This window comes from Allobosea sp. TWI1241, assembly GCF_039673065.1.
In the GTDB taxonomy this organism is placed as follows: Bacteria; Pseudomonadota; Alphaproteobacteria; order Rhizobiales; family Beijerinckiaceae; genus Allobosea.
This window is the reverse complement of sequence record NZ_JBDJKW010000018.1, coordinates 1-56,748: the sequence shown is the minus strand read 5'-3', so window position 1 is coordinate 56,748 and position 56,748 is coordinate 1. Positions and strand designations below refer to the sequence as shown.

Annotated in this window: 49 protein-coding genes and 1 tRNA gene (1 of these 50 only partly in view); 22 read left to right on the top strand and 28 right to left on the bottom strand. The window is 70.2% G+C overall.

Annotated elements, in window-relative coordinates; translation table 11 throughout:
- The 11 genes from ABE438_RS18390 to ABE438_RS18340 form a co-directional block, all read right to left on the bottom strand.
- Window positions 1-744: the 5' portion of an extracellular solute-binding protein gene (locus tag ABE438_RS18390; RefSeq protein WP_346504121.1), read on the bottom strand. The gene continues 285 nt to the left of window position 1, outside the view; the window shows 744 of its 1,029 coding nt (coding positions 1-744); it begins with the start codon at window positions 742-744; the stop codon falls past the left edge of the window.
- A gap of 38 nt (window positions 745-782) precedes the next feature.
- The gene (gene hydA, locus ABE438_RS18385; RefSeq protein ID WP_346504120.1) at window positions 783-2,264 is read right to left on the bottom strand and encodes a dihydropyrimidinase; all 1,482 of its coding nucleotides are present in this window, start codon (window positions 2,262-2,264) and stop codon (window positions 783-785) included.
- 325 nt (window positions 2,265-2,589) lie between these two features.
- Window positions 2,590-3,501 carry a CobW family GTP-binding protein gene (locus ABE438_RS18380; protein WP_346504119.1) on the bottom strand — a complete coding sequence of 304 codons (912 nt, stop codon included), beginning with the start codon at window positions 3,499-3,501 and terminating at the stop codon, window positions 2,590-2,592.
- 4 nt (window positions 3,502-3,505) lie between these two features.
- Window positions 3,506-4,999, bottom strand: a complete 1,494-nt coding sequence (locus ABE438_RS18375; RefSeq protein WP_346504118.1) for an amidohydrolase family protein — start codon at window positions 4,997-4,999, stop codon at window positions 3,506-3,508.
- A 180-nt stretch (window positions 5,000-5,179) separates the two neighbouring features.
- Complete coding sequence (locus ABE438_RS18370; RefSeq protein WP_346504117.1) at window positions 5,180-6,070, bottom strand: beta-keto acid cleavage family enzyme; 891 nt, start codon at window positions 6,068-6,070, stop codon at window positions 5,180-5,182.
- A 62-nt stretch (window positions 6,071-6,132) separates the two neighbouring features.
- Window positions 6,133-7,224, bottom strand: coding sequence for a TRAP transporter substrate-binding protein (locus ABE438_RS18365; protein ID WP_346504116.1), 1,092 nt, complete (start codon window positions 7,222-7,224; stop codon window positions 6,133-6,135).
- Window positions 7,225-7,367: 143 nt separating this feature from the next.
- The gene (locus ABE438_RS18360; protein WP_346504115.1) at window positions 7,368-8,294 is read right to left on the bottom strand and encodes an arginase family protein; all 927 of its coding nucleotides are present in this window, start codon (window positions 8,292-8,294) and stop codon (window positions 7,368-7,370) included.
- Window positions 8,295-8,363: 69 nt separating this feature from the next.
- Window positions 8,364-9,482 carry an ABC transporter substrate-binding protein gene (locus tag ABE438_RS18355; protein ID WP_346504114.1) on the bottom strand — a complete coding sequence of 373 codons (1,119 nt, stop codon included), beginning with the start codon at window positions 9,480-9,482 and terminating at the stop codon, window positions 8,364-8,366.
- A 21-nt stretch (window positions 9,483-9,503) separates the two neighbouring features.
- Window positions 9,504-10,304, bottom strand: a complete 801-nt coding sequence (locus ABE438_RS18350) for an ABC transporter permease (RefSeq protein ID WP_346504113.1) — start codon at window positions 10,302-10,304, stop codon at window positions 9,504-9,506.
- Between the two features lie 3 nt (window positions 10,305-10,307).
- Window positions 10,308-11,165, bottom strand: coding sequence for an ABC transporter permease (locus ABE438_RS18345; RefSeq protein WP_346504112.1), 858 nt, complete (start codon window positions 11,163-11,165; stop codon window positions 10,308-10,310).
- A complete protein-coding gene (locus tag ABE438_RS18340; RefSeq protein ID WP_346504111.1) occupies window positions 11,162-12,253 on the bottom strand; it encodes an ABC transporter ATP-binding protein in 1,092 nt (363 codons plus the stop codon). Before ABE438_RS18340 ends, ABE438_RS18345 begins: the two co-directional genes overlap by 4 nt.
- A 129-nt stretch (window positions 12,254-12,382) precedes the next feature.
- On the opposite strand from ABE438_RS18340, the gene ABE438_RS18335 reads away from it, so the two are divergent.
- Window positions 12,383-13,297 (top strand): LysR substrate-binding domain-containing protein, encoded by a 915-nt coding sequence (locus tag ABE438_RS18335; protein WP_346504110.1) that lies wholly within the window; start codon window positions 12,383-12,385, stop codon window positions 13,295-13,297.
- A gap of 7 nt (window positions 13,298-13,304) precedes the next feature.
- On the opposite strand, the gene ABE438_RS18330 is transcribed toward ABE438_RS18335, so the two are convergent.
- Together ABE438_RS18330 and ABE438_RS18325 are read right to left on the bottom strand one after the other, a co-directional pair.
- Window positions 13,305-14,078: an SDR family NAD(P)-dependent oxidoreductase gene (locus ABE438_RS18330; protein ID WP_346504109.1), complete on the bottom strand. Its 774-nt coding sequence runs from the start codon at window positions 14,076-14,078 to the stop codon at window positions 13,305-13,307.
- Window positions 14,078-14,776: a hypothetical protein gene (locus tag ABE438_RS18325; RefSeq protein WP_346504108.1), complete on the bottom strand. Its 699-nt coding sequence runs from the start codon at window positions 14,774-14,776 to the stop codon at window positions 14,078-14,080. The genes ABE438_RS18330 and ABE438_RS18325 overlap by 1 nt, the downstream gene beginning before the upstream one ends.
- Before the next feature lie 118 nt (window positions 14,777-14,894).
- Between ABE438_RS18325 and ABE438_RS18320 the strand changes: the two genes are divergently transcribed.
- From ABE438_RS18320 to ABE438_RS18300, 5 genes are all read left to right on the top strand, one after another.
- The gene (locus ABE438_RS18320) at window positions 14,895-15,746 is read left to right on the top strand and encodes an IclR family transcriptional regulator (protein ID WP_346504107.1); all 852 of its coding nucleotides are present in this window, start codon (window positions 14,895-14,897) and stop codon (window positions 15,744-15,746) included.
- The gene (locus ABE438_RS18315; protein ID WP_346504106.1) at window positions 15,743-16,564 is read left to right on the top strand and encodes an ABC transporter permease; all 822 of its coding nucleotides are present in this window, start codon (window positions 15,743-15,745) and stop codon (window positions 16,562-16,564) included. Before ABE438_RS18320 ends, ABE438_RS18315 begins: the two co-directional genes overlap by 4 nt.
- Window positions 16,565-16,626: 62 nt before the next feature.
- On the top strand, window positions 16,627-17,619 hold the full coding sequence (locus ABE438_RS18310) for an ABC transporter substrate-binding protein (protein ID WP_346504105.1): 993 nt from the start codon (window positions 16,627-16,629) through the stop codon (window positions 17,617-17,619).
- An 89-nt stretch (window positions 17,620-17,708) separates the two neighbouring features.
- A complete protein-coding gene (locus tag ABE438_RS18305; protein WP_346504104.1) occupies window positions 17,709-18,491 on the top strand; it encodes an ABC transporter ATP-binding protein in 783 nt (260 codons plus the stop codon).
- A 64-nt stretch (window positions 18,492-18,555) separates the two neighbouring features.
- Complete coding sequence (locus ABE438_RS18300) at window positions 18,556-20,415, top strand: FUSC family protein (RefSeq protein ID WP_346504103.1); 1,860 nt, start codon at window positions 18,556-18,558, stop codon at window positions 20,413-20,415.
- 76 nt (window positions 20,416-20,491) lie between these two features.
- Here the strand turns inward: ABE438_RS18300 and ABE438_RS18295 are convergent, their stop codons facing one another.
- A complete protein-coding gene (locus ABE438_RS18295) occupies window positions 20,492-26,059 on the bottom strand; it encodes a DUF3320 domain-containing protein (protein ID WP_346504102.1) in 5,568 nt (1,855 codons plus the stop codon).
- Window positions 26,060-26,255: 196 nt separating this feature from the next.
- Between ABE438_RS18295 and ABE438_RS18290 the strand changes: the two genes are divergently transcribed.
- From ABE438_RS18290 to ABE438_RS18280, 3 genes are all read left to right on the top strand, one after another.
- A complete protein-coding gene (locus tag ABE438_RS18290; RefSeq protein ID WP_346504101.1) occupies window positions 26,256-26,411 on the top strand; it encodes a hypothetical protein in 156 nt (51 codons plus the stop codon).
- Between the two features lie 300 nt (window positions 26,412-26,711).
- A tRNA-Arg gene (locus tag ABE438_RS18285) sits at window positions 26,712-26,788 on the top strand.
- A gap of 371 nt (window positions 26,789-27,159) precedes the next feature.
- The gene (locus tag ABE438_RS18280; protein WP_346504100.1) at window positions 27,160-28,797 is read left to right on the top strand and encodes a GGDEF domain-containing protein; all 1,638 of its coding nucleotides are present in this window, start codon (window positions 27,160-27,162) and stop codon (window positions 28,795-28,797) included.
- Between the two features lie 44 nt (window positions 28,798-28,841).
- Here the strand turns inward: ABE438_RS18280 and ABE438_RS18275 are convergent, their stop codons facing one another.
- Both ABE438_RS18275 and ABE438_RS18270 read right to left on the bottom strand, forming a co-directional pair.
- Window positions 28,842-29,180 carry a DUF6616 family protein gene (locus tag ABE438_RS18275; protein ID WP_346504099.1) on the bottom strand — a complete coding sequence of 113 codons (339 nt, stop codon included), beginning with the start codon at window positions 29,178-29,180 and terminating at the stop codon, window positions 28,842-28,844.
- An 89-nt stretch (window positions 29,181-29,269) separates the two neighbouring features.
- Complete coding sequence (locus ABE438_RS18270) at window positions 29,270-29,776, bottom strand: MarR family winged helix-turn-helix transcriptional regulator (protein WP_346504098.1); 507 nt, start codon at window positions 29,774-29,776, stop codon at window positions 29,270-29,272.
- Window positions 29,777-30,021: 245 nt separating this feature from the next.
- On the opposite strand from ABE438_RS18270, the gene ABE438_RS18265 reads away from it, so the two are divergent.
- Window positions 30,022-30,873 (top strand): NHL repeat-containing protein, encoded by an 852-nt coding sequence (locus ABE438_RS18265; protein ID WP_346504097.1) that lies wholly within the window; start codon window positions 30,022-30,024, stop codon window positions 30,871-30,873.
- A gap of 189 nt (window positions 30,874-31,062) precedes the next feature.
- Window positions 31,063-32,157, top strand: coding sequence for a TRAP transporter substrate-binding protein (locus ABE438_RS18260; RefSeq protein ID WP_346504096.1), 1,095 nt, complete (start codon window positions 31,063-31,065; stop codon window positions 32,155-32,157).
- An 80-nt stretch (window positions 32,158-32,237) separates the two neighbouring features.
- On the opposite strand, the gene ABE438_RS18255 is transcribed toward ABE438_RS18260, so the two are convergent.
- The 3 genes from ABE438_RS18255 to ABE438_RS18245 all read right to left on the bottom strand — a co-directional run bounded on the left by ABE438_RS18255 (window position 32,238) and on the right by ABE438_RS18245 (window position 35,420).
- Window positions 32,238-33,431, bottom strand: a complete 1,194-nt coding sequence (locus tag ABE438_RS18255; RefSeq protein ID WP_346504095.1) for an alpha-hydroxy acid oxidase — start codon at window positions 33,429-33,431, stop codon at window positions 32,238-32,240.
- A gap of 122 nt (window positions 33,432-33,553) precedes the next feature.
- Window positions 33,554-34,417 carry an NAD(P)-dependent oxidoreductase gene (locus ABE438_RS18250; RefSeq protein WP_346504094.1) on the bottom strand — a complete coding sequence of 288 codons (864 nt, stop codon included), beginning with the start codon at window positions 34,415-34,417 and terminating at the stop codon, window positions 33,554-33,556.
- A gap of 100 nt (window positions 34,418-34,517) precedes the next feature.
- Window positions 34,518-35,420 (bottom strand): ketopantoate reductase family protein, encoded by a 903-nt coding sequence (locus ABE438_RS18245; RefSeq protein ID WP_346504093.1) that lies wholly within the window; start codon window positions 35,418-35,420, stop codon window positions 34,518-34,520.
- Window positions 35,421-35,657: 237 nt separating this feature from the next.
- Between ABE438_RS18245 and ABE438_RS18240 the strand changes: the two genes are divergently transcribed.
- From ABE438_RS18240 to ABE438_RS18230, 3 genes are all read left to right on the top strand, one after another.
- Entirely contained in the window at window positions 35,658-36,599 is a 942-nt protein-coding gene (locus tag ABE438_RS18240; protein ID WP_346504092.1) for an AraC family transcriptional regulator, read from the top strand.
- A 117-nt stretch (window positions 36,600-36,716) separates the two neighbouring features.
- Window positions 36,717-38,003, top strand: a complete 1,287-nt coding sequence (locus ABE438_RS18235) for an MFS transporter (RefSeq protein ID WP_346504091.1) — start codon at window positions 36,717-36,719, stop codon at window positions 38,001-38,003.
- Entirely contained in the window at window positions 37,996-38,889 is an 894-nt protein-coding gene (locus ABE438_RS18230; protein WP_346504090.1) for an amidohydrolase family protein, read from the top strand. Before ABE438_RS18235 ends, ABE438_RS18230 begins: the two co-directional genes overlap by 8 nt.
- An 85-nt stretch (window positions 38,890-38,974) precedes the next feature.
- Here the strand turns inward: ABE438_RS18230 and ABE438_RS18225 are convergent, their stop codons facing one another.
- From ABE438_RS18225 to ABE438_RS18205, 5 genes are all read right to left on the bottom strand, one after another.
- Window positions 38,975-39,214: a YdcH family protein gene (locus tag ABE438_RS18225; RefSeq protein ID WP_346504089.1), complete on the bottom strand. Its 240-nt coding sequence runs from the start codon at window positions 39,212-39,214 to the stop codon at window positions 38,975-38,977.
- 135 nt (window positions 39,215-39,349) lie between these two features.
- A complete protein-coding gene (locus ABE438_RS18220) occupies window positions 39,350-40,117 on the bottom strand; it encodes a LamB/YcsF family protein (protein WP_346504088.1) in 768 nt (255 codons plus the stop codon).
- Complete coding sequence (locus ABE438_RS18215; RefSeq protein ID WP_346504087.1) at window positions 40,114-41,616, bottom strand: tripartite tricarboxylate transporter permease; 1,503 nt, start codon at window positions 41,614-41,616, stop codon at window positions 40,114-40,116. The genes ABE438_RS18220 and ABE438_RS18215 overlap by 4 nt, the downstream gene beginning before the upstream one ends.
- Window positions 41,617-41,623: 7 nt before the next feature.
- On the bottom strand, window positions 41,624-42,037 hold the full coding sequence (locus ABE438_RS18210; protein WP_346504086.1) for a tripartite tricarboxylate transporter TctB family protein: 414 nt from the start codon (window positions 42,035-42,037) through the stop codon (window positions 41,624-41,626).
- Window positions 42,038-42,065: 28 nt separating this feature from the next.
- A complete protein-coding gene (locus ABE438_RS18205; protein WP_346504085.1) occupies window positions 42,066-42,998 on the bottom strand; it encodes a Bug family tripartite tricarboxylate transporter substrate binding protein in 933 nt (310 codons plus the stop codon).
- A gap of 134 nt (window positions 42,999-43,132) precedes the next feature.
- Here ABE438_RS18205 and ABE438_RS18200 point away from each other — a divergent pair, with 134 nt between their 5' ends.
- Window positions 43,133-44,065 carry a LysR family transcriptional regulator gene (locus tag ABE438_RS18200; RefSeq protein WP_346504084.1) on the top strand — a complete coding sequence of 311 codons (933 nt, stop codon included), beginning with the start codon at window positions 43,133-43,135 and terminating at the stop codon, window positions 44,063-44,065.
- A 5-nt stretch (window positions 44,066-44,070) separates the two neighbouring features.
- Here the strand turns inward: ABE438_RS18200 and scpA are convergent, their stop codons facing one another.
- From scpA to ABE438_RS18180, 4 genes are all read right to left on the bottom strand, one after another.
- On the bottom strand, window positions 44,071-46,236 hold the full coding sequence (scpA, locus tag ABE438_RS18195) for a methylmalonyl-CoA mutase (RefSeq protein WP_346504083.1): 2,166 nt from the start codon (window positions 46,234-46,236) through the stop codon (window positions 44,071-44,073).
- Window positions 46,233-47,054, bottom strand: a complete 822-nt coding sequence (thiD, locus tag ABE438_RS18190; RefSeq protein ID WP_346504082.1) for a bifunctional hydroxymethylpyrimidine kinase/phosphomethylpyrimidine kinase — start codon at window positions 47,052-47,054, stop codon at window positions 46,233-46,235. Before thiD ends, scpA begins: the two co-directional genes overlap by 4 nt.
- Window position 47,055: 1 nt before the next feature.
- Window positions 47,056-48,969 (bottom strand): methylmalonyl-CoA mutase subunit beta, encoded by a 1,914-nt coding sequence (locus ABE438_RS18185; protein WP_346504081.1) that lies wholly within the window; start codon window positions 48,967-48,969, stop codon window positions 47,056-47,058.
- 287 nt (window positions 48,970-49,256) lie between these two features.
- The gene (locus tag ABE438_RS18180; protein WP_346504080.1) at window positions 49,257-49,643 is read right to left on the bottom strand and encodes a DUF2267 domain-containing protein; all 387 of its coding nucleotides are present in this window, start codon (window positions 49,641-49,643) and stop codon (window positions 49,257-49,259) included.
- Window positions 49,644-49,791: 148 nt separating this feature from the next.
- Here ABE438_RS18180 and ABE438_RS18175 point away from each other — a divergent pair, with 148 nt between their 5' ends.
- The 7 genes from ABE438_RS18175 to ABE438_RS18145 all read left to right on the top strand — a co-directional run bounded on the left by ABE438_RS18175 (window position 49,792) and on the right by ABE438_RS18145 (window position 56,665).
- Complete coding sequence (locus tag ABE438_RS18175; RefSeq protein ID WP_346504079.1) at window positions 49,792-51,330, top strand: helicase HerA-like domain-containing protein; 1,539 nt, start codon at window positions 49,792-49,794, stop codon at window positions 51,328-51,330.
- Between the two features lie 103 nt (window positions 51,331-51,433).
- Window positions 51,434-52,816, top strand: a complete 1,383-nt coding sequence (locus ABE438_RS18170) for a dipeptidase (RefSeq protein ID WP_346504078.1) — start codon at window positions 51,434-51,436, stop codon at window positions 52,814-52,816.
- Window positions 52,813-53,394, top strand: coding sequence for an LOG family protein (locus tag ABE438_RS18165; RefSeq protein ID WP_346504077.1), 582 nt, complete (start codon window positions 52,813-52,815; stop codon window positions 53,392-53,394). The genes ABE438_RS18170 and ABE438_RS18165 overlap by 4 nt, the downstream gene beginning before the upstream one ends.
- A 187-nt stretch (window positions 53,395-53,581) precedes the next feature.
- Window positions 53,582-53,977, top strand: a complete 396-nt coding sequence (locus ABE438_RS18160) for a hypothetical protein (RefSeq protein WP_346504076.1) — start codon at window positions 53,582-53,584, stop codon at window positions 53,975-53,977.
- Window positions 53,919-55,220, top strand: a complete 1,302-nt coding sequence (locus tag ABE438_RS18155; RefSeq protein ID WP_465248635.1) for a DNA-packaging protein — start codon at window positions 53,919-53,921, stop codon at window positions 55,218-55,220. The genes ABE438_RS18160 and ABE438_RS18155 overlap by 59 nt, the downstream gene beginning before the upstream one ends.
- Window positions 55,221-55,295: 75 nt before the next feature.
- Window positions 55,296-56,468, top strand: a complete 1,173-nt coding sequence (locus ABE438_RS18150; protein ID WP_346504075.1) for a phage portal protein — start codon at window positions 55,296-55,298, stop codon at window positions 56,466-56,468.
- Window positions 56,465-56,665 (top strand): hypothetical protein, encoded by a 201-nt coding sequence (locus tag ABE438_RS18145; protein WP_346504074.1) that lies wholly within the window; start codon window positions 56,465-56,467, stop codon window positions 56,663-56,665. Before ABE438_RS18150 ends, ABE438_RS18145 begins: the two co-directional genes overlap by 4 nt.
- Window positions 56,666-56,748: the final 83 nt, after the last annotated feature.

The window sequence follows — 56,748 nt, the reverse complement described above, 5'->3', positions numbered from 1 at the left end:
GACCGGCGCGCCCGCCGCCTTGCGGAACAGGGTCGAGCGGGAATCGGGCGCGAGATAGGCCATGCACTCGCCGGTCTCGAGCAGCTGCTGCGCCTGCGGCGCATTGGTCGAGACCTGCAGGATGTTCGGCTTGAGCTCCTTGAGCTTGCCGAAGCCCTCGTCGGCCAGCTTCAGGCACTCGGCCAGCGGCTTGCCGGTGGCGAGCTGCGTCGCGGCCAGAAGCGGCGCCACCGCCTGGGTGATGCGCATCGAGATCAGGATCAGCCCGTCGCGGTATTTCTTGTCCCAGAAATCGGCATAGCTGGCGACGCCGCCCGGCACGCTCTTGGTGTTGTGCGAGGCCGAGCACATCGGCTGGCACCAGTTGGCCCACATCGCCTCGTTCGGCTTGGCGGCGGCGGAGAGCTGGGCGAGGTTGGTGACCTCCGCCGGCAGCTTCTCGATCAGCTTTTCGCGCTGGGCGAGCACCAGCACCGGATCGTCCATCATCGTCACCGTCATGGTGGGACGATCCTTGTTGTTGCGGATCTTCTCGAGGTTGATCAGCGAGTTGGTGCCCTCGAACAGGATCTTCATGTTGTGCTTCTTCTCGATGAGCGGGAAGAGCACGTCGGTCAGCCCCGGCGAGGCCGGGCCGCCGATGAAGATCTCGCGCGTCTGGGCGCGCAGCACGTTGGGGAAGCCGGTGACGGCGGCGGCGGCCGAGCCGGCGAGGAGGCTGCGGCGGGACAGGCTGAAGGTCATGGTCGGCTCCGATGGCGGGGGCTTGGGAAAGGGCTGGATCACTCGGCGGCGTGCGGCAGGGCCTCGCCGACGATCGTGCCGGTGACCGGGTCGAAGGGGATGGGGAAGACGCCGCGCGGGGCGATCTCGGCATAGGGCGCGCGCGCCACGAAGGCGCCGCCGCCGACCGGGCCGGTGACCCTGTCGTTCTCGAAGACGCAGCGGCCGCGCAGATAGGTGGCGACGACCTTGCCGGTGACCTCGCGCCCCTCATAGGGCGTGTAGTCGCTGCCGTGATGCTGGCCGGTATTGGTCAGCACCTGCCGCGCGGCGGGGTCGAACAGCACGAGGTCGGCGTCGGATCCGACCGCGATCGTGCCCTTCTTCGGATAGAGCCCGTAGAGCTTGGCCGGGCGCGTCGCGACGAGGTCGACGAATTTCGACAGGTCGATATGGCCCTTGCCCACGCCCTCGTGGAAGATCAGCGGCAGCCGGGTGGCAAGGCCGGGGATGCCGTTCGGCACCTTGTTGAACGGCCCGTTCTCTCCGGCGACCTTCTTGCCGCGCGGGTCGTCGAAGCGCGTCGGGGCGTGGTCGGAGGAGATGACGCCGATCGTGCCGGCCCGGATCGCCGCCCACAGGCCTTCCGCCTCGGCCGGGCCGCGCGGGGCGGGGCCGAACATGAACTTCGCGCCCTCGAAGCCCGGCCGGTCGAGATCGGCCGCGGTGATGGTGAGGTATTGCGGGCAGGTCTCGCCCCAGACCTTCATGCCGCGCGCCTGGGCGCGGGCGATCTCCGCCGCCGGCTCCGGCCCCGAGACGTGGAAGACCTGGATCGGCACGTCGAGCACCTCGGCGATCGCCACGATCCGCGAGATCGCCTCGCGCTCGACCACGGTCGGCTTGGCCCAGGCATGGTATTTCGGCGCGGTCAGCCCGGCCGCGACCAGGCGCTCGCTGAGATAGGCGATCAGCGCATGGTGCTCGGCATGGACGCAGACCAGCGCGCCGCCCTTGCGCGCGGCGGCCAGCGTGCGGATCAGCTGCGCATCGTCGAGCCCAATCCCGTCATAGGTCATGAAGACCTTGACCGAGCGGCAGCCGCTCGCGATCAGCCCCGGCAGCTCGTCCTGCAGCACGGTGTCCGTCGGGTCGCTGATCGTCAGGTGGAAGCTGTAGTCGACGCGCGACTTGCCGGCGGCGACGCGATAATCCGCGACAGCGGTCTTGAGCGACTGACCACGCAATTGCGAGGCGAAGCAGATCACGGTGGTGGTGCCGCCGGCGGCGGCCGAGGCGGTGCCGGTCTCGAAGGTGTCGCACATCTGCGCCGGGCCGGCGGAGGGCTGCTCGAGATGCACATGGGTGTCGACGCCGCCGGGCAGCACCAGCAGCCCGCCGGCATCGATCGTGGTCGGCCCTTCTAGCTCGGCCGCGACGGCGGTGATCACGCCGTCGCGGATGCCGATATCGGCTTTGACGACATCGCTGGCCGTGACGACCGTGCCTCCCTTGACGATCAGATCGAAGGTGCTGGGCATCGGCGGTCTCCAGGCGAAAGCTGTCATGGCGGTCGGGCCGTGCGATCGGCGCCCCGCTGCGGGGCCCGCATGCGGGCCCGGCAAACTTTGCAATCGCTGTGCCAGAGGCGCGCCCGGCGGCGAGCAGGTCGACGGGCCGCCGATTCAGCCTTTGTGGCCGCGCGAGGAGCCTGCTGGTGGGATGGGCGCGGCCGCTCGCCATGCCTGTCGCAACGGCATGCCCAAATCGCGATCACCTTGCGCAAATCGTCGTCGGTTGCTGCGTGGAGGGCAGCTGGGCAGGGCGGTCCGCGCTGAGTGCCGGCCTGTCGGACGCGCAGAGCGCTCAGCAGCCTGCCAGCGCCGCGTCGATCTCGGCCTGACTGAGCGCGCCCGTCTCGGCGATGAAGACGAGGCGCGTGCCCTCGCTGCCGCTCTCCTCGGCCGCGACCGGCGCCAGTGTGGCGCGGCCGCCGGCGAGCTGGAAGATCTGGCGCCGTCCGGGCTGCTCGATCGTCGCCAGGAAGCCCTTGGCGCGGGCGAGCCGGCCGGCGATCCGGCCGATCGCCTGCTGGAAGGCGGCCAGCGAGATCGGCGCCGGCGAGCTCCAGCCGAAGCTTTCGAAGCGTTCGAGCCGCGGCCGCTTCGGCGCGACGTCGCGGACTTCAGCGCGCGGAACCTCCGGCAGCAGGAGCGGCAGCGGCACGGCGCCGCCCGGCGCGTCCACGACGAGCGCGCGGCGGTTGAGCGCGGCGACCGCGGCGCGCGCCGCCGCGCAGCCGGCTTCATCCGTCAGGTCGGTCTTGCTGAGGACGACGAGATCGGCGGCCCGCAACTGGGCTTGCACCAGCGGATCGGCGGCGTTGGCGGCGATCGTCGTCGCATCGACCACGCAGAGCACGGTTTCCAGCGGCGCCTCGCGCCAGACCACCGGGTCCATCAGATTGCGCACGATATCGGCCGGGTCGGCGACGCCGCTGGTCTCGATGACGATCGCCTCCGGCCGCGGCGCGCGGCGCAGCAGCGTCGCCAGCGTGCGCAGCAGGTCGCCCTCCAGCGAGCAGCAGATGCAGCCATTGGCGAGGTCGACCACGCCGTCCTTCGCCCCGGCGATCAGCTCGGCGTCGATGTTGATCGCGCCGAAATCGTTGACGATCGCGGCGATCCGCCGCCCGCCGGCCTCGGCGAGCAGGCGGTTGACCAGCGTGGTCTTGCCGGCGCCGAGAAAGCCCGCGATCAGCAGGACCGGGACCGGCATCGCCTCACGCCGTCGCGCGGACGGGGCGGCGCACCGGCAGGCCGGGCCGCGCCGCGACGTCGAGCGCGCCATCTGCGATCACCGGCGTCCCGCTGACGATCAGGTGGCGCACGCCTTCGGACGGCCGGTTCATCGCGGTGAATTCGGCGCGGTCGGTCAGCGTGTCCAGGTCGAAGACCACGACATCGGCATCGGCGCCGGCCCGCAGCCGGCCCTTCTCGCGCATCGCCGGCGTGCTGGCGGCGAGGATGTCGGCCGGGATCAGCGCGCATTTGGCGATGCCGTCCATCAGGCTGACCGCCTGCCGCTCGCGCACCCAATGGCGCATGAAGCGGGTGAAGGTGCCGGCCGAGCGTGGATGCGAGGTTGCTTCCTCCGGCAGCGGCCAGGCGTCGCCGGTATAGGTCGAGCCGTCGGGCAGCGACCAGGGCATCGCGTCGGAGGCGATGGCGCCGCCGGGATAGAGCACCGAGAGGTCGAGCATGTCGCGGTGGCGCGTGTTGTTCTCGGTGTCCAGCACGTGCCAGAGCACCAGCTGCGACGGATCCTCGGCCTGCGTCGCCAGCAGGTCCTCGCGGTCCTGCATGCGCCGCCCGCTGGTGACCAGCTGGATCTGGGCATAGCTGGTGTCGTTGCGCCGCTCGAACTCCGGATCGGTGAAGAAGGAGGCGGCGATCACGGTGGAGCCCGTGCCGTAGGGATAGGCCTCGACGGTGATCGGCAGCCCCTGCGCCTGCGCCTTGCGGATCAGCTTCTCGCAGCGCTCGACATCCGTCTTGCTCGAGCTGTTGAAGTGGCAGATGTGCATGTGCGCGCCGGTCGCGCCGGCATAGCCGATCAGCCGGATATAGGCCTCGGCGGCGCTGCGCGGGTCGCTATTGGCCATGTAGGCGATGTGCGTGAAGGTCGGCACGCCCTGCGCGGCGGCGAGCTGGCAGACGGCGGTCAGCTCCTGCACGCCGGCGCCCGGCGCATAGGCGTTGAGGATGCCGATGCCGATGCCGCCCTCGTCGAGCCCGGCGGCGATGCTGTCGACGATCGCCTGCTGTTCGTCGGGTGTGGAGACATTGTCCATCCAGCGCGTGTCGCGCATGGCGCGCCCGAAGGCCTCCAGCGAGGATTCCTCGTTGATGCCGACCATGGCGCCGATGCGCGCGAACGCCCAGTTGGTCGAGGCGCCGTAGTTCAGCACGCGCCCCTGCTCGGCCTGGCGGCGATACCAGGAGGCGACCGGCATCACGCCGGCCTCGAGGTCGAGCGTGGTGGTGACGCCGTCGAAAGCCTGCATCCGGTCGGCCGGGATCGACTGGCCATGGGCGTGCAGGTCGATGAAGCCCGGCGCGACGATCAGCCCGCTGGCGTCGATCACCCGCTCGGCGCTGCCGAGATCGCTGCCGACGGCCGCGATCCTGCCGTCGACGATCGCCACGTCTGCGACCGCGTCCAGCCTGCTCTCTGGATCGACGACCCGTCCGCCGGTGATCAGGATTGCGCTCATGATGCCTTCGATCCCCTAGTCGCCGCGGTCGCCGCCGCCCCGATGAGACTCGCTGCGCCGCCCTTGCGCGGCAGTGTGGGATCGCGCTGGCGCCGGTGTCCACCGCCGGCGCACGCATGCCTGCCCCGGCATGGCCGCCGCCTGCTCAAAATGCGGGCGCTCTGCCTCGGCCGGTCCGGCTCAGGCGGATGTCGCCTTGCCGGCGAGCTCCGCGCGCACCTCCGCGACGCTCGCCGGGCGGCCGCCCTGCCGCTCCAACTCGCCGACCATGGCGGCGACCAGCGCGGCATTGCTCGATGTGCAGCCGAAGGGCACGTCCTCGAGGCCGGTGCGCAGATGGACCCCGCGAGCCACCGCCGCGCCGATCAGGCCCGACACGTCGACGCCGAGACCCGCGATCATCGCCGGCGCTCCCGGCGCCGCCTCTTCCAGCAGCTTCAGATGCGCCTCCAGCGCCCAGATGCGCGGCGGGAAGCCCCAGGCGAAGTCGTCGGAGAACATCAGGCGGTAGATCGGCGTTGGCAGGCCGGGATAGGCGGCTGCCAGCGCCGCACCCAGCCGGGTGAAGCCGGGCTCGTAGATGGCGTAGCTCGGATGGATGCGGTACGCCTGCGCCACCGCCATGCCCTCGCGGATATGCTCGCCGGGGTTCTGGTAGATGAAGCCGGTCTCGCCCGCGGGAATGCCGGCGAAGGTCAGCCAGTTGCAGGAGCCTGGATCGAGCACGCCCCATTCGACGAGGCCGCGCTTGGCCAGTTCCGCGAGATGGGTGTAGCGGCCGGAGCCGAGCATGTCGCCGGCATAGCCCGAGCCGAGGATCGGGATCGTCGGGTAAACGATGGCGTCGACCCGCGCCCGGATGCCCTCGATCGCCCGCGCATAGAGCTCCCAGTCGTCGCGCTGGCGTCCCGTCGCCTCGTCATAGACGTGGAGATGCACGATCGCCGCCCCGGCCTCGACCGCGGCGATGCCGTCGGCGACGATATCGGCCATGGCGACCGGGATGCCGGGCTGGCGCTCCTTGCCCCAGGGGCCGTTGATCGCGGCCTCGACCCAGATCGGCTTGCTCATCGCCGCTTCCCTCTCGATTGATCGGGCATCCCTCCCCGGATCGGGCCGGGGAGGGATCCGCATCAGCGCTGGCCGCGCGTCAGGTTGGCGATGTTGATGTCGTAGGGCAGCTCGCTGACCTGCCACCACAGCGAGGAGGCGGCGCGGAACTCCATCATCGCGGCCAGCGTCGCCTTGAAGGTCGGGTTCCTGGCGCTGATCTCCGCGAAGGTCTCCTCGGCCGCCTTGTAGGATGCGCTCATGATCGCCGGCGAGAAGGCGCGCAGCTGGGCGCCGGCCGCGATCAGCCGCTTCAGCGCCGGCGGGTTCTCGTAGTCGTATTTCGCCTGCATCCAGGCATTGGTCTCGGCGCAGGCGTCGCTGAGGATCGCCTTGTAGGCGGCGGGAAGCTCCTGCCACTTGCCGTTGTTGATCATCAGGGAGATCACCGTGCCCTGATCCCACCAGCCGGGATAGTAGTAGTACTTCGCCACCTTCGAGAGGCCGAGCTTCTCGTCGTCATAGGCGCCGGTCCATTCGGCCGCGTCGATCGTGCCGCGCTCGAGCGAGGCGTAGAGGTCGCCGCCGCCGATCTGTTGCGGCACCACGCCGAGCTTGAGCAGGATGTTGCCCGCCAGGCCGCCGACGCGGAACTTGACGCCCTTCAGGTCCTCGACCGTGTTGATCTCCTTGCGGAACCAGCCGCCCATCTGCACGCCGGTATTGCCCGCCGCCATGCCGTAGAGGTTGAACTTCTCGTAGAAGGCGTTGAGCATCTCGTTGCCGCCGCCGAACTGCAGCCAGGCGGTGGTCTGGCGCGCGTTCAGGCCGAAGGGAATGCAGGTTCCGAAGGCGAAGGTCGGGTCCTTGCCGATCGCGTAATAGCTGCAGGTGTGGCAGCACTCGACGGTGCCGGTCGACGCGGCGTCGATCACTGCGCCGCCGCCGGGAACGATCTCGCCGGCCGCGAAGGGCTGGATCTCGAAGCGGCCGTCCGTGGCTTCGGCGACGCGCTTGGCGAGATGCACCGAGCCGCCATAGAGCGTGTCGAGCGATTTCGGGAACGCCGAGACCAGGCGCCATTTGATCGAAGGGGCGCTCTGGGCGATCGCCGGGCTGGCGATGGGGGCGGCGGCAGCGGCGGCGGCCCCCGTCAGAAGGGTGCGGCGTTTCACGTCAGATCTCCCTGGTCGTCCTGTGCGGGGCCACTCTGATCCGGTGGCCTCCTGCCGTCCTATGCGCGCAGCGGCGCGAAGAAAAGCCGCGCATGCCGGCATGGCGGAGGCTCCGCCATGCGCGCGGCGCAGCGCCCTCGGGCTCAGGCGCCGGCGGCGCGGCTCTGGTGCTGGCGGGCGATCAGGTTGAGCGCGTTCAGCGTCACCTGCGCCGCCAGCAGCGCCGACATGCCGCCGACATCGTGCGGCGGGCTGACCGTGTTGATGTTGACCCCGACGAGGTTGAGCCCGTTGCAGGCCTCCAGCACCGCGAGGCCTTCGCGCGCGGTCGCGCCGCCCCAGGTCGGCGTGCAGACGCCGGGCGCCACGGACGGGTCGAAGAAGTCCATGTCGTAGGAGAGATAGACCGGGCGGTCGCCGATCGTCGCCTTCACCTCGGCGAAGACGGTGGCGATGCCGCGCTCCAGCAGCTCGGCCAGCGAGATGACGTTGTAGCCGAGGCTGCGGCCGTAATCGGCGATGCCGGGCACCATCGTCGTGCCGCGCATGCCGATCTGGTAGGAGCGCGCCGGGTCGATCAGCCCTTCCTCCGCGGCGCGGACGAAGGCGGTGGCGGTGTTGTAGCCCTCGATCGGGTAGGCGTCGGTATGGGCGTCGATATGCACGGTGACAAGGTCGGGATAGACCGCGTGCAGCGCGCGCATCTCGGGTAGTGCGATGGCGCCGTCGCCGCCGAGCGTCACCGGCACGACCCGTTCGCGCGCGATGGCGCCGACCGCCTCCTCGATCGCCCGGTAGGAGGGCTCCACCTCGCCGGGGCTGACGCGGGCATCGCCGACATCGACGACGCCGAGGGCGTCCAGCGGGTTGATCGCGTTGGCATAGTCGAAGGCGCGCAGCAGCAGCGACTGCTCGCGGATGGCGCTCGGGCCGAGCCGCGAGCCGACGCGCTGCGGGTGCGTGCCGCAGTCGAAGGGCAGGCCGAGGATCACGGCCTTCGCACCGCCGATCTCCGTGCGGTGGGGAACGCCCATGAAGGTCTGGGCCAGCGAGAAGGGAGCAGCGGACATCGGTCTACCGGGCTGTTGAGGGGCAAAGGCAGGCTAAGGCCGGGGCGAGGGGACGCCCCGGCCGGTGTCTCAGGACGCGATGACGTCGAGATAGCGGGCGAGGATCGTGGCGTAGTTCGCCGCGTACCACTCGTTGTCGACGGCGACCTGGCGGGCGAAGTTCTCCGGCGAGCCGCAGTCGAGCGCCTGCATCTCCTTCGGCACCATCGCCGCGGCGGCCGGGTTCACCGGGCCGTTGCCGACGCGCTTGAACAGCTCGACCTGGCTCTCGGGCGATTGCGCCGCGGCGATGAACTTCCAGGCGCCCTCCTTGGCCGGATTGCCCTTGGGCACGATCCAGGCGCCGGGGAAGAGCACGCCGTCCTCGAAGCTGAACTTGATGCGGTCGCCGACCTCCTTGGCCAGCAGCATCGAGCGGGTGTGCCAGAGATTGCCCATCACCACCTCGCCATTGCGGAAGAGCTGCTGGCTCTCCGCGCCGGTGGTCCAGAAGATGGTGTGCTGCTTGATCTCCCGGATCTTGTTCAGGGCGCGGTCGACGTCGATCGGGTAGATCTTGTCGCGCGGCACGCCGTCGGCGAGCAGCGCCGCCTCGAGCATGCCCTCGATGTTGTTACGCAGCGTGCGCTTGCCCGGGAACGCCTTGACGTCCCAGAAATCCTTCCAGTTCTTCGGCGCCGGGCCCTTCAGCGCCTTCTCGTCCCAGGTCAGCACGAAGGAGTAGAGATAGGCGCCGACACCCCAGTCGGAGCGATGCGCCGGGCGGAGCTTGTCCTGCGCGACGATCGACCAGTCGACCTTCTCCAGCAGGTTCTGGCGGCCGAGCTCGATCGAGGCCGGCACGGTGCGGTCGCACACGTCCCAGGTCACGCTGCCGCTCTCGACCATCGCCTTGATCTTGCCCGAGCTCGGGCCCGAGCCGTTGATCATCGCCTTGGCGCCGGCATTGGCGGCGTTGAAGGGCTGCGCCCAGATCTCGTCATAGGCCTTCACGGCGTCGCCGCCCCAGTTGACCACGACGATCTCGCCGTTCGCCGCGCTGGCCGGCGTCAGCCGCAGGCCGAGCGGCAGGGCGCCGAGCACGGCCAGCGACTGCAGGAAGCGGCGGCGGTGGACGGTCTTGCCCTGCGTCGTCTCGCGCAGGATCGCGAGGCAGTCGTCACGGAACTCCTGCTGGTCTCTGGTCATAGGTCTTCCCCTTTTCGCTCTTCAGGCGTTGGCTTTGCCGCCGCGGAGGGTGGTGATCGTCACCGCGACGAAGGTCAGGAGGATCATCACCGTGCCCAGCGCGGCGATCGCCGGGTCGATATTGTCGGCGAGCCCTTCCCAGATCCGGCGCGGCAGCGTGGTGACCGCGCGGCTGGTGACGAAGAGCGCGACGATGGTCTCGTCCCAGGAGGTGATGAAGGCGAAGACGGCACCGGCGGCGATGCCGGCGCGGATCTGAGGGAACACGACCCAGCTCATCGCCTGGCGGGCATCGGCGCCGAGGCTGCGCGCCGCCTGCTCCAGCCGCGGGTCGAGATTGGCGAGCACGCCGGCCACGGTGAGCACCACGAAGGGCAGCCCCTTCATGGCGTGGATCAGGATCAGCCCGAGATAGCTGTCGAGCAGGCCGAGCGTCGCCCAGGCGCGATAGAAGGCGATGGCGTGGACGATCGGCGGCACGATGATCGGCGCCAGCAGCAGGAGCCGCAGCCGCCGCGCCAGCGGCACGCCGAGCCGCCAGGCGCCGACCGCGAAGGCGGTGCCGAGCGCGGTGGCTAGCACCGTCGCGCCGATGCCGACGATCAGGCTGTCGAGGATGCTCTTGGTCCAGCGCCCGTCGCTGACCAGGCTGCCGTAATGGCGGAAGGAGATGCTGTCCGTCGGCAGCGAGAGATAGCGCTCGGGCGTGAGCGAGATCGGGATGACCACCAGCAGCGGCAGCAGCAGGAAGGCGGCCGCCAGCCAGGCCACGAGCCGGGGCAGGGTGACGCCGCGTGCGGGGGAGGAGCCGGGAGCCGACATGATCTACTTCCTCAGCGCCTGTTCGACGTCCATGAAGCGGCTGAGCCAGGTCACCAGCATCAGCACGGCGCCGAGCAGCACCGTCGCCAGCATCGCCGCCAGGCCCCAGCGCAGTGTCTCGGAGATCTGCACGCTGATGAACTCGGCCACCATGATGATGCGGCCGCCGCCGAGGATGGCGGGGGTGATGTAGAAGCCGAGCGAGAAGATCATGACGATGACGCCCGCTCCGATCAGGCCGGGCAGGCTGAGCGGCAGGAACACCCAGCGGAAGGCCTGCGACGGCGTCGCTCCGAGCGCGCGCGCCGCCGGCACCAGCCGGTCGTCGATGCCACGCAGGTTCGTGTAGAGCGGCAGGATGGCGTAGGGCAGCATGTAGTGCACCATGCCGATCACCACGCCGAGCTCGTTGCGCACCAAGCTGAGCGGACTGTCGATCAGCCCCGTCGCCATCAGCGCCGAATTGACGATCCCGCGCGACTGCAGCAGGGCGATCCAGGCAAAGGCGCGGATCAGCGCGCTGATCCAGAAGCTCGCGACCACGATGCCGAGCAGGATCTGGCGCTCGCGCGGCCCGCTATGCACCAGCGCATAGGCGACCGCATAGCCGATCAGCAGCACGAGCCCGGTGGTGATCGCCCCGATCCGCAGCGTGGTCCAGAGCGTGCGCTGCACCGCGCCGTTGTTGGCCAGCTCCGCATAATTGGCGAGGCCGGGCTTCGGCACGGTGACGCTCATCACCAGCACGTTCAGCACCGGGACGACATAGAGCAGCGCCAGGAAGGCGCAGGGCAGCAGCATCATCAGCCAGTAGAGCCGTTCGCCCTGGCTGGCGCTCTGGCTCGGGGCGACCGCGCTCACGGGGCGGCCTCCTCGCGCACGAGGATGGCGGCGTCCTCCGCCCAGGAGGCGACGTACTCCGCCCCGTCGGCCAACGGCAGCTGCCCGGCCGGAACGGTCGCCAGCAGGATCTGCCCGTCCGCCAGCCGCAGCTCGACCTCGACGGAGGCGCCGAGATAGGTCACGCCCGCGACGGTGCCGGTCACCCGGCCGGGGCCCGTGCCGCCGGCGTCGCGGGGCAGGGCGAGCCGCACCTTCTCCGGCCGCAGCGCCGCGACGGCGCGTGCGCCGGCCTGCGCCCCGGTGCCGTTGTCGAGCGCGCATGTCGAGAAGCCGGCGAGGTCCAGCCGCGCGCGGCCATCGGCGACCGCGGCGACGGTGCCGCGCAGGAAATTGCTCTTGCCGAGGAAGCCGGCGACGAAGGTCGTCGCGGGGCGCTCGTAGAGCTCGGCCGGCGGCGCGATCTGCAGGATGCGCCCCTTGTCGAGGATCACGATGCGGTCCGACATCGTGAGCGCTTCTTCCTGATCGTGCGTCACATAGATGAAGGTGGTGCCGACCTCGCGATGGATCGAGCGGAATTCCGTCTGGAACTCCTTGCGCAGCGCCCGGTCGAGTGCGCTCAGCGGCTCGTCGAGCAGCAGCAGTTCGGGCGAGAACACCAGCGAGCGGGCCAGCGCGACGCGCTGCTGCTGGCCGCCCGAGAGCTGGCGCGGATAGCGGTGGGCGAAGGTGTCGAGCTTGGCGATCTCGAGCGCGGCCATGATCAGCGTGCGGGCGGCGGCGCCGGTGATACCGCGCGCCCGCAGCGGGAAGGCGACGTTGTCGTAGACGCTGAGATGCGGAAACAGCGCATAGCCCTGGAAGACGACGCCGAAGTTCCGGCGCTCCGGCGGCAGGCCGGTGACGTCGCGCCCGTCGAGCAGGATGCGCCCGGCGCTCGGATTGGCGAAGCCGGCGATGCTCATCAGGATGGTGGTCTTGCCCGAGCCGGACGGGCCGAGCAGCGTGATGAACTCGCCGGCCTTGATGCTCAGCTCGGTTCTCTGCAGCGCGACGAAGTCGCCATAGCGCTTCTCGATCCCGTCGAGGACGAGCGAATCTTTCACGACCTTGCTTTCCGTTCCCCTGCCCATTCGGGCTCTGCGGGGCATGGTCGCGTCATTCGGCTTTGCAGGTCAAAAACGAAATGCCGTAAAACATATAGATCTGCATTATAACTCGGGACCGAGCCTTCCGTGGACACCCGTCACCTCGAAGCCTTCCGCGCCGTGATCGAGACCGGCTCGATGAGCGCTGCGGCCACGGTGCTGGCCAAGTCGCAGCCGGCGATCTCGAACCTGATCACCCGGCTCGAGGACGAGCTCGGCGTCGCCCTGTTCGAGCGCGGCAAGGGCCGGCTCCAGGTCACGCCGGAGGCGCTGCTGTTCTACGAGGAGGCGCGGCGCACGCTCGGCGTGCTGGAGCGCACGCGGGCGGTGGCGCGCGATCTCAGGAGCCTGCGCTCCGGCACGCTGTCGCTCGCCAGCCAGCCCGGTCTCGCCACCTATATGTTGCCGCCGATCATTGCCCGGCTGCTCGCCCGCTGGCCCGAGGGCACGGTGCGCTTCATCACCCGCTCATCGCCGACGGTGCGCGATCTCGGCCGGATCGAGGCCTTCGACATCGGCTTCGCCGAGCTGCCGATCGAGAGCCCGGCCTCGCTGATCGAGACGATCGACGTGCCCTGCGTCTGCATGCTGCCGGCGGACCATCCGCTGGCCGGCGAGCCCGAGATCACCCCGGCGCTGCTGCACAACCAGCCGATGATCTCGCTCTATGCCGATCACTTCCTGCACGAGGCGCTAGAGCGGGCCTTCGCCGAGGCGTCGGCGCGGCTGCGCGTCGCCGTGCATGTCGAGTTCTTCGGCACCGCCTGCGCCCTGGTGCTGGAGGGCGTCGGCGTCACCATCGTCGACGTGATCACCAGCCTGCACTTCCGCAGGCTCGGCCTCGTCGCCCGGCCCTTCGCGCCGCAGCTCCGCTATCAGTATGCGATGTTCCAGCCGGGCCCGCGCCCGCTCTCGCGCATCGCGCGCGAGTTTGTCGACGCGTTCCGCGCCCAGAATGCCGCGCTGATCCGCCAGCACGCGCCGTTCGGCGGCGTGAGCTAGCCGCGCCTCAGTAGGTCGCGCGGCCGCCGGAGAGGTCGAACACGCCGCCCGTCGAGAAGGAGCATTCGTCGGAGCTGAGCCAGAGCACCATGCGCGCCACCTCGTCGATCTCGACGAAACGGCCCATCGGGATGCGCGACAGGATATCGGCGCGCCGTTCGGCCGAGATCTCCCTGGCCATCGCGGTCTCGGCGGCCGCCGGGGTCACGGCGGTGACGATGACGCCGTCGCGGGCCACCTCCTTGGCCGTGCTCTTGGTCAGCGCAACCATGCCCGCCTTGGTGGCCGAATAGGCCGAGGCCAGCGCCATGCCTTCCTTGGCCTGGATCGAGGCGATGTTGACGACATGCCCGCGTATCGGATGGCCGCCCAGGCCGGCGCGCGGCGCCTGCAGCCGCATGCGTCCGATCAGGGCGCGGCTGACCAGATAGGTCCCGAACAGGTTGACCCGCAGCACCGTCTCGAAATTCGCCGGATCGGTCTCCCAGATCGGCTTCACCTCGCCGAGGATGCCGGCATTGTTGACCAGGATGTCGATGCGCGCATGTGCGGCGAACGCAGCCTCGGCGGCGGCGTCTACCTCATCGGCCCTCGTGATGTCGACCAGCCGCTGGCCGACGCCGAGTTCGGCCGCCGCCTCGGCGAGGCGCCCGGCATGCGCATCCCAGAGCTCAACCGTCGCGCCGGCATCGCGCAGCGCGGCGGCGATGCCGCGGCCGAGCCCGCCGCCGCCGCCGGTGACGATGGCCGTGCGACCGGCGAGATCGTAGCGGGCGTCCATCAGCCGGCGCTCCAGGCGGTCTTGGTGCGGGTGATCTGGTGGCGGTAGAGATCAAGCGAGTAGGGGCCTTCCGCACCGGTCGCATCCAGCGCCTGCGCCGACAGGGCCTGCTTCGCCAGCGCGACGAAGGCCGGCTCGTCGCTCCAGCCCTCCACCAGCAGCACCCAGCGCGGCACGGCGTTGGCGACGCCGCGAGCCTTCTGCTCGGCGGTGGCGATGCCGCTCGCCTCGGCGTCCGCCATCAGCACATGCACGCCGGCGACGCCGGGCTTGGCCAAAAGATCGGGAATCAGCCGCCGCTGCAGCGTGTCGCGATGGGCGGAGACCGCATCCTCCGGCACGTCGTAGCGCAGCGTCGCGATTAGCCCGCCCTGGGCCGGGCCGGAGGAGTGGGCGACGCGGCAGATCGAGCGTGCGACCGAGCGGAAATGCTTGACGGCGCTGAGCGTCCACGGCGTCGGCGCGTTGACGCGCGAAGTGTAGTCCTGGCCCTTCAGCACCTCGACCGAAAGCGCCTCGTACAGGTTGAAGAATTCGAGGCTGGCCTCGATCGCGACATAGCGGCGCCCGCGCTGGAAGCCCGGAATCCCGACGCGCTCCGGCATGTGCTCGTGCCCGTGCCAGGCATAGAACTCCTCGCGCCCTTCCGGTGCGATGTCGTGCCAGATCGCGACCGCCGCTTCACCCGCCAGGCTCATGGCCCCTCCCGTCATCATCCTTCGCGAGACACGTTGACTCGGCCTCGGCGCATCCATATACGGAATTCAATTCTGAATTGGAAATCATTTCCAAAAATAAATCGAGGAACGCCGGACGGTGACGATCGCTGCGGTCGAGCGGGCTCTGAAGCTGATGGAAGCGCTGGCGGGCGAGCCCGACGGCGTCGATCTCAGCCTGCTCGCCGAGCGGCTCGGCCTGCCGCTCAGCGCGACCCATCGCCTGCTGGCGACGCTGGCGGCGCGCGGCTTCGTCGAGCAGCACGGCCAGTCCGGCGCCTATGGTCTCACCCTCAAGCTCTCGCAGCTCGCCTTCCGCGACCTCGACAGCCGCGGCCTGCCCGATGCGGGGCAGATCGTGCTCGACCGCCTGTCGCGGGCGACCCGCGAATATTGCCGCCTCGCTGTGGTGAAGGGCGACGACCTTATCTGGGTCGCCCGCTCGCAGGGCACCACCGCCGGGCTGCGCTACGAACCGCCGATGGGCGCCGGCATCGTCCTGCACGCCACCGCGACGGGGAAGGCCTGGCTCGCCTCGCTGCCCGAGGCGGAGGCGCTGCGCATTACCTTCGCCCATGGTTTCGACGCCGCCGGCCGCGCCGGCCCCAACGCGCTCGGCGACATCGATACGCTGCGCCGGCATCTCGACCAGACCCGCCGCGCCGGCGTCGCGCTGGCGGTGGAGGAGGGTGAGATCGGCATCGTCGCGATGGCGACCACCTTCCGCGCCGCGACCACGCCCGATGCGCCCGTCGCCGGCACGCTCAGCGTCGCCGGCCCGCTGCCCCGCATGCAGGAAGACCGCCGGCCCCAGATCGCCGAGGCGCTGCGTCAGGCGGCGGCGGAGATGGCCGAGATCTGGCCGCTGCGGCGCCGCCAGATCCAGGCCTCGCAGCCCGCCGGCGCTGGCCCGGCCCACATGATTCCCCAGAGTGCAGGAACCACCGCATGACCGAGAGCGCAGCCGCGCCCGCCGGCACCGCCCCCGCCGCCACTGATCGCGACAGCAGCAGGCTGCGCGAGTGGGCCTCCGCCATCGCCTGGCCGCTGGCGAGCTTCGCCGTGCTGCTCGGTGCCTGGGAGTGGCTGGTGCCGCTCGCCCGCATCCCGGAATACATCCTGCCGGTGCCGAGCGCCTTCTTCGAGCGGCTCTGGACCGACCGCGCCGACATCTTCCAGCACACGCTGGTCACGGCCAACGAGATCGTGCTCGGCTTCCTGATGGCGGCGGTGGTCTCGATCCCGCTCGGCTACGTCATCGTCTCGGTGCGCCTGCTGGAAAAGGCGATCTATCCGGTCATCGTCTTCTTCCAGCTCGTGCCGAAGATCGCGATCGCGCCGCTCTTCGTGGTCTGGTTCGGCTTCGGCCTGTTCCCGAAGGTGCTGCTGACCTTCCTGCTCTGCTTCTTCCCGACGCTCGTCGCCAGCATGACCGGCTTCCGGGCGCTGGACGAGCGCGTGCTCTACCTGACCCGCTCCATGGGCGCCTCGGCCTGGCAGACCTTCCGCTATGTCCGGGTGCCGGCGGCGCTGACCTACATCTTCTCCGGCCTGAAGGTCTCGGCGGTCTTCGCCGCGACCGGCGCCATCGTCGGCGAGTTCGTCGGCGCCAATGCCGGGCTGGGCTATCTGCTGCTGCGCGGCACCAGCTTCCTCGACATGCCGTTGATCTTCGCCTGCCTGGTGGCGCTGAGCGTGGTCGGCATCCTGTTCAGCTACATCGTGGACGCGCTCGAGGTGCTGCTGATGCCCTGGCAGCGCCGGGGCTGAGCGCCGGGCCGCGCATCACGACGATCGACAACCGGACAAACCGGACATAACGGGAGGATTCCATGAACAGACGCATGCTGATCGCCGCCGCGGCCGCGCTCGCGCTGGGTGCCGGCCCGGCCTTCGCCCAGAGCGGGGCTAAGCCGATGAAGCTCACCCTGAACTTCCTCGCCGCCGCCCCCAATGCCGGCTTCATGCTGGCCAAGCAGATGGGGCTCTACGAGAAGGCAGGGATCAACCTGACCATCGAGGAGGGCAAGGGCTCCGGCACCACCGCCCAGATGGTCGCGACAGGCCAGACCGATGTCGGCTTCGCCGACGCGCCCGCCGCCATGCAGCTGCGCACCAAGGGCGCACCGGTGAAGGTGATCGCGCCGGTGCTCCAGACCAACGGCTTCGCCATCATCTCGCTGGAGGAGAGCGGCATCGCCTCGCCGAAGGATTTCGTCGGCAAGCGCATCGCCGTTCAGCCCGGCACCGCCCAGACCATCCTGCTCGAGGCGATCCTGGCCAGCAACCAGATCGACAAGAGCAAGGTCAACATCATCAACATCGATCCGGGCGCCTTCGTCGGCGCGCTGCTGGAGAAGAAGGTCGACGCCATCCTCGGCGGCGCCGACTTCCACTCGATCCAGATCCGCGAGCGCGGCTTCAAGGTGCGCGACCTGCTCTATCGCGACATCGGCGTGCCGACCGTCGGCCTGTCGATGATCGCCCGCGACGACCGGATCAAGGCCGACGCCGACCTGTTCAAGAAGTTCGTCGAGGCGAGCCTCCAGGGCTGGGACGCCGCCCGCAAGAACCCGGACGCCGCGGCCGACGCCGTGGTGGCGCAGTTCCCCTCGGTGAAGAAGGCGCAGGTGCTGGCGCAGTTCGAGGTGGTCAACAAGCTGCTCTGCGCGCCCGGCGCGACCTCGCTCGGCAAGGTGCCCGAGGCCAACTGGGACACGACCTTCGCGCTGCTGACCCAGTATCTCGGCCTGCCCAAGGACAAGCCGGTCTCGGACTACTTCACCGCCGAGCTCGTCCCGGCCGCGGCGCCGTCCTGCCCCTGAACCCGGCATCCGCCCATCCGTCCCGGCCGGCGCATCGCCGCCGGGGCGCTTCTCCGGGATGACGCCGTCATCCGCATCGAGGACCCGACATGACGCCCGCCGCCGCTTCCACCGCCGCCTCGATCGAGGGACGCGGCATCATCAAGACCTTCGGCTCGTTCACCGCGGTTGATGGGTTGACGCTGAACATCCGCAGCGGCGAGTTCGTCAGCATCATCGGCCCGTCCGGCTGCGGCAAGAGCACCTTCATGCTGATGGCGGCCGGGCTGATCCCGGTCACCGCGGGCGAACTCCTGGTGAACGGCAAGCCGCTGACCTCGCCGCTCACCGATATCGGCATCGTCTTCCAGGACCATCTCCTGCTCGAATTCCGCACCGCGATGGAAAACGTGCTGCTGCAGGCCGAGATCCGCGGCCTGCCGCTGGAGCCCGCCCGCGAGCGCGCGCTGGAACTCTTCGCCAAGCTCGGCATCTCGCATGCGGCCGACCGCTATCCGAAGCAGCTCTCCGGCGGCATGCGCCAGCGCGTCTCGATCGCCCGCGCGCTGATCCACAACCCCGCCGTGCTGATGATGGACGAGCCCTTCGGCGCGCTCGACGCCATCACCCGCACCCAGATCCGGCACGACCTCGAAATGCTCTGGATGGAGCAGGCCAAGACCGTGGTCTTCATCACCCATTCGATCGAGGAGGCGATCGGCCTGTCCGACCGCGTGCTGGTGATGTCGCCGACGCCCGGCCGGGTGGTCGACGAGATCAAGATCGAGCTGCCGCGGCCGCGCCCGGCGCATCTCGGCGACTATCCGAGCTTCAACCATTATGCCGACCGCATCCACGACGCCTTCCGCCGCTTCGGCGTGATCAAGTACTGAGGCGAAGGCTGCCCGGCGCTCTCCGCCGCTTTTCCGCCGGCTTCCGGCCGGATATCGACGGGACATGAACCGGATTCTCGCGATATCGGGCCTGGACCGCGCCGCGGTCAGGCAGGGACTGCTGCTGGCGCTGGCGGCGCTGATCGCCTTCGCCATCGCGGCGGCACTGCATGTCCACCACGCCTACTGGGCCGCCATGCCGGTCTTCGTGGTGGCGCAGCCCATGCGCGGCCTGGTCTTCGAGCGCGGGCTCTTCCGCCTGCTCGGCACGCTGGCGGGCGCCGGCATCGGCCTGTGGCTGCTGCAGCTCTCGCCGCATCCCGTCGCGATGCTCGCTTTGCTCGGCCTCTGGGTCGGGATCAATGCCGGCCTGACCCATGCGCTCAGCGGCGTGCACGGCTATGCCGCCCTGCTCGCCGGCATGACCGCGGCGGTGGTGATGCTGCCCTCGGTCTTCGACCCCGGCAACGGCATGCCGCTCGCCCTGGCGCGCGCCGAATGCACGCTGATCGGCGTCGTGGTCGCGATGGTCGTCATCGGCCTCGCCACCCCGCACGGCCCGCGCGACGCCTTCCGCGACGAGGTGGGGCAGGCGGCCGACGCCGCCAAGGCCGAGATCGCCGCATTGCTGCGCGGGGAGGGCGGCGCCGCCGGCGAGCGGGCGCTGTTGCTGCGGCTCGCCGAGTTGCAGGAGCGCGGCCCGCTGGTCTTCGCCGGCTCCCTCAGCGGCTATCGCAGCCTGCACCATCTCCAGGCGCTCGTCGTCGCGACGCTTGGCGCCATGGTCGCGGCCCGCAGCCTGCGCCGGCGCGATCCGCCGGCTGCGCTGGCGGCGGCAGAGCGCCTCGACATGGCGCCCCCCGCCGATCCTGACAGATCGGCAGCGGCTGCCGATCCGATGCTAGCCCGCGATCTCGCCGCCATGGACGCGGCCAGGCGCGCGCTGGCGCAGGCGGCCGAGCCGGACATTGCCCCGTCCTGGCAGGGCTTGCGCCTGCGCCTCTCGGCCTCCTTCGATCCCGTCATCGCGGCCTGGGTCGGCCTGCTCGCCGGCGCGGCGACCTTCGCCGCCGGTATCGTCGCCTATCGGCTGGGCTGGCCGGAGGCGGAGCTGACGGCGCTGGGCGTCTGCATCTTCGCCATGGTGCTCGGCTCCCTGCCGCGCCCGCGCAGCGTCGCGCCGATCATGCTGCGCGGCGTGATCGCCGGCGTCGTCGTGGCGGTGGGCTACCGGCTCGCGGTCCAGCCCTGGGTCGAGGGTCTGCCCGTGCTGCTGCTGACGCTCGCGCCCTTCCTGGTGCTGGGCGGGCTGGCGCGGGCGAGCCGGCGCTTCGGCGCGCCGGCGCTCGACGCCAATATGTGCTTCCTGCTGGCGGCCCAGGTCGGTGCCCCTGCCGCGGCGCAGGCCTTGACCGTGTTTGCGGGCGCGGCGGCACTGGTGGTCGCGGTCGCCCTCGTCACCACCACGGTGCGTCTGCTGCCCGACCCGAACCGCTATCGCCGCCGCAATGCCGAGCGCGCGATCCGGCAGGATCTCGCGCGCATCGCCGGCGGCAGGCAGGGCGGCGACGGCCCGGCGCTCGGCCGACGCACCGGCCGCCAGCTGATGCGGCTCGCCCTGCATCTCGGCCAGGCATCGACAGGCGAGGCGCGTCGCGACGGCAGCCTCGTCGCCCTGCTCGACGCCGGCACGCTGCTCGCAGGGTTGCGCGCGCGTGCCGCGGAAGCCGGCATCGCCGCCGGCGACCGCACGCAGATCGCCAAGGTGCTGGCCGCAGCCGCCCAAGCCCCCGCCGGCCTGGAGGCCGCCGAACGGGCGGCGCTCGAAACCGCCGGCCGTATCCGCGATCCGCGCCTGGCCGCCGAGATCCGCGACCTCGCCGCCGCCCTGGGCGAGGGCAGGCGGGCGCTGGAAACCGCATGAGGCAGGGGGCGGCGCCGGGATGATCCCGGTCCGGGCGGCCGAGCCGCCGGGAGTTCCCCACCCCTCGCGGGCGCTGTCAGCCTTCCGACACCTGGCCGGCCGTCGCGACCGCCGGGCGATGGCCGGCTTGCTGGAGCGCTTCGTCGAGGCGTGCGCGCGACGTCGCCGTGAGACGCTCCACACCGAGCAGCCGGGCCATGGCGAGCGGAGGATCGATCTCATCCGGCAACGTGGCGTGTGCCTGAGCGAACCCGACGAGTTCCGCGAGCGGAATCTCGCCGATCGACCGGCGCACCGCCTCGCTGGCCGGCGGGCGGAAGCGCCGAACCGCAGCGACACCCTCGGATGGCCAGAGGAAGGTCCCGCTGCTTTCCTCGCTCCGGGGCAGATGGCGAAGGTACAGCGTTATCCGCTCGCGAATGCGCGGTCCCGTCCGCAGCCAGCCATGGGCGCGCGAAATCCGTTGCAGGAGGATGTCTTCGCGCAGCGGCGCCTCCGCGGCGACGACGGCCTCGACCATCGCCTGGAGAGTGCCGTCATAGGTCGGGTCGAAGAAGGTCGCCGGATCGGCGGGCGCGCGCGACAGGTCTGCCTCGCGATAAAAGCCGTCTTCGGCGGCGGCTGGACGAGAGGCCCATGTCGCGGGCGAGTCCGTGGCGGGTGAAGCCGGTTTCGGCTCGGTGACTGCCGGAGAAATAGGGCTCTCGCTGGCGATCGGCGCGGCCTGCGTGCCTGCGTGTTCGTGCTCGTCGACCAGTCCGGCCGCGTCGCCCGATCCGGCTGCGGCCGGTTCGATCTCTTCTCCCAGGCTCCAATGGGCTTCGCTGTCGCCGTCCTCGGACGCTTGCGTCTCGCGGCTCCGGGCGAGCAGGGCCTCGAGCGCGGCGTGCAGCCGTTGCGCCGCCCCACGCGGGTCGAACCACCAGTCGGTCGACCAGACGCGGACGATGTTCCAGCCCAGGCCGCGCAGCACCTGCTCGCGGACCTTGTCGCGATCGCGGGCCGTCGCCGAGCTGTGATATGTCGCCCCGTCGCATTCCACGCCGGCCAGATAGGCGCCGGCCTTGTCCGGATGCCGGATGCCGAGATCAACCCGGAAGCCGGAAATGCCGACCTGCGGCACGATTTGCCAGCCGAGCCGGATCAACTCGCCCGCGACCGCTTCCTCGAACGGCGAATCGTGCCCGCCGACCGAGCCCTGGTCCTGCGCCGCCAGGGCCACCGGTCCGCGAGCCGCGAAATCGAGGAAGGCCTTGAGATGCGCGACGCCCACGGCCTTCGTGCGCTCGGTGTCGATGTCGTCGGCCCCGAAACCGGAGAACACCACGAGCTTCTGCCGGGCGCGCGTCACTGCGACGTTGAGCCGTCTTTCGCCGCCGTCGCGGTTCAGCGCGCCGAAATTCATGCTGCGCCGTCCGGCGAGATCCCGCGCGAAGGTGACCGAGAACAGGATGACGTCGCGTTCGTCACCCTGCACGTTCTCGAGATTCTTGACCATCGTCGGCTCGGTCCGGTCCTCGGAGAAGAACCACTCGAGTGTCGGATCGCCGCGGCGGGCCTCGTCGAGCAGGTCCTGGATCAGGCTCTGCTGCTGGATGTTGAAGGTGATGATGCCGAGCGTCGGCCGCGCGGCTTCCGGCTTCTCCAGCCAGCTGCGCATCCGTCTGACGGCGAGATCGACCAAGGCGCGCGCCTCCGTCCTGTTCGTGCGGCTCTTGCCCTGGTCGTAGACGCCGTCGACACGCACCAGCTGGACGGCACGATCTTCGACGGCCGGCGCCGGAAAGGTGATCAGCCTGTTCTGATAGTAATACGCGTTGGAAAACGCGATCAGCGACTCGTGCCGGCTGCGATAGTGCCAGCGCAGGTCGCGGACCGGGATGCCGGCTGCCTTCGCTTCGTCGAGGATGCTCTCGAGGTCGCGCTCATGCTCGGGGACGTTCTCCGCCTCCTCGTTGCGACCGAAGAAGTTCGTCGGCGGCAGCTGACGCGGATCCCCGACGATGATCGTCTGGCGGGCGCGGGCGATCGCTCCCACCGCGTCCCAGGTCGTGATCTGCGAGGCTTCGTCGAGGATCACCACGTCGAAGAGTGCCTGCTCCGTCGGGAAATACTGCGCGATCGAGAGCGGCGACATCAGCATGCAGGGGGCGAGCCGCGCGAAGCTCGACGGCATAGCGGCGATCATCTCGCGGATCGAGCGGTTCGGGCGCTGGAGTTCCATCTGATGGCGGAGCAGGCCGAGCTCCGAGTTGCGCGGTACGCTCTGGACAGCGGGAAGGCCGTGCGAGAGCGTGCCGACGACGCGGCTCGTGGCGTGCGTGCGCACGAGATCGTCGAGCTCACGGAATTCTTCGACTGTGTGCTCGTGCTGGAAGCGCCGGAAGCCGCGCAGGGTCGGGTCTGCATCGAGCACGAGGGGCAGCCACCAGCGTGCATAGGCGAGGTCGAACGCCTCCCGGGTCCCCGCGGGCGCGACGGCTCCGGCTTCGAGATCCTCGACCAGCGGGCCGAGGCCTCGGCCCAGCGCCTGGGCGCGGACCTCGCACCAACTCGTCCATTCGCGCAGGAGATGGCGCGCCTCGCGCAACTGCCCGGCGACAGCCGAAAGCTCTGCGAGTGGTGTCGCCGACGCGGAGGCGAGCGGCGACTTGCCGGCGATCTCGCTGAAACGGCCGCGTGCGGCCGCGAAGGCGGCGAAGGCCGAGGCATACTCGGCCGCCGCGATGCGCATCGGCTCGGCGTCGCTGCCCGGTGCCAGGAGCGGCGCGACCGAGCGGACGATCGCACCGATGTCGTCGGCGGCGCGCCCCAGCCGCAGGAGCCCGTCGCGCAGGCGGCTGGCGCTGGCCAGATGCCGGTCGACGGCGTCGAGGTCGGTATCGAGCCCGGCGAAGCGGATCGGCTTTCCGGCGAGGCCGCTCGCCTGTGTCGCGGCGCGCAGCCCCTGCAACCGCCGCAGAACGGGCAGGTCCGTGTCGGGGTCCGGACTTCCGCTCGTCGCGTAGCCTTCCAGCAGCTTTCGGACGCGGCGCTTGCCGAGCCAGTTGCGCGGCCAGATCGCCGCACCGGCTTCACGCCAGTCGCGTTCGAGCGCCTCCACCGGGATCGTCGGGACGGCGTCGCGCGCGAAGCTGGCCGTGAGCTCGGCCTCCGTCGACCGGTAGGCCGAAATCGATTGCTCCAGTTCGGCGAGCGCGCCGCGCAACTGGCCGAAATCCGGATCGAAGACGATGCGCTGGTCCGAGCCGGCGGTGTCCGCGAGCGTTTCGGCGAGCTGCGCCAGGCGTTCCAACCGATCCAGCGGGGCATCGTACTCTTCCGGCAGGCCGAGATGCGGCAGCAGGCTTGCGAGCGCCCTCCGCAGACTGCCGGTCGTGTGCGCGAGCGCGTCGCCGGAGGCGATCAGCGCCTCCTGCCAGCCGGACGACCATTGCGGGGCGTCGATCCAGTCGAGGACAGGGGCGCGTTCCACCGCGCCGAACACCCGTCCGATCTCGCCTGCGAGTTCACCGAGAGCGACACGGCTGACGGCGTCATGGCAGTCGTGCCCCGCCCAGGCGAGCGGCGGCGCGTGCCGTGACTGCTCCCGCAGTGCGATGCCGAGCGCGGCGTAGGGGCTCAAGCCGTTGGCGTGGATGCGATGCAGGGCCTCGACATAGGTATTGAGCGTATCGCGCTTCACCTTCATCCGGGCGTTGATCGCTACCCATTCCGACTGGGAGGTGGTGCGGCCCTTCTCCCAGGATGTCCGAAGCTGCGCGAGAAAACTGCGGCGATCCGCCTTCGATGAATGCAGCTCGACGCAGTGATCGCCGAGGCCGTGGGCCTTCAGGCGCCGGTAGACGACATCCAGCGCCGCGGTCTTCTCGGCGACGAACAGCACCGTCTTCCCGACCGCGAGGCAATGCGCGATCATGTTGGCGATGGTCTGGCTCTTGCCGGTGCCGGGCGGTCCGATGACGACGAAGTCGCGGCCGTCCGCGGCGGCGACGCTGGCGGCGATCTGCGAGGAATCCGCCGGCAGCACCGAGACGATGTCGGCCGGCTCGTAGCGGCTATCGAGGTCTCGCTCGGAGACGAACGCGCCGTCGGCTCCGGCGAAGGCGGTGTCCGGCGTGTCGATCAGGTGCCGCACCACCCGGTTCTGCCGCAGCGCATCGGTCCGCTCGACCAGGTCCTTCCACATCAGGTACTTGGCGAAGGAGAAGGTTGACAGCGCGGTTTCGTCGATGACCTCCATCCCCGGCACGTCGCGCACGGCGGCGCGCATCGCGGCCAGCAGCCGCGCGACGTCGATGCCGCTGCCGTCGCGCGGCAGTTCCCCGGCGAACTGCGGAAGCCTCAGGTCGAACTCGCTTTCGAGGAACTGGAGCAGGGTGGCGTTGAAGCGCGGTTCGTCCTCGTGAAAGCGCAGGGAGAATTGCGAGCCGGCACTGCGGCGCTCGAGCTTGACGGGGATCAGCAGCAGCGGTGCGCGATAACTGCGCTCGTCGTCGGGCTTGCGCTTCCAGCGCAGGAAGCCGGCGGCGAGGAACAGTGTATTGGCGCCGCCTTCCGCGAAATCGTTGCGCACGCGCCGGTACAAATCGATCAGGCGCGCTTCGAGCGCCTTGCCGTCGAGCGGGGAGCCGAGTTCGTTGCGCGACAGGGCCTCTGCCGCGAAGTCGCGGTGCAGGTCGCGGCCACGCATCTCGCGATAGAGAGCCGGGTCGCGTTCGCCCAGCGGATTGTGCTCGGGCAGCGAGATCAGGCGCATGGTGGCGCCATCGGCCAGACGGTCCTCCAGCGCGGCGACGTCCGTGCAGAGAAAGCGGATCGTCTGCTTGGTGTCGGGGAAGTTCAGGAGCCGGTTGCGCAGCGTCAGGTCGAGCAGCTTCTTCTGCCAGCGATCGATGCGGCCCTGAGCTGTGGTCGGCTTGATCTCAACCAGCTCCGCAGGCAGGGGCGCATGGGCGGTATCGACCGTGATCGGCACCTGGATCGCAGCCCCGTCGTCGACGGAGGTTCCGCTCGGCACGGGAGCATGGGAGGCGAGCGGCTGGATTCCGCCACTGCGTGAGCGGTGCAGGTCGATCGCCGCGACGAAGTCGTCGGAGGCTTCCTCCGTCAGCCGCGGCAGCAGCAGCGCGCGGGCATGATCGAAGGCCGCCACCGGCCGGTGGGTCACGCCCGTCGTCTCGAAGGCGAGGAATTCGCGGGCGACGATCGCCTTGCGTACCTCGGCGAGATCGGTCTCGACCGCGTTGCGGAAGGTGCGTTTCGTCAGCCAGACGCCGACCGCCGCGTGGCTCTTGAAGAGCAGCACGGCGCTGTTGAGCCCGCAGCCCTCCAGAACCGCCGCGAACAGCAAGGCGCTGTCCAGGCAGGTCGCCAGCCCGTCGCGGGCGACGATGCCGGGAAGCCGCACCTTCTGCCCGCGTTGCTCGAAGCTCGCGGGGGGCTCGGCGTAATGCAGCTTCGCTTCTGCGATGGCGCTGTAGACGGCGGCAGCGATCACCAGGCAGCGGCTCGGATCGCCCGTCTGGTAGCCGTCGAGGCCGGCGGGATGGCCGTGACGGACGAGCGCCTCGGCGGCGCCGCGCATCCAGCGCGCCACGGCGGGATCGTTCGGCAGGACGAAGGCGGGCAGGAGCTGGGCCATGTCGGCGACGCCGCCCCATTCGTCCTTGGCCAGAATCCTGACCTGGACGCGCTCCTCTGCGAGCAGTTCGTCCCCGTCATAGAGCCGCAGCGATATATCTCCGCGCTCGGCCTCCGTCAGCCCGGAGAGATAGGCGGCGTCGAGGTCGATCCGCCTGTCGCCGATCTCGATCGTGTCCCTGGGAAGCAGCCGGTCGATGGTCCAGAGCTTGGGCCTCAGGAAGCCCGGACTCGCCACCATCGCCAGCCGGCAGCGTTCGAAGCGCCGCTGCGTCTCGTTGACGAGCGAGAGCCCGCGCAGCACCGGAATGGCGTTCTGGTGCGAGGCGAAGGTGAAGCTGCGGGCGATCTGAGCCTTGATCTTGACGCTGGCCGGAGCCTCCTCCGTCACGCCGCTGCCCTCTTCCAAAGCTGTGTCGGACATCTGTTCCCCCCTCGCGACTTTAAGAGCGGGAGCAGCGCCCTGCCAATTCGCATTTAGCCAGATGGCGGCATGAGGCGTCCTTGCCTCGCAGGACGCGGCTCGGCGCCGGCGAACACGAGCCTGGCGGCCTCGGCGCCACGGCATCCCGCCCCGTCGGTACGGGCGGCTCTTTCAAAAAAATCCCGCATTGCCGAAGCGCCCGCGATCGGCTATCCACCTCCCACGGTTTGCGCCCGTAGCTCAGCTGGATAGAGCGTTGCCCTCCGAAGGCAAAGGTCACACGTTCGAATCGTGTCGGGCGCGCCATTTTCGATCATGCTCCGGCGTGGTGCGTCGATCTCTCCTTGAAATCCCTGTCGCTCGCTCGGCCGCGACGGTACGCTGTGCGTCGGTGGTGGCAGGCGTCTCGTAGGGCCGCGGTCGCTGCGATGGCCTCGGCGTGCCGGACGCATCGAGCCTGTGCCCAACGCTGCGCGAACCATGCGCGTGGATGACAGCCGCACGGCGGCCCGGGACCGTCGGTCGGTCGCCGCGGGAACAGCGTAAAAGAAGCATTCCTCCGCGGCCGCTGCTTCCGGCGGTCGGGATTACGATTTGGTCGCGCCTATCCGCTAGCGTTCCTGTGCCCGTGACCGATACTGTCGCGGATGTCGGGGGTGAGTGTGTTGGATCGGCGTTTGGCTGGCGAAGACGGCACGGACGACGCATTGTTGCAGCAGGGCCTGCGCGGGCGCCGGGCGCCCGCGGGCGTGCGGCGCGCCACTCTGGCGATCGCCGCCGCCTGGCTCGTGCTGGTCGCCGGTCTCGGCTGTTGGCTTTCGAGCCGCATCCTCGACGAAGAGCGCGACAGCCTGCAGGCCAGCGCCGCCTACGAGGCCGAGACCACGGCGCGCGTCGTCGATCGCCTGTTCGCCGAGCTTTCCAGCGTCGCCAACATGGTGGCGACCCAGAACCAGGTCGTGCAGCTGGCGACGCGCTACCGCACCGACCCTCCGGGCTTCGACGCACTGACGCGCGAGCAGCGGGCGGCGATCCTCGCGCAGGATCCGCAGGTGCGCCGCGTCGGCGACGTCATGACCCGGCTGTCCGACGACTTGCGCTACGGGCGCATCTACATGAACAACCTGTCCCATGACACGGTCGCCACCAGCCAGTGGTCGGAGCCGTTCAACATTCTGGGCCAGATCTATCCGGGCAGGGCCTATCTGCTCGACGCGCTGCGCACCGGGAAGGGGCGTTCCTTCGGCATCGCGCGCCTCAACCAGATGCCCTCCTATTTCGTCACGAGTCGCATCGAGGATACGGAGGACCGGCCGCTGGGCTCGGTCACCGTCAGGTTCGACGGTCCCGACATGGCGCATTACCTGACCGGCCGCCACATCGCCCTGATCGTTAACCGCCAGGGCCGCGTGACCACGGCGTCTTCAGCGCCGTTCACGCTGCGCAACGTCGCGGCCCTGCTGCCGCCGGAGGCCCTGCGCCCCTCGGCCGACGACGAGGGACCGGGCGAGCCGCTGGCGGTGAGCGCCATCGCGGATGCGGGGCAGGGCGACCATTGGCTCGTCGAGGGCCGTCCCTATCTGTTGCGCCGCCAGCCGCTCGCCGACGAGCAGTACCAGCTGCTGACGCTCGCCTCGCTCGAGCAGCTCGCGCCGATGCGCCGCCAGCACGCGCTCCTGGCCGGGTCGGTGGCGGCTGTCGGCCTGCTCCTGACCCTTCTGTCGGGCCGCCTCGTCGGGCAGGTCGCGATGCGCCATCAAGAAGAGCGCTATGCTGCGAACTACGACACGCTCACCGGCCTGCCGAACCGTCGCGCCATCCTCGCCGAGCTGAGGCGGGTCTTCGCGCTGGCGGAGCGGACGAGCCAGCGCGTGCTGGTGGCGTTCATCGATCTCGACGAATTCAAGACGATCAACGACCTGCACGGCCACGAGATCGGGGACCGGTTCCTGGCTGAGGCGGGTCGGCGGCTGCTGGCCGGCCTGCGCGCCGGCGATCGGCTCGGCCGCTGGGGAGGCGACGAATTCGTGGTGATCGGGCTGACCGGCTCGGTGCGCGACGGGGATCGCGACCCGGCAGCCGAGGCGATGCGCCGGCGGCTCGTGCCGCTTCTGATAGGCACCTACAGTTTCCCGGAATGCAGCTTTGACTATGCCGGCGCGAGCTTCGGCATTGTCGGCATCGATCCCGCGGTCAGCTCGCTGCAGGCGGCGCTGCGCGAGGCGGACCGGCTCATGTATGCCGACAAGCAGGCCAGGCGTGCCGATGCGGAACGACAGGCGTCGGTGTCGGTTCCGGGGCGGGCGATTGCCTAGGGGCCGGCATTCCCGACGCCGGCCCCGATCTGCGTGGCGGGGCGCTACAGCGCCGCGAGTTCCGCCAGATGGGCGCCGAGATCACCGCCCTGGCCGCTGGCGTTGACCGTGTCGAAATAGGCGTGCCAGCCGGAGGCCGCGATGCCGGAGACCAGGGCGGCCATGGCCGCGGCGTCCGGGGCGCGCCAGATCGCGAAGAACTGCTGTGGCGGCGCCTTGGGCGTGGCGGGATCCGTGCGGCCGAGAGCGAGGGCCTCGATGCCCAGCTCGGCGAGGCCGCCCATGCCGGCGCCGATCCGCGCGAAGAAGGCCTGTCGCTCTTCGAGAGGAAGCGCCTGCCAGGCCGGGGTGGGCGAGTAGAGTTCCGCGAGATAATGCGTCATCGGTGCATGTCCTTGCTTGCTGGAAAAGGGCCGGCGCGAAGGGGCGCGCGGCGATGGGAACCGTTCAGTCCGGGCCGGGCGAGAGACCGTCAGGGCGAGGGGGAAGCGCCGGCGTCGATCATGCGGCGGCCGATCTCCAGGAGCCGGCTCAGAGCCGCGCGGTCCTCGCCGGTAAAGCCTGCGAAGAGCGAGGCGATCCAGGCGGTGTGCTCGTCGAAGAGCCGGGCGGCCAGCGCCTGTCCGGCGGGCGTCAGGCGCACGGTGAGCTTGCGCCTGTCGTCACGGTCGCGCCGGCGCGCCAGCAGGCCCTGACGCTCCAGCCCGTCGAGCAGGCCGGTGATCGTCGCGCGCGCGACCCCGGCACGCTCGGCCAGCTCGTGCGGGGACAGGCCCTCGGCAAGATCGCGCAGCAGCATCAGCACCACGAACTTGCCCTCGGACAGCCCGTGCGGGGCGAGGCGGTCCGCACAGGCACGGTCGATCGCCGCCGCCAGCGACAGCACTTCGAAGCACAGCCGCATGGCCGCTGTATCGGGCTGGCCGCGCCGTTGCGCTTCGTCGAGCAGCGCCCGATGCTTGAGGTCGAGGGTCATCATGCGGCGGCTTATGATATGGTACCTAATTATAGTCAAGCCGGGCTGCCGCGTTGCGGTATGCGGGACCGCGGACGTCGAGCATACTCCTCGACGATCTCTGGCACGGTGCTTGCCAAGGAGGGGCGCGGTGCACAGCCGGCATGGCCTGTGCGGGCCGCGCTGTGTACGAGGCGAGGGCCGGTACGACCGGGGCAGGGGGCCTGTGAAGGTCGCCGCGCACGGTCGGGATGAAACGGGAAGGCACTATGGCGGGGCATGAGCTGATCGTGGCGCTGGGCGAGCGCCGTTACCGCGTCGAGCGGCCCTGGGGAGCTTTGCCGCAGGGACAGGGCAAGGTCACCGACGTCGCGGTGGATGGCGAGGGCAGGGTGCATGTCCTCCTGCGCAGCGACCCGCTGGTCGATGCGCCGAGCGATGCGGTGGTCGTGCTCGCGCCGGACGGAACGCGCATCGGCGCCTGGGGCGCCGGGCTGATCGCCGATGCGCACATGCTGGCGACGGCGCCGGACGGGCGCGTCTTCGTGGTCGACCGCGATGCGCATGAGGTCGTCATCTGCGATCGGGACGGGCAGAGAATCGGTGGGCTCGGCAGCCGCAACACCCCGCACGCGCCCTTCAACCATCCGACCGACGTGGCGATCTCTGCGGTCGGCGAGATCTATGTCTGCGAGGGCTACGCCGCCGGCACGGTTCACCGCTTCGCGCCCGACGGCCGGCGGATTGGCGCCTGGGGTGCGATCGGCAACGCGCCGGGCGAATTCATGAACGCGCATGCGGTCTGGCTGCAGCCGGACGGGCGCGTCGTCGTCGCCGACCGCGACAACAACCGCCTCCAGATCTTCACGGCGGATGGTGACCTGCTGGGGATGGTCGGCGGCTTCCGGCAGCCCATGGACATCTGGGGCGATGCCGAGGGCCATCTCTTCGTCACGGACCTTCTGCCGTCGCTGACCATGCTGGCACCGGACGGCGCCTTCATCGGGCGCTGCCGCCCGGTGCTCAACGGCGCGCACGGCATATGGGGCGCGCCGGACGGAGCGCTCCTGCTCGCCGAGGGCAATCCCAGCCGGGTGACGCGCCTGGTCAGGATCGCCTGATCCCCCACGGAAAAGGACTGCTTTCAGGCATCCGGCGACGAGCGAGGGAGCCGGTCGCGCCCGGAACGGCGAAATGTCGCCGCGGGCCGGCTCCTGCCGCCATTGCAAAGCCCATTCGGAGCGGACATGGTCCGGGCGCGCGCCGGCAAAGGCGACGCAGGTCTAAATGAGCTCCAGGAAACGCCCCCCATGAAACGCAGGTCCTTTTTGAAGGGCGCCAGCCTCGGCGCCGCGGCCGGAATCGCGAGCCCGGCCATCGCGCAGAGCACGCCCACCGTCACCTGGCGCCTCGCGTCGAGCTATCCGAAGTCGCTGGAGACGCTGTACGGGGCCTGCACGCATCTGTCGGAGGCCGTCTCTGCCGTTACCGACGGCAAGTTCAAGATCCAGGTCTTCTCGGCCGGCGAGATCGTCCCGGCCCTCCAGGTCGCCGACGCGGTGAGCAACGGCACGGTCGAGATGGGCCATAGCGGCTCGTATTTCTACATCGGCAAGGACACGGCCTTCGCCTTCGGCACCATCATTCCCTGGGGCCCGAACAGCCGCCAGATGCAGGCCTGGCTGTTCCATGCCGGCGGCCTCGAGCTGCTCAACGAGTTCTACGGCAAGTTCAACATCTACAACCTGCCGGCCGGAAACACCGGCGCGCAGATGGGCGGCTGGTTCCGCAAGGAGATCAAGTCGGCCGAGGACCTGAAGGGCCTCAAGATGCGTATCGGCGGGCTGGGCGGCAACGTCCTGCAGAAGATGGGGGTCATCCCGCAGCAGCTCGCGGCCGGCGACATCTATCCGGCGCTGGAGCGCGGCGTGCTCGACGCCGTCGAGTTCGTCGGCCCCTATGACGACGAGAAGCTCGGCTTCGCCAAGGTCGCGCCCTATTACTACTATCCCGGCTTCTGGGACGGCTCGGCCGAGCTCAGCTTCTTCATCAACCTCGACAAGTGGAACAGCCTGCCGCCGACCTATCAGCGCGTGCTGAAGACCTGCGCCGAGGCCACCGGCCACGACATGCAGGCCAAGTACGACGTGCTGAACCCGGCCTCGCTGAAGCGGCTCGTCGGCGCCGGCGCGCAGCTGCGCGCGCTGCCGCAGGACATCCTCAAGGAGAGCTACAAGATCACCAAGGACCTCTATGCCGAGATGTCCGCGGCCAACCCCAACTTCAAGAAGATCTACGATCACCTCTGGGCGTTCCAGCAGGACAGCCTGCGCTTCTGGGCGATCTCGGATCTGTCCTACGACTACATGCAGGTGACGGCGCTCCAGCAGCGCTGGGCCGGCTGAGCAGGGATCGAGGCGCTTCGCCGCCTCCGCCTCGCGACAGAAAGACGGTGCCACGACCGGTTCGCGGCGCCGTTTGTTGTTCAGACGCGGGTGCGGCGAGCGACCGGGCGGACGTGGTCGCGGCCGACCGCACCGAGGGTGGCGACGCCGAGCAGCGTCATCGCCACGTCGAGCTCGTGGCGCAGCATGGCGATCGCCTTCTCTGCGCCTGCCTGCCCGCCCGCGGTCAGCCCCCAGAGGAAGGGGCGGCCGACGCTGCACGCCGTGGCGCCCAGCGCGGCGGCCTTGAGGATGTCGGTGCCGCGCCGCACGCCGCCGTCCACGATCAGCTCCGCCCGGCGCCCGACCGCCTGCGCGATCTCCGGCAGCATGGTGAGCGGGGCCGGCGAATGGTCGAGCTGGCGGCCGCCATGGTTCGAGACGAGGATCGCCTCCGCGCCGATCGCCACCGCCCGCTCGGCATCCTCGGGATGCATCACGCCCTTGATCGCCATCGGGCCGGGCCACATCTCGCGCAGGCGCTGCACGTCGCCCCAGTGCAGCGAGGCGTCGAAGGAGCCGGCGATGCGCTGGGCGATGTTGGTGAAGCCCTGGGTGTCGGCGTTCTCGAAATTGCCGAAGCGCGGCGGCGAGCGCATCACGCCGAGAGACCAGCCGGGATGGCAGGCGAGGTCGAGCAGATTGGCCAGGCTCGGGCGCAGCGGCATGGTGAACCGGTTGTGCACGTCGCGCTCGCGCCGGCCCGAAACCGGCAGGTCCAGCGTCACGCACAGCACGCGGTAGCCGGCATCCCTGGCCCGGGCCACCAGCCCATGCATCCAGTCGCGGTCGCGCAGGCCGTAGAGCTGGAACCAGAGATCGGTTTCGGCGGCGCCGCGCGCCACCTCCTCGATCGAGGCGACGGACATGGTCGACAGCGTATAGGGCACGCCGGAGCGCCCGGCCGCCCGCGCCGCCAGGATCTCGCCATTGGGGTGATAGAATCCGGTCAGGCCCGTCGGCGAGAACACCAGCGGCAGGGCCTGCTCGCGGCCGAGCAGCGTCACCTTGTGCGAGCGCTCGGCCACGTCGACGGCGATGCGGTGCACCAGATGCCAGTCGAGGAAGGCGTCCTCGTTGTCGCGCAGCGCCGTCTCGTCCTCCGCACCGCCGTCGATATAGTCGAAGACGGCGCGCGGCAGGCGCCGGCGCGACAGCTGCCGCAGGTCCCTGATCGCGCAGGCGTCCTTCAGCGTCGCCCAGCGCGGCAGGCTCGAGGCTCCCGTTTCCCTCACCGTTTCGTCTCCCGTGATGTCGCGTTGGTTGCCGGACGGGCGCGGCGAGGCGCAACCGTCCCCTATCGTCGAGCCTGCCGGGCCGGGGAGAGGACGTGCCCGCAGCCCCGGCCGGAAAGGCGTCAGAGCATGCTGGCGAGCTCGGGCACCATCGCCGTCTTGCCACCGGTCTCGACGCCGAAGGCGAGCGTCTTCAGCACCGCATCGGCGATCTCCTGCGCGGCACCGGTATGGCCGGCCATCTGGGTGTAGTAGCCGAGATCCTTGGCCGCATTGGCGATCGAGAACTGCAGTCCGGAGCTGTCGCCGTTCAGCAGATAGGGCGCCAGGCGCTCGAGCGCGGCGCTCTTGCCGCCGCCGCTGGCCAGCACCTCGACGAAGACGTCGAGCGAGACGTCCGAGCGGCGCGCGCAGGCCGATGCCTCGGCGAGCAGGGCGATGAAGCCGAGCGAGACGTAGTTGTGCAGCAGCTTCATGCGGTGGCCGGCGCCGAGCACGCCGGCATGGGTGATGTTCTCGGCGAAGCAGGCCAGCACCGGCCGCACCTCCGCCAGCGTCTCGGCCGGGCCGCCGACCAGCAGGTTCAGCTTGCCCTCATGGGCGTGCTTGGCGGTGCGGGTCATCGGCGCGTCGATGAAGCGGCCGCCGGCCTGCGCGACGCGCTTGGCCATGGCTTCGGTCGCTTCCGGCACGGAGGTCGAGCAGTCGACCACGATCGCGCCCGGGCGCAGGCCCTCCAGCACGCCGCCCGGCGCGGTCAGCACTGCCTCGACCTCCGGCGCGCCGGTGACGCACAGGATGAGGACGTCGGATTCGCGCGCCACCTCGGCGCCGCTCTTGCGGGTCTGGCAGCCGCCGGCCAGCAACTCGTCGAGCGGCTGGTTGCCCGGATGCTCCAGCACGGTGAGCGGATAGCCCTTGAGCAGGACGTTGCGGGCGATGCCGTGGCCCATGAGGCCGACGCCGATGACACCGATTCTGGTCATGAGATGAGATCCTTCCCGAAAGCGCCGGGCGGCTGCCGCCCGGGACGTGCGACGGCCTTTCGGCCGGTGATGACTGTGCGTGGCGAGGCGGTGCGGGCGGTCACGCCGCGCCGGCCCCGGCCTCCTCCAGCATGCGGATGGCGGCGAGCAGCGAGCGGTTGACCGGCGCGCGCAGCCCGTGGCGCTGCGCGGTGCGCACCACGAAACCGTTGAGATGGCCGATCTCGGTGCGCTTGCCGCGCAGCAGGTCCTGCGCCGTCGACGAGGTCTGGGTCGGCATGCCGGCGGCAAGCCCCATCACCGTGTCGAGAATGTCTGCCGGCAGCGCGACGCCGGCAGCCTCCGCGACCATGCGGCACTCCGCGACCACGTCCTCCATCACCTCGCGCACGCCCTCCACCGCGATCATGCGGCCATAGGGCAATTGCGCGATGGCGCAGAGCGCGTTGTAGGCGCAGTTCACGGTGAGCTTCGTCCAGAGCACGCTGTCGACGTCGGGCGAAACGGTGGTCGGCACGCCGGAGGCGGTGAAGGCCTCGGCGATTACGGCGCTGGCGGCACTTTCGCCGATCACCAGCTCGCCGCGGCCGTTATGGCGGACATGGCCGGCCGCCGGGCTGTCTGCGGCGACGTAGACGGCCGAGGACAGAACGGGCCGACCGAGGATCGCGCCGATGCGCTCGGCATTGTCGACGCCGTTCTGCAGGCTGATCACCGTGGCTCCGGGCGCCAGATGCGGCGCGATCGTCCGGGCGGCCTCGGCGGAATCGTCGGATTTCACCGCGACCAGCACGAGCTCGGCGCCGGCGACGCCAGCTGGATCGGTGGTGGCGGTGACCGGTGCGGGCGTTTGCGCGCGGCCCTTGTGGAGGATCAGCCCCTTGGCCTGCATGGCCGCCACCGGGCCGGGCCGGCCGATCATCGTGACGGCGTGGCCGGCCAGCGCCAGCATCGCGCCGTAATAGCAGCCCACGGCGCCCGCACCCATGACGGCAATCTTCATCGGTCTCTCGGCCTCCGGGCGCTCAGGGTCTACCGCTGCGTATCGGGCATCGCCGGGGGCATCGGCAAGTCCGGAAATGCCCGGCGCGGCCGTCCAGCCTTGCCCTCTCGGAATGGCGGCCTTCCGTGGCGGCGAACGACGCGGGACCGGCAGCCTGCCGCTGCGGCAGATGGCCCGTGGCGGCGAGTGCGTTGAAATTTCCGGCAACATCGGGCTTGATGCGCCCCGAGCAGGCCCATGCGACGCCCCGTCGCCACCCACCTGCATGTTGACGACATGCGGCTAGATCCCATCAAGCACGCCGAGCTGGTGACAGGCCGGCCCCAGTCCGCGCTGATCGATCTCTGGTCCCGCTCCGGCTTCGCCGCGGCGGTTAGCGAGGTCGACGGGCCGCATGTCTACGCCTATGGCGACCTGCCGTGCTCGACGGTGGCGATCACGCTCTACGACGTGCGCCGCCATGTGCTGATCGAGAACGGGCATGTCCGCCGCGACGGGCGCGTGAAGGCCGGGCGTTTCCGCATCGGCGTGCCGGGCCGCGACGTGCTGGTCGACGCCGTCCCGGATGTCAGCTCCGGCAAGCTGCTGATCCTCTATCTCGGCGACGCGCTGCTCGGCGAGATCGGCGCGACGCGCGGCGGCGGGCCGGTCGAGCTGATGGATCGCGCCTGGGACGTCGAGGACCCGCTGCTGATGCTGGCGGCGAGCCGCATCGTCGAGGCGAGCGCGGCCGCGGCTTCAGGGCATTCGCTGCTGGCCGATCAGCTCGCCTATACGCTCGCGCTGCACGTCTCCGACCGCTACGCCGTGCCGGTGAAGGGCGGGGCGGAGCCAGACCTGCCCTTCGACCGGCGCATGCCCGGGCGCGTCGTCGAGATGGTCCGCAGCGACCCCGCCGCCGACATCTCGCTGGCCATGCTGGCGCGCGAGGCCGGCCTGACGCCGTCGGGCTTCATCCGCGCCTTCAAGCGCAGCACAGGCGTGACGCCGCACCGCTTCATCCTCGAAGAGCGCATCCGCATCGCGCAGGCGCTGCTCTCGGGGACCGAGCTGCCGATCGCCGAGGTCGCGCTGGCGACGGGATTCTCCTCGCAGTCGCATCTGGGCACGACCTTCCGGGCCATCGCCGGGATCAGCCCCGGCCGCTGGCGGCAGGAGCGGCTGCGGCCGATTTTCTGACAAGACACCGCCCGTGGCCGGCCGGGCAGGCCGATTTCCCGGAAGACGCTCCCGCGCCCCTGCCGCACTCTCCCGCGCGATTATGTCCCGCAAAGGCCGGGACGAGGGAGGTTGCCCATGTCGACACCGACGCAAGCCGTCGCGCCGATCGAAGATACGAGCCTGACCGGCTTCTACAAGGACATGACCGTTCCGGAACGCCGCACGTTCTGGGCTTGCGCTACCGGCTGGGCGCTCGACGGCATGGATTTCATGATCTACCCGCTGGTGATCGGCACGATCATCACGATGTGGAAGGTCGAGGCCGGCACCGCCGGTCTCGCCGGCACCGTGACGCTGCTCGCCTCGGCGCTCGGCGGCTGGGGCGCCGGCTATCTCTGCGACCGGATCGGTCGTGTCCGCACGCTGCAGATCACCATCATCTGGTTCTCCTTCTTCTCGCTGCTCTGCGCCTTCGCCCAGAATTTCGAGCAGCTCCTGGTCTTCCGTGCCCTGCTCGGCATCGGCTTCGGCGGTGAGTGGGCAGCCGGCGCGGTGCTGATGGGCGAGACCATCCGCGCCCAGTATCGCGGCCGCGCGGTCGGCTCGGTCCAGTCCGGCTGGGCGGTCGGCTGGGGCCTTGCCGTGCTTGCCCAGGCGGCGCTGTTCTCGCTGCTGCCGCCCGAACAGGCCTGGCGCTGGATGTTCGCCCTCGGCGCGCTGCCGGCGCTGCTGGTGTTCTACCTGCGCACCTATGTGAAGGAGCCCGAGGTCGCCGCGCAGACCCGCGCCAAGGCCGCCGCCACCGGTGATCGTCCCTCGATCACCGAGATCTTCCAGGGCCCGATCCTGAAGACGACGATCCTCGCCTCGCTGGTCGCCACCGGCTGCCAGGGCGGCTACTACGCCATCACCTTCTGGGTGCCGCGCTTCCTGACCACCGAGCGCAACCTGTCGATCGTCACCTCGACGGGCTATCTCGCCGCGCTGATCATCGGCTCCTTTGCGGGTTATCTGGTCGGTGCCTGGTTCTCGGACCGCTATGGCCGCCGCAGCCTCTTCCTGACCTTCTCGCTCGGCGCGATGGCGGTGGTGCTGGCCTATACGCAGCTGCCGCTCTCCAACCAGATCCTCTGGGTGCTCGGCTTCCCGCTCGGCTTCTTCGCCTCGGGCTATTTCTCGGGCATGGGCGCCTTCCTGACCGAGCTCTATCCGACGCGCCTGCGCGGCTCGGGCCAGGGCTTCTGCTACAATTTCGGCCGCGGCATCGGGGCGCTCTTCCCCTTCCTCGTCGGCTTCCTGTCGCAGACGACCTCGCTCGCCAACGCGATCTGCATCTTCGCGGTCGCGGCCTATGCGGTGTTCTTCCTGGCGGCCTATGCGCTGCCCGAGACCCGCGGCAAGGTGCTGCACGTCGATGGCTGAGACGACGACCACCGCGGCCCCGGTCTGTCCGGGGCCGGCGCCCGCCGCGCACGGCCCGTCGCGCTATCGCGTGCCGGCCGGCGCGGTCGACACCCACGCCCATGTCATCGGCCTGCCGCCGGACTACCCCTTCGTGGAGGGGCGCAGCTACACCCCGCCCGAGGCGACGGCCGAGCAGTATCTCGCCATGCTGGACGGAACCGGCATGACCCATGGCGTGCTGGTCCAGGTCAGCGTGCACGGCACCGACAACCGCCTGATGCTCGACACGCTGCGCGCCAACCGCCAGCGCCTGCGTGGCATCTGCGTGATCCCGCTCGGCCTGCCCGACCGGGAGCTGGCGGCGATGCAGGAGGCCGGCGTCGTCGGTATGCGCCTCAACGTGCTCTATGGCGGCGGCATCGGCTTCGAGGCGCTCGGCTCCTATGCCGCGCTCGCCAAGGAGCTGGGCTGGCACCTGCAGTTCCTGGTCGGCGCCAGCGATCTCGTACCGCTGGCCCCCATGCTGGGCCGGCTCGAAGTGCCATTCGTCATCGACCATTGGGGCCATTTCCCCGTGTCGCGCGGGCTCGACGACCAGGGCTTCCTCACCATGCTGTCGCTGTTGCGCGACGGCGGCTGGGTCAAGCTCTCGGGCGCCTTCCGCAACTCCGTCGCCGGCTTCCCCTATGCGGATACGACACCCTTCGTGCGCAAGGTGCACGAGGCGGCGCCCGATCGCTGTCTCTGGGGCTCGGACTGGCCGAACGTCGCCAACTGGAAGCGGATGCCGAATATCGGCGAACTGCTCGACCTGTTCGGCGACTGGGTTCCGGACGAGGCGGCGCGCAACCGCGTCTTCGTCGACAATCCCCACCGGCTCTACGGCTTCGGCAAGGGCGCCTGAGCGCCCCACCGGGACACCGTGCAAAACGAAACGGCGCGGAGGCCATCAGGCTTCCGCGCCGTTTTTTCGATCTGCGGCGGCTGCCTCAGGCGCGGGCGAGCGCCTCGCCGATCGCGTCCTTGAGTTGCAGCCGCGTCTTGCGCAGCGCCACCTCGGCCAGTTGGTCCACCGGCTCGACATTGGTCTCGGCCAGATGGATGCGGTCGTTGACCTCGTCATATTGCGCGAGCAGGCGCGCGAAGATCGGGTTCGAGACCTTCAGCCGGTGGATCGCGTCGGCCTGGCCGGGGAATTCCTCGGCGAGGGTGTGCGGCGTGTTGGACATCTCGGTCTCCGTGAACTGGCGGTGCTTCCACCCCCAGTTCTAGCGGGCCGTGCCGAAGCGGACATTGATCTGCCTCGTGGCGGGGCAGGGCGGGCGGCTGCTATCCTCGCCGGCCTGCCCGGCCGCCGCGCGTCCTCAGGCCAGGAGTTCCGGCAGCGGCACCACGGCGACGCCGGCGGCCGCCAGCCTCTCGCGCACCACCCGCATCACTGGCACGGCGGTGGGCTCGTCGCCATGGATGCAGAAGGTGTGCACCTCCGCCGGGATGCGCTTGCCCGAGGTGGTGATCAGCGCCTTCTCCTGCACGATGCTGAGGACCTGCCGGGCCGCCTGCTCGGGATCGTGGATCACGGCATCCGCGCGCTCGCGCGAGGCCATCTTGCCGTTGTCGTCGTAAACGCGGTCGACATAGGCCTCGTTGGCGACGCGCAGGCCGAGCTGCTGGGCGGCCTTGGTCATCTGCGAGCCGGCATTGGCGACGTAGATCAGCTCGCGATCCGCCGCCTTGATGCCGCGCCCGATCGCCAGCGCGTAGTCGAGATCGTCATGCGCCATGTTGTTGAGCGCGCCATGCGGCTTCACATGCGTGACCTTGGCGCCGTTGGAGCCGGCGAGCGCCAGCAGCGCGCCGATCTGGTAGGTCACCAGATACTCCAGGTCCTGCGGCCGCATGCGGATCTGGCGGCGGCCGAAGCCCCAGATGTCGTTGAAGCCGGGATGCGCGCCGATCGAGACGCCGTGCTCCAGCGCCAGCTTGACGGTGCGCACCATGATGCTCGGATCGCCGGCATGCATGCCGCAGGCGACGTTGGCCGAGCCGATCAGCGGCATCAGCTCGGTGTCGTTGCCGATGCTGTACTTGCCGTAGCCCTCGCCGATATCGGCGTTGATGTTGATCTTCACGTGTTGTCTCCGGAGAAGGCGGCGCGGCCGCGGGCGCGCACCGAAAGCAGGCTGCCGACGATCGCCACGGCCAGGATGGCGAGCGCGATCGGATGGTTCAGCAGGGCGGAAGGCTGGCGGTCGGTGATGATCAGCGCCTGGCGCAGCGACAATTCGAATTGCGGGCCGATCACGAAGCCGATCAGGAAGGTCACCCGCGAATAGTCGAAGCGGTGCATCAGGTAGCCGAGCACGGCGAAGCCGATCATCACCTGCACGGCGAAGAGCGAGCGGCCCTCGAGATAGGCGCCGACGACGCAGAGCATCACCACGACCGGGATGATGATCTTGGCGGGGACCCGCGTCAGCTGCGCGAAGGCGACGAGCCCGACGCGCCCGACGATCAGCATCAGCACGGCGGCCGTCAGCATCGTGCCGTAGATGCCGTAGACCAGCCGCGCATGCTCTTCGAACAGACGCGGGCCGGGGACCACGCCGTGGATGGTCAGCGCCGCGATCAGGATCGCCGCCGAGACGCTGCCCGGCAGGCCGAGCGCGAAGAGCGGGATGAAGCTCGCCGGAACCACCGCATTGTCGGCGGTCTCGGCCGCCGCCACGCCCTTGAGCTCGCCCTCGCCATAGCGCTCGCCCGGGCGGGCCAGGCGCTTGGCGATGCCGTAGGAGGCGAAGGAGGCGACGCTCGGCCCGAGGCCGGGAATGATGCCGATGACGGTGCCGATCACGCTGGAGCGCAGGAAGGTCGGCAGGACATGGCGGAACTCCGCCCAGCCGAAACGGTCCTCGGCCGTGCGCTTGACCGTGACCGCCGCCTCGTCGCCGCGATTGGCCAGGAGCTCCTCGGTCTGGATGATCATCTCGGCCAGCGCCAGCATGCCGACGGTGACCGCCAGCAGCGGCACCCCGTCCATCAGGTCGACCTGGTCGAAGGTCATGCGCGGCGTGCCGCTCTCGATGTCGAGCCCGACGGTGGCGACCAGCATGCCGAAGACGCCGGCGATCAGGCCGCGCGCCAGCGAGCTGCCGGCCAGTGCCGCGATGAAGGTCAGGGCCAGCATCATCAGCGCCGTCATCTCGACCGGGCCGATCTTCAGGGCGAAGCGCGCCAGCGGCAGGGCGAGCAGGATCAGCGCCAGCGTGCCGATCACATCGCCGATCACCGAGCCGTAGAGCGCGGTCTGCAGCGCCTGCCTAGCCTTGCCGGCCTTGGCCAGCGGATAGCCGTCCAGGCAGGTGACGGCGGCGTTGGGCTCGCCAGGAACGTTGATCAGCACGGCGGTGGTGGCGCCGCCGGCACCGCTCGCCTTGGCGATGCCGATCAGGAAGCCGACCGCGCTGACGGGGGTCATGTAGTAGCTGAGGGGGATGGCGATCGCGAGGGCGGCCGGCCGGTTGAGGCCGGGCAGAACGCCGATGACGTAGCCCAGCAGCACGCCGATCAGCACGAAGCCGATCGTGGCGGGTGCGAGCGCGTCGCCGAAGCCGAGAAGCGCGTCTTGCATGGGAGGATCAGCCAAACACGAGCCAGAAGACGCCGCCGCAGGCGAGCGCCGTCACCAGGATGGGAAGCGGGCGCCGCTCGCCGAGCACGAGCAGACCGGCGGCGCTGGTCACGGCCGCCGCGGCGCCGACCCCGGCGAAGCGCAGCACGACCGCGCCGAGGATCGCCACCGCCAGGACGCGGCCGAGCGCGCCGAAGCCGCCCTCATAGGCCGGCTCCTGCCGCCGCGTGACGAGGCGCAGCACGCCGTCGCCGAGCACGAGCAGCAGGATGACGCCGGTCAGCGCCGTCGGCAGGAAGGCCGGGGAGAGGCCGAACCCGCCCTCGCTGGTCTGGGTCGGGATGACCCAGACCAGCATGAGCAGGCAGGCGCCGGCGAGAACCAGCGTTTCCGCCAGCTGCGAACCGCGTGAGCGCATCATCTGAGGGCGTCTCCAGCCCGTTCCGGCCTTACTTCGCCGCCTCGATCAGCTTCTTGAAGCCGGCGCTCTGCTCGGCGATCGTCTTGGCGAGCGCGTCCCCGGTCGCGACGAAGGGGTTGAGGCTGCGCTTCTCCATCAGCGAGATGATCGACGGATCGGCCGCCGCGGCGGCGAAGGCGTCGTTCAGCGTCTTGGAGACGTCGGCCGGCAGACCCTTGGGCGCCACGAACAGGATCAGGTTGACGCTGGACAGGCCGTAGCCGAGCTCCTTCAGCGTCGGCACGTCGGGCAGGCCCTTGAGGCGGTTCTCGCCGAGCACGGCCAGCACCGAAAGCTCGCCGCTCTTGGCCTGCGGATAATAGGCGCCGGAGCTGTAGCCGAGCGGGGCATGGCCGCCGATGACCTGCGTCACCACCTCGGCGCCGCTGCGCGTCGGCACCGGCACCATCTGCAGGCCGGTCTGCTTGGCCAGCGCGGCGGTGATCATGCGGTCGAGCGAGGTGCTGGAGGCATAGGTGGTCTTGCCGCCGGCCTTGAGCGCATCGATCGCCTCCTTCAGCGTCTTCCAGCCGCTCTTCGGCAGGGCGATGAAGGCTTCCGGGAACTCGCCGGTCGCGGCGACATAGCTGAAGTCGTCGACGCCGAAGGCGAGCTTGCTGACCTGCGGGTCGAGCGTGATCGTGGTCGAGGTCGTGGCGACGAGATTGTAGCCGTCGGCGGCCTGCTTGGTCAGCGCCGTGGTCGCGACCGCGCCGCCGGCGCCGGCCTTGTTCTCGATGATCACGGGCTGGCCGAGCTTCTTCGACACCAGTTCCGCGACCGCGCGCGCCACCACGTCGGTGGTGCCGCCGGCGCCGAAGCCGACGGTGACGGTGATGGGCTTTTCCGGCCAGGCGGCCTGGGCCGCGCCGTGCGTCAGGCCGAGCAGCGCCGCAGCGACGACCGCGATCCGAGTGCGCATGATGATCTCCCGAGAGGTTGTCATTGGTCGATTGTTCCCCCGCCGATGTTCGGCTTGGGACCATTGCGCAACGCCGGCGTTCGGGTGTCCAATGCAATCTTGGGAGATTGTCTGATGCAGGAAACGCATAAGCCGTGAAGGACCTGAGAAAACTCCGTTTTTTCGTTGCGATCGCCGAGGGGATGCACCTGTCGCGCGCGGCGGAGGCGCTGAACATCAGCCAGTCGGCGCTGTCGCGGCAGATTCAATCGCTCGAGGACGAGCTCGGCTTTCGCCTGTTCGACCGCATCGGCAAGCGCCTGACCCTGACCGCCGAGGGCGAGGACCTGCTGCCGCGCGCGGCGCGCCTCATCGAGGAGGCAAACGCGCTGACGCTGCGGGCCGAGTCGGTGGCCCGCGGGCGCGTCGGCCATCTGCGCCTGGGCGCCACCGCGCAGACCATCGCCTCGCTGATCGCGCCGGCGCTGATCGACTTCCGTGCCGGCCATCCCGGCATCGAGATCACGCTGGCCGAGGCGCCGAACCGCGCGCTGCTCGAGATGGTCGAGCGCGGTGCGGTCCACCTCGCCATCGCTACCCCGGACGATCTGGCGAGTTTCGAGGCGCGGCCGCTCTTCATGGCGAGCCTGCTCGCCTATCTGCCGCCGGACGATCCCCGGCACCATCTGGCGCAACTGCCGGTGGAGGCGCTGGTCGACGCGCCGCTGCTGCTGCTGCGCCGGGGCTTCATGACGCGCGATCTCGTCGACGAAAGCTTCCGCACCGCCGGCATCCGCCCGCGCATCGTGCTGGAGAGCGACAGCCCGCACGCGCTGGTCGCCATGGTCTCGGCCGGGCACGGCATCGCGATGCTGTCATCGGCGGCGGCGCGCGGCATCCACGCCTTCCAGCCGGTGCCGCTGACGCTCGCCGGCGCGCCGATCCGCCGCCAGGTCTCGGCGGTGTGGAACCCGCTGCGCCACCGCCCTGCGGCACTGCCCATGCTGGTCGAGGTGCTGCAGGCGACGGCGCAGGCCGGCATGCTGCGGCCCGACATGCTGACGCCGGGACCGCGTGCCGGGGCCTGAGCCGGCTATTCCGCCGCGCTGCGCTGCGCGTAGCCCAGGCGGGCGTTGAGGTCTTCCAGCAGCTTCTCCGCCGCGTCGGCGATCACCGTGCCGGGCGGGAAGATGGCGCTGGCGCCGGCCGCGATCAGCGCGTCGAAATCCTGCGGCGGGATCACGCCGCCGACCACGATCATGATGTCGGGCCGCCCGGCCTTGGCCAGGGCCTCGCGCAGCTCCGGCACCAGCGTCAGATGGCCGGCCGCCAGCGAGGACACCCCGACGATGTGCACGTCGTTCTCCACCGCCTGGCGCGCCGCCTCGTCGGGCGTGGCGAAGAGCGGGCCGATATCGACGTCGAAGCCGAGATCGGCGAAGGCCGAGGCGATGACCTTCTGGCCGCGATCGTGCCCGTCCTGGCCCATCTTGGCGACGAGGATGCGCGGGCGGCGCCCGTCGGCCTCCTCGAAGGCCTCGCACATCAGCTGGACGCGCGTCACCGCCGGGTTCATCTCGCCCACCTCCCGCTTGTAGACGCCCGAGATCGCCTTGATCTCGGCGCGGTGGCGGCCGAACACGGTCTCCAGAGCCATCGAGATCTCGCCGACCGTGGCCTTGGCGCGCGCCGCCTTCACCGCGAGGTCGAGCAGGTTGGCGTTGCCGCGGGCGCCGTTGGTCAGCGCCGTCAGCGCGGACTGGACCTCGCTCTCGCTGCGCTCTGCACGCAGGCGCCTGAGCTTGTCGAGCTGCTGGGCCCGCACCGCGGCGTTGTCGACCTTGAGGACCTCGATCGCCGCCTCGTTCTCCGGCTTGAAGATGTTGACGCCGATGATCGCCTGCTGGCCGCCGTCGATGCGGGCCTGCGTCTTGGCGGCCGCCTCCTCGATGCGCAGCTTGGGAATGCCGGCCTCGATCGCCTTGGCCATGCCGCCCAGCGCCTCGACCTCCTGGATGTGACCCCACGCCTTGGCGGCGAGCTCGGCGGTCAGGCGCTCGACATAATAGGAGCCGCCCCAGGGATCGATGATCCGCGTGGTGCCGCTCTCCTGCTGCAGCAGGATCTGGGTGTTGCGGGCGATGCGGGCCGAGAAGTCGGTCGGCAGCGCCAGCGCCTCGTCGAGCGCGTTGGTGTGGAGCGACTGGGTATGCCCCTGCGTCGCCGCCATCGCCTCGATCATGGTGCGCGGCACGTTGTTGAACACGTCCTGCGCGGTCAGCGACCAGCCGGAGGTCTGGCAATGCGTGCGCAGCGGCAGCGACTTCTCGTTCTGCGCCCCGAAATCCTTGACCAGCTTGGCCCAGATCAGCCGGGCGGCGCGCATCTTGGCGACTTCCATGAAGAAGTTCATGCCGATCGCCCAGAAGAACGACAGGCGCGGCGCGAACACGTCGACGCCCAGCCCGGCGCGCTGGCCGGCGCGGATGTATTCGACGCCGTCGGCCAGCGTATAGCCGAGCTCGAGATCCTGCGTCGCACCCGCCTCCTGCATATGATAGCCGGAGATCGAGATCGAATTGAACTTCGGCATGTTCGCCGAGGTGTAGGAGAAGATGTCGCCGATCACCCGCATCGAGGGGGAGGGCGGGTAGATATAGGTGTTGCGGACCATGAACTCCTTGAGGATGTCGTTCTGGATGGTCCCCGACAGCTTCGCCGCCGGCACGCCCTGCTCCTCCGCCGCGACGATGTAGAGCGCCAGCACCGGCAGCACCGCGCCGTTCATGGTCATCGACACGCTCATCTGGTCGAGCGGGATGCCTGAGAACAGCGTGCGCATGTCGTAGATCGAATCGATCGCCACGCCCGCCATGCCGACATCGCCGCCGACGCGCGGATGGTCTGAGTCGTAGCCGCGATGGGTGGCGAGGTCGAAGGCGACCGAGAGGCCCTTCTGCCCAGCCGCGAGGTTGCGCCGGTAGAAGGCGTTCGAATCCTCGGCCGTGGAGAAGCCGGCATATTGCCGGATCGTCCAGGGCTGGTTGACGTACATCGTCGGATAGGGGCCGCGCAGATAGGGCGGCAGCCCGGGCAGCGTGTCGACGAAGGGCAGGCCGTCGCGGTCGGCCGCGCCATAGAGCGGCTTGACCGGGATGCCCTCCGGCGTCAGCCAGTCCTCGCCGCCCGCCGTCGGCTCAGCGCCATGGGCGCGCGCCGCGGCGAAGGGAATGGTCGTGAAATCCGGGATCGCTGTCATGGCCGTCTCCCGTCCTGCCTGTCCCACCAGTGATGGAAATGATGCACCGGTCCGTGGCCGTGGCCAACCTTGACCGTATCCGAGGCCGCGATCGCCGCCGAAATGTAGCGCTTCGCCAGCACCACCGCCTCGTGCAGCGGGATGCCGTGCGCCAGCCCCGCGGCGATCGCCGAGGACAGGGTGCAGCCCGTGCCGTGGGTGTTGAGCGTGTCGAGCCGTGGCGCGACGAGGCGCTCGCTGCGCCCGTCATGCGTCGCCAGGATGTCGACGCTGTCCTGGCCCTTGCCGTGCCCGCCCTTGACCAGGACGTTGCGCGGGCCGAGCGCCAGCAGGGCGCGCGCCTGCTCGCCGGCCTCGTCCTCCGTGCCGGCCGTGGCGGTGCCGAGGATAGCTGCGGCTTCCGGCAGGTTGGGCGTCAGGATCGTCGCGAGCGGCAGCAGGCGCCGCTTCAGCGCCTCGACCGCGTCCTCCTGCAGCAGGCGCCCGCCCGAGGCTGCGACCATCACCGGATCGAGCACGATATTGCGGGCGCCATGGCGCTCCAGCCCATCGGCGACGGTCTCGATCAGCTCGGCCGTCGCCAGCATGCCGATCTTCACCGCGTCGACGGCGAGATCGTCGAACACGGCGTCGAGCTGGGCGGTGACGAAATCGGTCGGCACCGGGTGAATCGCGGTCACCGCCTTGGTGTTCTGCGCGGTGAGCGCGACGATGACGCTCGCGCCATAGACCTGATGGGCCGCGAAGGTCTTGAGATCGGCCTGGATTCCGGCGCCGCCGCTCGAATCCGAGCCGGCGATGGTGAGAGCGATAGGCATGTCAGGTCCTGTTGGTCGTCGTCAGCGCCAGGGCGTCGCGCAACTGGGCGAGCACGTCGCCGCCCATGGCGACGAAGGCTTCGATCCCGGCTTCCCTGAGCGCGGCTTCCTGCTCGCCGGGGCGTCCGGCGAGCCAGATCGTGGCGCCCGCGGCCTTGAGCGCCCGCGCGGCCGCGATCCCTTCGGCCGCATAGTCGTCGTCGGAGCCGCAGAGGCAGGCGATGTGTGCGCCCGATTGCCGGAAGCCGTCCGCCAGCGCCGCAAGATCGGTCGCGCCGTCGCTTGCGAAGCCGGCCCCGACCGGGGCGGCGAGACCGCCGGCCTCGAACAGGTTGCGCGCGAAGGTGGCGCGCGCCGTGAAGCCGGCGACCGGGCCGAGCGTCGCAAGGAACACGCTGGGCCGCGTGCCGGCGGCGGTCGCGATGTCGGCTTCCGCCCGCAGTGCCTCGAACGGCTCGGCCAGGCGCATGCTCGGCAACGCCTCGACGCGGATCGCGGCCTCGGGCGCGTCCTGTCCCGGTGGCGTCGTCGGCTCGGGCAGGAGCACCTGCACGCTCGCCTCGGTGAGATTGGGGAATTCGCTGGTGCCGGTGATCGGCAGGCGGCGCGTCGCGACGGCCTTGGCGCGGACCTCGCGCTCGCGGGCCAGCCCGGCCTGGGCATGGCCGTTGGCGAGGGCGGCGACGATGCCGGTCATGCCGTCCGCCGCCTGCGCCTCGAGATCCTGGAAGCGGGCCCAGCCCTGCTCGCACAGCGCCTGTGTCAGCGCCTCGAAGCCGCCGGAGCCGGCCGCCGGATCGGCGACGCGCCAGAGATTGGCTTCCTCCAGCAGGATGAGCTGGGTGTTGCGCGCGACGCGGCGGGCGAAGCCGTCGGGAAGACCGAGCGCGGCGGTGAAGGGCAGGACGCCGATCGAATCCGCTCCGCCGACGCCGGCGGAGAACGCGGCGACCGTGCCGCGCAGCAGGTTCACCCACGGATCGCGCCGCGTCAGCGCGCGCCAGGCCGTCTCGGCATGGATGAATACCGGCTTCGGGGCCAGGCCGCAGGCCTCCTGTACGCGGTCCCAGAGCAGGCGCGCCGCGCGCAGCTTCGCCACGGTGGTGAACTCGTCGGTGTCGGCGACGAGGGCAAAGGAGATCGCGTCGCGTGCCTCCGCCAGCGGCATGCCGGCGGCTTCCAGCAGGCGCAGATAATTCACCGCGGTGGCGAGAACGGCGCCGAGCTCCTGCGCCTCGGTGGCCCCGGCCTCGTGCCAGACGCGCCCGTCGGCGGCGACGAAGGGGCCTGCGAAGCCGCGGCCCTTCAGCTCGCCGATGGTCTGCGCCAGCCGCTCGCCGAGCGCCGGCAGGGTGACGGCGAGATGACCCGCGGACGCCAGAACGCCGATCGGATCGAAGCCGAAATCGATCGTCAGGGCGGCGGGATCGTGCCCGCGCCGCGTCACCAGGTCGGCCAGCAGCAGCGCCTGCTTGCGGCCGCCCGGTGCGGGGTCGAGCCGCAGCCGCACCAGATCGAGCATCACCTCGCCCAGCGTCTCGTCGAGATCGGTGACGCTCGTCGCGGTCAGGCCGAAGCCGCGGGCGGCGCGCGCGCCGGCGAAGCTCAGCGACAGCGAATCCGCGCCGCCTTCGAGGTCGGACAGGGCGAGGCGCGCGGCCTCGCCGGGCTCGGGGTGCTCGACGCGGGCCGCGACGCGCCAGCGCCCGGCGGCGGCCCGCATCGGCCGTGCGCCTGCGGGCGTCGCGGCGGGATAGAGCGGGTCGATCCGGATGCCGTCCGCGGTACGCCCGACCAGCTTCTTCTCGAAGTCGGCGCCCTTGAGCACCTTCTCGACGGCGCCGCGCCACTGCGCCAGCTCCGGCGTGGCGAAGGCATCCATGAAGGGCAGGTCAGCTGGGGCGGGTGACGACATGCGCGACGAACTCCTGGCGGCCGCCCGTATTCTGGGGCCGATGTCCTGTGATGGCCATGCCCCCGCGCGAAGGCAAGTGATCTGTTCGTCCGATGCTCACCCAGGGGAAGGATGCGTCGCCGCAGCGGCGCAAAGCGCTGGCACGTCAGGCGGATAGGCCGCCGACCGCCGCCGGGGCCATGGTCGCCGGCGGGCGGCGCGGTCCGGATATGCTCTTCCGGAATGTGCAACGCCGCCCGGAAGGGGCGGCGTTGCCGAGCGCATGCGATGCGGGCGTGGCGCCGATCTCAGACGAACTGGCCGAGGCCCGGGATGGCGCCGACGATCGCGCCCATCGCATCCTCGCCGGCCTTCTCGCGGCCGACCGCGAACATCTCCTTCGAGAGCGCCTGGATCTGCGGCATCGACAGGCCCGCACCCATCAGCTGGCCGCCGAGCGCCATCACGCCGCCGCCGCCACCCATCAGCCCGCCGATGCTGCCGAGCAGGCCGCCCTTGGCGCCGCCTTCGCCATCGGCCAGCGCCTGCGCACCGGGCAGCGCCGCCATCAGCTGGGCGATCTCGGCCGAGGGGCCTTCCTTCTGGAGGAACGCCAGGATGATGCCGACGCCCTTGCGGGCCATGGTCTCGTCGATCCCGGCGGCGGCCATGATGCGGGTGAGAAGTTCATCCATGATACGATCCTCTGAGCGGGACGATGTGGTGTCCTGCCGAATAGTTTACATATTTACTATCTCGGGGGAAGCGATCTTCCCGCTTCCTCACCGGGCCCCGTTTCGATACACCCGACACGGGTTCGCGACCGAAAAGGACAGATCGACCATGGCGGATGACGGCACGATTCTGATCGGCAAGAGCGACAAGCCGGAAGTGCTGCTGCTCAAGCTCGCCAACCGCCACGGCCTGATCACCGGAGCGACCGGCACTGGCAAGACCGTCACGCTGCAGGTGCTGGCCGAAGGCTTCGCCCGCAACGGCGTCCCGGTCTTCGCGGCCGACATCAAGGGCGATCTCTCCGGCGTCGCGGCACCGGGCGATTCCAAGCCGCCCTTCGTCAAGCGCGCCGAGGAGATCGGCATTCCCTACCAGCCCGACCAGTTCACCACGGTGTTCTGGGACGTGTTCGGCGAGCAGGGCCATCCGGTCCGCGCCACCATCGCCGAGATGGGCCCGCTGCTGCTGGCGCGCCTGCTCGATCTCAACGAGACCCAGGAAGGCGTGCTCAACATCGCCTTCCGCATCGCCGACGAGCAGAAGCTCCTGCTGCTCGACCTCAAGGATTTGCGCGCCGTCCTGTCCTTCGTCGCGGAGAACGCCTCCGAGCTGACGACGAAATACGGCAACGTCTCGACGCAGTCGGTCGGCGCGATCCAGCGCCAGCTGCTGGTCCTCGAGAACCAGAAGGGCGACCTGTTCTTCGGCGAGCCGGCGCTCGACATCGACGACCTGATGAAGACCGACCGCGACGGCCGCGGCGTCATCAACATGCTGGCGGCCGACAAGCTGATGTCGAATCCGCGGCTCTACGCGACCTTCCTGCTCTGGCTGCTCTCGGAGCTGTTCGAGCGGTTGCCCGAGGTCGGCGATCTGGACAAGCCGAAGCTGGTCTTCTTCTTCGACGAGGCGCATCTGCTCTTCAACGGCGCACCGAAGGTGCTGCTCACCGCGGTGGAGCAGGTGGTGCGCCTGATCCGCTCCAAGGGCGTCGGCGTCTATTTCGTCACGCAGAACCCGCTCGATATTCCCGATACGGTGCTCGCCCAGCTCGGCAACCGCGTGCAGCACGCGCTGCGCGCCTTCACCCCGCGCGACCAGAAGGCGGTGCGGGCCGCGGCCGAGACCTTCCGGCAGAATCCCAAGATCGACACGGCCGAGGCGATCATGCATCTGGCGGTCGGCGAGGCGCTGGTCTCGACGCTGGAGGGCAAGGGCTCGCCGAGCGTGGTCGAGCGCTGCCTGATCGCGCCGCCCATGGCCCAGGTCGGGCCGATCACCCAGCAGCAGCGGGCGCAGTGTATGCGCGATTCCGGCTTTGCCGGGCGCTACGACACGATGATCGACCGTGAATCGGCCTATGAGCTCCTGATGGAGCGCAAGGGGCTGAAGGCCGACGGCTCCCCGGTCGAGGCCGACAATGCCGGCGGTGGCGGCATCCTCGACACGATCGGCGGCTGGTTCGGCGGCACCCCGGCCGAGCGGCCGAAGACCGGCCCGGGCAGCCGCGGCGGACGCGTGCCGCCCAGCATGGCCGAGAAGGTCCTGACCTCGGCGATGCGTTCGGCCGCGACATCGGTCGGCCGGCAGGTCGGCACCGCGATCCTGCGCGGCGTGCTCGGCTCGCTCACCGGCGGCAAGCGCTGACGTCATCGCAGCCCGCCGCAGTGCCGATGCGCGCCGCCGGGACTGGCGCGGCGCGTCGGCGCTTGCATGATGGGCCATCCGGAAACAGAAGCCCGTGAGCGCCATGTCCAAGCTTCCCGCCGTCCTCGCCCGCCTCGACGCCGATCTCGAGGCCTCGCTGGCCCGTCTCTCCGCCTGGCTCGAGATCCCGTCGATCTCGACCGATTCCGCCTATGCCGCCGACAGCCGCCGCGCCGCGCAGTGGCTGCGGGACGATCTCGCCTCGCTCGGCTTCGATGCCGCGCTGCGCGAGACCGCCGGCCAGCCGGTCGTGCTCGCCCATCGCCCCAAGCCCGGTGCGCCGCATGTGCTGTTCTACGGCCATTACGACGTGCAGCCGGTCGATCCGCTGGCGCTGTGGGAGAGCGATCCGTTCAAGCCGGTGGTCAAGGAGATCGAGCCCGGCCGCAAGGTGATCGTCGCGCGCGGGGCTTGCGACGACAAGGGCCAGGTCATGACCTTCGTCGAGGCGATGCGCGCCACCATCGCCGAGACCGGCGACCTGCCGGTCGGCGTCACCATCCTCGTCGAAGGCGAGGAGGAATCGGGCTCGGTCAACCTGCCGGCCTTCATCCGCGACAATGCCGCGGCGCTGAAGGCCGGTCTCGCGCTCGTCTGCGACACCGGCATGTGGGACCGGCAGACGCCTGCGATCACCGCCTCGCTGCGCGGGCTGGTCTATCAGGAGGTCACGATCCGCTGCGCCGATCGCGACCTGCATTCCGGCCTGTTCGGCGGCGCCGCCGCCAATCCGATCCATGTGCTGTCGGGCATCGTCGCCGCGCTCAAGGATACCGATGGCCGCATCACCATCCCCGGCTTCTATGACGGGGTGGCAGAGCCCTCCGCCGAGCAGAAGCGCGACTGGGAGGAACTGGGCCTCACCGAGGCCGAGTTCCTCGGCCAGATCGGCCTGAAGCACTCGATCGGCGAGACCGGCCGCCTGCTCATCGAGCAGATCCAGTCGCGCCCGACCTGCGACGTCAACGGCATCTGGGGCGGCTATACCGGCGAGGGCACCAAGACGGTGATCGCCGCCGAGGCTTCGGCGAAGATCTCCTTCCGCCTCGTCGGCGAGCAGGATCCCGAGCGCATCGCCGCCGCCTTCCAGGCCTTCGTGCGCGAGCGCCTGCCGGCCGACTGCACCGCCACGTTCATCGCCCACGGTGCCTCGCCGGCGATCGCGGTGTCGCAGGACCTGCCGGCGCTGCAGCAGGCGCGCACCGCGCTCAGCGAGGAGTGGGGCCGCAAGGCCGTGGCGATCGGCTCCGGCGGCTCGGTGCCCGTGGTCGGCGACTTCAAGACGCTGCTCGGCATGGACACGCTGCTGGTCGGCTTCGGCCTCGATGACGACCGCGTCCACTCGCCCAACGAGAAATACGACCTCTCCTCCTTCCACAAGGGCCAGCGCTCCTGGGCCCGCATCCTCCAGGCCCTCGCATCATGAAGTCCGTCTGCATCTTCTGCGGCTCCAGCCCCGGCCTCGACCCGGTCCATGCCGAGGGCGCGCGCGCCATGGGGCGCGAGATCGCGCGGCGCGGGCTGACGCTGGTCTATGGCGGCGGCGCGGTCGGGTTGATGGGCACCGTCGCCGACGCGGCGCTGGCTGCGGGCGGCGAGGTCCATGGCGTGATCCCGCGGGCGCTGCGCGAGAAGGAGATCGGCCATAACGGCCTGACCCGGCTCGAGGTCGTCGACACCATGCACATCCGCAAGGCGCGGATGGCGGAGCTTTCCGACGGCTTCGTCGCCATGTCGGGCGGCGTCGGCACCTTCGAGGAGATCTTCGAGATCTGGACCTGGGGCCAGCTCGGTATCCACCGCAAGCCGCTGGGCTTCTTTAACATCGCCGGCTTCTACGATCCGCTCGCCGCCTTCCTCGACAACACCACGCAGGCCGGCTTCATGCGCCAGCAGCACCGCGACATGGCGATGACCGAGAGCGACCCGGCGAAGCTCCTTTATCGGATGGCCGCCTATGAGCCGCAGGCGACGATCAAATGGGTCGAGAAGGAAGAGGTCTGAGGTAAAGGGCGGATTTAGGAATTTAGTCCTTGACATCGTGACGATGATCCGCTAGAGATCGGACACGCTCACGAATTGCGTCCGAGACGTCAGGCCGCCGCGCTCCCCAGCCGGCGGCCTTCGCATGTCCGGACCTTGCTGCCTTGCCCTCGCACGCCGCCCCTGCCGGGGCCGGAGAGGAGATCACATGTCCGACGAGACCGATGACGACGCCCCGGCTCTGCCGGCGGCGAAGGGAACGCGCGTGCCGCCGGGCCGGCGGCAGGTGATCGCCAAGCTCTGGAAGGCGGCCCGCGCGCAGCTGCGCGCCCATGAAGCCCATCTCGCCGCGCTGCCGGCGGGCAAGGCGGCGAGCGAGGCCGACGCGAAGACGCTGGCGACGCTGGCCCGCACCGTGCGCGAACTCGTCGCGCTGGACGCGGCGGCCGGGGAGGGAGGACGGACCGACGATGATGCTTCCCCTGCCGGACGGCTCGCTCGTGTCGAGGCGCTTCGCGCGGAGCTGGGTCGACGCCTGGTTGGCCTTGCCGCTGCCCATACGGGCGATCCGGCTGGGGGCGATCCTGTGGACCCTGCCTCCTGAGCTGGTCGAAATCGTCGCCTATGAATGGATCCTGTTCGCGCGGCCGGACCAGTTGCCGCCGGCACGGGACTGGCAGAGCTGGCTGGTGCTCGGCGGCCGCGGCGCGGGCAAGACCCGCACGGGTGCCGAATGGGTCAAGGGCATGGCGCTGGGGCGCCCGCCCTTCACCGGGCGCGCGGCGCGCCGCATCGCCCTGGTCGGGGAGACGCAGGCGCAGGTCCGCGACGTGATGATCGAGGGCGTCTCCGGCCTGCTGGCGATCCATCTGCGCGATGAACGGCCGGTCTGGTCGCCGTCGCGCCGCCGGCTCGAATGGAGCAGCGGCGCCGTGGCGCAGGTCTTCACCGCCGAGGATCCCGAAGGACTGCGCGGGCCGCAATTCGACGCGGCCTGGTGCGACGAACTGGCGAAATGGCCGAACCTGCAGGAGACCTGGGACATGCTTCAGCTCGGCCTGCGCCTCGGCCGGCGGCCACGGCAGGTGGTGACCACGACTCCGCGCCCGCTGCCGCTGGTACGGCGGCTTCTGAGCGATCCGCTCGTCGCGGTCAGCCGGGCCACGACCCGCGACAACCGCTACAACCTCGCCGCGAGCTTCCTCACGGCGGTCGAGCGTGCCTATGCCGGCACGCGGCTCGGCCGGCAGGAGCTGGACGGCGAACTGGTCGAGGAGCGGCCGGACGCGCTCTGGACCCGCGCCTTGATCGAGGCGAGCCGCGAGCCGGCGGCGCCGCCGCTGGCCAGGATCGTGGTGGCGGTCGATCCGCCGGCCTCGTCCTCGCAGCGGGCGGATCGCTGCGGCCTCGTCGCCGCCGGTGTCGATGCGGAGGGGATCGGCCATGTGCTGGCCGACGCGACCCTGTCCGGCGCGCGTCCGCAGGAATGGGCGCAGGCCGCCGTTGCGCTCTATCGGCGGCTCGAGGCCGACGCCCTCGTCGTCGAGGTCAACCAGGGCGGCGAGATGGCCCAGGCGGTGATCGGCGAGGTCGACGCGGCCGTGCCGGTGACGCCGGTGCGCGCCTCGCGCGGCAAGTATCTGCGGGCCGAGCCGGTGGCTGCGCTGTACGAGCAGGGCCGGGTGCGCCATGCCGGCGCCTTTCCGGCTCTGGAAGACGAGATGTGCGATTTCGGGCCCGCCGGGCTCGGAACCGGCCGCTCGCCTGACCGGCTCGACGCACTGGTCTGGGCGCTGGCCCATCTGATGCTGGCCCCGAAGGGACGACCGCGGGTGAGGGGGCTCTAGTCCGCCGCGACGCCTCCCGATCCACACCACCGGCCCGGCGATTGCCCGGCCGGGGCCGTTCATAGCGAGAAACCCATGCTCAACTTTCTTCGCAACCTGCGCGGCCGTGCCGCGCCGGATCAGAAACGCTCGCGCACCGGCCCGCTGGTCGCCCTGCATGAGGGCGGGCGGCCGGTCTGGACGCCGCGCGACTATGGCGCTTTGTCCCGTGAGGGCTACCAGCGCAATCCGGTGGTGCATCGCTGCGTCCGGCTGATCGCCGAAGGGGCGGCACAGGTCGTGCTCATCGCCCGCATTGGCGGGCACGAGCGTCCGGACCATCCGGCGCTGGCGCTGATCGAGCGGCCCAATCCGCGCCAGGGCGGCATCGCCTTCCGCGAGACGCTCTACGGCCACCTGCTGGTCGCCGGGAACGCCTATGTCGAGGCCGCCTCCATTGCCGGCGAGCCGCGCGAACTGCACGCGCTGCGGCCCGACCGCATGCGCCTCGTCCCCGGTCGCGACGGCTGGGCCGAGGCCTATGAATACACGGTCGGCGCGCATGCGATCCGCTTCCGGCAGGACGAGAGCCCGCTGCCGCCGATCCTGCACCTGACCCTGTTCCATCCGGTCGACGATCATTACGGCCTCTCGCCGATCGAGGCGGCCGCCTGCTCGCTCGACGTCCACAATGCCGCCGGGGCCTGGCACAAGGCGCTGCTCGACAATGCCGCACGGCCCTCCGGCGCGCTGGTCTATGACGGGCCCGAGGGCGGCACGCTCACCGAGGCCCAGTTCGACCGGCTGAAGCAGGAACTGGAGGACGGCTTCCAGGGGGCGCGCAATGCCGGCCGGCCGCTGCTGCTCGAGGGCGGGCTCGACTGGAAGCCGCTGTCCCTCTCGCCCGCCGAACTCGATTTCGTCGCGGCCAAGGGCGTCGCGGCCCGCGAGATCGCGCTGGCCTTCGGCGTGCCGCCGCTGCTGCTCGGCCTGCCGGGCGACAACACCCACGCCAACTTCGCCGAGGCCAACCGCGCCTTCTGGCGCCAGACCCTGATCCCGCTGGTACGGCGCACCGCGCAGTCGCTGGCGCAATGGCTCGGCCCGGCCTTCGGCGACGATCTGATGCTCGAGCCGGATCTCGATGCGGTCGAGGCGTTGGCCGATGAGCGGGAATCGCTCTGGCGCCGGGTCAGCGCCGCCGGCTTCCTCGACGATGACGAGAAGCGCGAGGCCGTGGGCTATGGCCGCCGCGAGGCACGGCCGTGACCCTCGCCCAGGATGCGGTGAGCGCGATCGTCGCGCGCGGCGATCTCGGCCATCTCGGGCTTTTGCTCTGGGCGCTCTGTGCCTCGGCGCTCGCCCTGCTCGTGCTGCGCGAACTCGTCGCCGCCAACCGGCGCTTCGACGATTTCGTGCGCGAACTCAACCGCTTCAACGCCCGCTACGAGGGAGACGAACCATGAGCAAGCCCGGCGACAAGCCGCCGCCGCGCCCGGCGCCGGCGGCCCCGCGGCCCGCCGCCGTCGCGCGCGCCACGACCGTCGCG

Bases quoted from the DNA above. Each gene is read 5' to 3' on its own strand.
- hydA (WP_346504120.1), bottom strand. From the start codon at position 2,264: ATGCCCAGCACCTTCGATCTGATCGTCAAGGGAGGCACGGTCGTCACG.
- ABE438_RS18380 (WP_346504119.1), bottom strand. From the start codon at position 3,501: ATGCCGGTCCCGGTCCTGCTGATCGCGGGCTTTCTCGGCGCCGGCAAG.
- ABE438_RS18375 (WP_346504118.1), bottom strand. From the start codon at position 4,999: ATGAGCGCAATCCTGATCACCGGCGGACGGGTCGTCGATCCAGAGAGC.
- ABE438_RS18370 (WP_346504117.1), bottom strand. From the start codon at position 6,070: ATGAGCAAGCCGATCTGGGTCGAGGCCGCGATCAACGGCCCCTGGGGC.
- ABE438_RS18360 (WP_346504115.1), bottom strand. From the start codon at position 8,294: ATGTCCGCTGCTCCCTTCTCGCTGGCCCAGACCTTCATGGGCGTTCCC.
- ABE438_RS18355 (WP_346504114.1), bottom strand. From the start codon at position 9,482: ATGACCAGAGACCAGCAGGAGTTCCGTGACGACTGCCTCGCGATCCTG.
- ABE438_RS18350 (WP_346504113.1), bottom strand. From the start codon at position 10,304: ATGTCGGCTCCCGGCTCCTCCCCCGCACGCGGCGTCACCCTGCCCCGG.
- ABE438_RS18330 (WP_346504109.1), bottom strand. From the start codon at position 14,078: ATGGACGCCCGCTACGATCTCGCCGGTCGCACGGCCATCGTCACCGGC.
- ABE438_RS18325 (WP_346504108.1), bottom strand. From the start codon at position 14,776: ATGAGCCTGGCGGGTGAAGCGGCGGTCGCGATCTGGCACGACATCGCA.
- ABE438_RS18315 (WP_346504106.1), top strand. From the start codon at position 15,743: ATGACCGAGAGCGCAGCCGCGCCCGCCGGCACCGCCCCCGCCGCCACT.
- ABE438_RS18310 (WP_346504105.1), top strand. From the start codon at position 16,627: ATGAACAGACGCATGCTGATCGCCGCCGCGGCCGCGCTCGCGCTGGGT.
- ABE438_RS18305 (WP_346504104.1), top strand. From the start codon at position 17,709: ATGACGCCCGCCGCCGCTTCCACCGCCGCCTCGATCGAGGGACGCGGC.
- ABE438_RS18300 (WP_346504103.1), top strand. From the start codon at position 18,556: ATGAACCGGATTCTCGCGATATCGGGCCTGGACCGCGCCGCGGTCAGG.
- ABE438_RS18295 (WP_346504102.1), bottom strand. From the start codon at position 26,059: ATGGCCCAGCTCCTGCCCGCCTTCGTCCTGCCGAACGATCCCGCCGTG.
- ABE438_RS18290 (WP_346504101.1), top strand. From the start codon at position 26,256: ATGGTCCAGAGCTTGGGCCTCAGGAAGCCCGGACTCGCCACCATCGCC.
- ABE438_RS18275 (WP_346504099.1), bottom strand. From the start codon at position 29,180: ATGACGCATTATCTCGCGGAACTCTACTCGCCCACCCCGGCCTGGCAG.
- ABE438_RS18270 (WP_346504098.1), bottom strand. From the start codon at position 29,776: ATGATGACCCTCGACCTCAAGCATCGGGCGCTGCTCGACGAAGCGCAA.
- ABE438_RS18265 (WP_346504097.1), top strand. From the start codon at position 30,022: ATGGCGGGGCATGAGCTGATCGTGGCGCTGGGCGAGCGCCGTTACCGC.
- ABE438_RS18260 (WP_346504096.1), top strand. From the start codon at position 31,063: ATGAAACGCAGGTCCTTTTTGAAGGGCGCCAGCCTCGGCGCCGCGGCC.
- ABE438_RS18250 (WP_346504094.1), bottom strand. From the start codon at position 34,417: ATGACCAGAATCGGTGTCATCGGCGTCGGCCTCATGGGCCACGGCATC.
- ABE438_RS18245 (WP_346504093.1), bottom strand. From the start codon at position 35,420: ATGAAGATTGCCGTCATGGGTGCGGGCGCCGTGGGCTGCTATTACGGC.
- ABE438_RS18240 (WP_346504092.1), top strand. From the start codon at position 35,658: ATGCGACGCCCCGTCGCCACCCACCTGCATGTTGACGACATGCGGCTA.
- ABE438_RS18235 (WP_346504091.1), top strand. From the start codon at position 36,717: ATGTCGACACCGACGCAAGCCGTCGCGCCGATCGAAGATACGAGCCTG.
- ABE438_RS18230 (WP_346504090.1), top strand. From the start codon at position 37,996: ATGGCTGAGACGACGACCACCGCGGCCCCGGTCTGTCCGGGGCCGGCG.
- ABE438_RS18225 (WP_346504089.1), bottom strand. From the start codon at position 39,214: ATGTCCAACACGCCGCACACCCTCGCCGAGGAATTCCCCGGCCAGGCC.
- ABE438_RS18215 (WP_346504087.1), bottom strand. From the start codon at position 41,616: ATGCAAGACGCGCTTCTCGGCTTCGGCGACGCGCTCGCACCCGCCACG.
- ABE438_RS18210 (WP_346504086.1), bottom strand. From the start codon at position 42,037: ATGATGCGCTCACGCGGTTCGCAGCTGGCGGAAACGCTGGTTCTCGCC.
- ABE438_RS18205 (WP_346504085.1), bottom strand. From the start codon at position 42,998: ATGCGCACTCGGATCGCGGTCGTCGCTGCGGCGCTGCTCGGCCTGACG.
- scpA (WP_346504083.1), bottom strand. From the start codon at position 46,236: ATGACAGCGATCCCGGATTTCACGACCATTCCCTTCGCCGCGGCGCGC.
- thiD (WP_346504082.1), bottom strand. From the start codon at position 47,054: ATGCCTATCGCTCTCACCATCGCCGGCTCGGATTCGAGCGGCGGCGCC.
- ABE438_RS18185 (WP_346504081.1), bottom strand. From the start codon at position 48,969: ATGTCGTCACCCGCCCCAGCTGACCTGCCCTTCATGGATGCCTTCGCC.
- ABE438_RS18180 (WP_346504080.1), bottom strand. From the start codon at position 49,643: ATGGATGAACTTCTCACCCGCATCATGGCCGCCGCCGGGATCGACGAG.
- ABE438_RS18175 (WP_346504079.1), top strand. From the start codon at position 49,792: ATGGCGGATGACGGCACGATTCTGATCGGCAAGAGCGACAAGCCGGAA.
- ABE438_RS18170 (WP_346504078.1), top strand. From the start codon at position 51,434: ATGTCCAAGCTTCCCGCCGTCCTCGCCCGCCTCGACGCCGATCTCGAG.
- ABE438_RS18165 (WP_346504077.1), top strand. From the start codon at position 52,813: ATGAAGTCCGTCTGCATCTTCTGCGGCTCCAGCCCCGGCCTCGACCCG.
- ABE438_RS18160 (WP_346504076.1), top strand. From the start codon at position 53,582: ATGTCCGACGAGACCGATGACGACGCCCCGGCTCTGCCGGCGGCGAAG.
- ABE438_RS18150 (WP_346504075.1), top strand. From the start codon at position 55,296: ATGCTCAACTTTCTTCGCAACCTGCGCGGCCGTGCCGCGCCGGATCAG.